Genomic DNA, 57,671 nt, shown 5'->3' with positions numbered 1-57,671 from the left:
GGGTATTGTTGTTGTGCGGAACTGGCCGAAGCCCCTGGTGTTGGCGTTGATTTTTCCGCTTTGTAAACCATTTCTTGCCCTACCTTGATCCAACTGATTTTTATCAGTCGCGCTTTCAGCGTAGGCCGGGATTCACCTGCGTGATCGCCTTTGGTTAAGGTAAACACATCAGCCGTCAGATTGCTGAGTTTAAAGCCCAACAGCACTTTTTTCTCTTCATCGACAGACTTCTGGCAGCGCCGGATAAGACTACTGGCTTCTTTGCCAGATATGGTCACATCGAAACGCGTGTAGTCGGGTTTCTCAGTCGATCCGTGCAAGGCATTAATCACGCCAGTCAGGAATGAACCGTTGGCCGTAGTGATCTCACGGATATTGCTGAGATACCCCAGACCATCAACATGCAGATTGAAATAGCTGGCCTGATTTTGGGTAGCAGTAGATTGAGATGCTTGAGACATGGTGTTTCTCCTTGGGAATAAACCGGTATGCGGAGAAACGTCCCCAACGGGAATTTTCCCGCAGGGTATCAACGTGAAGACGCTGACTGTCTGTGAAGTTGGATAAACGTACCTTCATCGCAGTGAACTGCGATCCCCGCTTTCAAAGATTCAGGGGGGTTACCGCTCTAAAAGCGTTGCATTTCAGGTCTGGGCAACTGGGGTTTGACCACTTTACAGCGCTACCTTGCAGGTCATGGCAGCATCGGGTGTTGTCAGGGACAACGAGTTAGCCTGGTCATTATTCAAACGGGCTAAAAAGAAGTCAACACTAAACTGTCAGCCGAAATATCATTAGGTATAGTGATAAAAAAAACGGGAGCGTATCTTCCCGATACGTTCCCGCCATGCCTGCACCACAGGCTGTTGGATGACTGTATTCCATCAACTCAGAGGCCGAGCCTTCGAACCCGACGCATTTTTCACTGAGACTTTGCGTCTTATACATCATTCCCCAAGTAAAAAAATGATGCACGTCACTGGTGACCGCAGTAATCACGGGGTGCTTCAGAAGCCACGGCAAAATAGCAAACTCACTGCACCGAGTGCAATGGGTTATTAATTTTACCTCAACGCGCTTTCTTTTTGGGGAAGCCCCGACGCTTGTTCTGCTGAGGGGGATTCACTATCCCGGTACAATCGGGATAACGCAGGCACCCCCAAAAGCTCCCTGATTTCCCCGACCGCTGCAAGGTCACACCCCCACACGTCGGACACGGCGGTGAGGGTGGAACCGTGATATTTATCGCCTGCTGACGCCCTTTCTCGACCAACTGCGCTGTCCAGGCTGACTGCTTTGCCATAAAGTCATCCAGGGACATCTTTCCTTCGGCGATATCATCCAGCGCCTGCTCCCACAGGGCGGTCATGCCGGGATCTTTCAACGGCATCGGCAACACATCCATCAATTCACCGGCCACCACGGCAGCATGCAGAGATTTCCCCTTTTTTACGATAAAACCGCGGGCCAGCAGGGTTTCAATGACCCCGGCCCGCGTCGCTTCTGTCCCCAGCCCCGCATTCTCTTTCAGGATTTTTTTCAGGCGGGGATCGGTCACAAACTGGGCCGCGTTTTTCATCGCCGCAATCAGGGTGCCTTCCGTATAGTGCTCGGGCGGTTTGGTCTGCTGGAGCTTCATGGCCGCACCGGTCACCTGACACGGCGTTCCCTGCTGCAGGGCTGGAAGCTGCGCGTTGTCGGTATCGCTTTGCGCCTCATCGCCCCCATGCTCCAGCTCTTTCTCAAACAGGACTTTCCAGCCGGGCACCACCACCACATTGCCACGGGTTTTAAACAGTTGACCGCCACAAAGCAGTGACACTCGGGTTGCATCCTGTTCATAAACCGGCAGAAACTGTGCCAGATAGTGCTGCCGGATCACTTGGTAGACCTGACGCTCTACCTCACTCATTTTACCAAGATCGCAAGGTTGTTTTGTGGGGATTATACCGTGGTGGGCGGTGATCTTCTTATCGTTCCAAGCACGGGAGACAGACCCTGGCTGCAACCGTGCCAACACCGTAGACAGCGCGGGGTCACTTTTTACCAGGGCGGAAAAAACGGCAGGCACTTCCGACAACATCGAGGTCGGCAGAAACCCGCAGTCTGTACGTGGGTAAGTCATCGCTTTATGTGTTTCATACAGTGCCTGGGCAATATCCAGCACCTGCTGAGCACCCAATCCCCAACGCTTTGAGCACTGCTGCTGCAGCGTACCCAGATCAAACGGGAGCGGGGCCGAGACGGTTTCGCGTTTGGTCTCTATCTCTGTGACCGAGGCAACACCCTTTTGCTGGCAGAGCTGGACAACCTGCTGTGCAACCCCTTGCTGAATACAGCGCTTTTCATCATCACAGTAGGTTGCTGCGGGCACCCACTGCGCCTGAAAAGATTGACCGCTGGACGTCAGCGCAAGCGTGACCACAAAAAAGGGCTTTGGCACAAAACCCGCGATGTGCCGATCGCGTTCAACAATCAGATTGAGCGTCGGCGTCTGTACCCTCCCAACTGACAGCACATTGCCGTAGCCGCTATCACGGGCTTTGACCGTATACAAACGGGTCAAATTCATGCCGATTTGCCAATCTGCACGCGATCGGCCAAGACCCGCCAGGTAATAATGATACGTTTCATGCCCCGGTTTTATCGCTGCAAGTGCGGCCCTAACACTGGCTTCATCGAGTGCTGAAAGCCACAGACGTTCGACGTTTCCCTGATAGCCACAATAATCAAGGATTTCACGGGCAATCACTTCACCTTCACGGTCGGCATCCGTTGCAATCACCACACAATCCGCCTTGAGTAACAACTTTCGGATCACCTCAAACTGCACTTTGGACTCGGGTTTGATCTGCATTTTCCATTGAGTGGGTAACACCGGCAAAACCTCGGTACGCCAAGGTTTGCCAAACTGCTCCCCGTACACATCAGGGCTGGCTTGCTCCAACAAATGCCCAAACCCCCAGGTCACCATAACCCCCACACCTGACAGATAGCCGCTCTTCTTCTCTGTTGCGCCCAACACAGCAGCAATATCCCGTCCCTGACTGGGTTTTTCACACAGAAATAGTTTCATTGTCTCTCCACGAGAGTGAACCCGTCAGATTCAGAATGCACAACACCCTACCCACAGGGGCATAGCACTAAAATGACAGGTGAATAAAAATTCGAAGATGGCCCAGCCGGACCATCACATGATGCAGACGCCGTTAGCGCACTTTACCTTCAGCGACCTGTTTGACTTCGGCAAACAACTTGCCTGTGTAAGCCTCGGTGACATGCAAAGCCTCACTGGAACGGAACGTAATGTACATACGACTCCCCGCACCATTTTTCTCAAGCTCAATCAGGATATTGTCTTCAATCCCCTCATCAGCCCCCCAATTCCTGCCCATCTTGTAGTAGGCACCCGGTTGCGCGTCCCAGGCATATCCCCCCTGAGTAATCGCAGCCGCCTTCATGCCACCTTCTAACCCCTGTCCCTTAAGTGTGTTCACAACATCACTGGAGGTAAAATTGTAATACCGTTTTACCCTTGCAGCAGCGGTATCCACATCAACCGGAACATCAAGTTCGCGGGCGGTTTTCTTATCAATTACCGGTGAATTCTTTGACATTGCAGGCAATCCGCCACTCTCATTGCTGTCCGCTTTTTTACCCAGCGAGAGCAAACCATAGCTCATATCGCTGACTTTTTTGTTCAACCCGGCAACATCGCTCCCTGCACATCCCCCTAACAAAACGGCGGATAACACCACACCTACCGCATTACAAAAATTACTCTGCCCCATGCTTCTCATCCTTATCTCCTTGTTTATCAACCTCCTCCACTGCCTTATTATCTCTGGATTTATGCCGCAATCGCTTATTTAACAAACGAAGGCTCTCTGCATTGACCGGCGGCGAAAAACGAGAACGTTTTTTTCCAAACAACACCAGTTCATCTAACTCGCCAAAATACTGCTGTGCTTGATGAATTTCTTCACTCTGTGTAACAAACACCTTACGACTGACAGGGAATGAACGATAATCCATTGCTACAGTGAATATTCTACGAATTTGATACCCGCCCTCTTGCAGTAATTTATTCCGCCGTTTGAGTGACATAAATCCATAATGGTGAGCTTGAAATAATCGTAAGGCGAGTTGATCAAATCCGACCAGAAGATAGACACAGCGATACCCCACAGGCGTATGACTATGTACACCAATATTAAGAGGAGAGCTGGAAACAACACTGGATAACGAGATACCGCTTGGAAGATCGGCTATCAGACTATTTGCCTCATCTAACAAACGCTGAATGTTCTTATGTGCTTCATCAATCAGCGTTTCAAGTTGATGCATCACGGCATCCGCATAAGGATTATCAGCCAAAGAATCCATGTTAATACTGGAAACTAACCGGAAAAATTGCGGCATTCCGATGATTTTACCTTTCCTCGCACTCTTCCCTCTTCCTTCCCAGGTACTGATCGCATAGAAGGTATGCAAATCAATCCGCAATTCTGAATGTAGTGCACCGACTTTTTTACCATCCTTTTTCTCTGCATTGTCAGTCATAACAGCCTCTATTCGATAGTTGACGCAGAGTTAGATAGTCTGAGATCAACTGACCTCCGAACAACGGGAAACTGTTTTCCCAACCGTTACAATTCTTTTTGCACCTACTTTGCCTACAGATCTGTGTGATTTTTAATCACTGTTGCGCCCCGCAACACTGTGTAATTTTCAACCACTGTTGCGCCCCGCAACACTGTATAATTTTCAATCAGCGCCTGTAAGCAGCGCGAATTTCAGCCATCACCTGTGCAATTTTCTCCGTCGATGCTCTATGACTTTTTCCTTGCGTTTGGACTGGAACAAGCTCGATAGCCCCAACGGGCTGTAGTGGCTGTAATTTTGGCTGCTGCACTCGTTTGGCCGCGCCAACTGTTGAATTGAATTGTCCATTTCTCGCCCGCTTCAGCGTGGCGAGCAGGTAGGCAATCACATTTTTTATCTCACCTGTGCCGATACGCTCCGCCACTTCATACAGAACCTGTTGCCCCAATGGCGCTGGCAATGCCTGCAGTTGCGGCTCTACGTTATCCCGATCAACCGTGGTCAGATTTTCAATCAGCACTGACGGCCAGCGAAGCCGATTGTCGTTTTTCCCTGATGCCCCTACGTACGTATCTTTTACACCCTGTGTAAAACTACGTACGTAACAGTTCGGATTCCGAACTCTGTCATAACCCCTTGTTTCTAGACTGAGTTCGGAAACCGAACTCGGTAAAACAGCCCCCTCATTTATACTGAGTTCGGTTTCCGAACTTGGTGATCTTTGGGTGACAGAAGGTATTTTTTGACTGAGTTCGGTTTCCGAACCCGGCAAAGAAGCCTGCTGTCGCAATGCCAACTCTTGGGGAGACTGAGGGGAGGACAACCGAGCTTCGATCAACGCAACGCGCGAATGACGGTGACGCATGGACGTATCCTGCTTGATCTCACTCAGTACAGACAGTGCCGTTAACCTGATAGTCTTGTTACCGTGCTGACACGCTTGTGCCACCGCATCCAGCCAGCCGGGGTCAAAATGCTCGGCATCACGTAACCCCAACGGTTCATCATGCTGTGCATAGATGTTGCCACGGACTCGGCCACTGTCATCCCTGACTCGCTTACACAAACTCAACCAGCCCGTGAGCCGTAACATCAGCAAGGCGCGACTGACCGTTTCTCGTGAGGCTTTACCTGAATGGGGGGAGGCAAGCTGAAGCTGAAGCTCTTCATAGGTGGGGAACACCGCTCCATCGTTCTGTTGAGCATAGAGACGGATCATTACCCAAGCGGTTTTATCCAGCGGTGATAACCGGTTATCCATATAAAGTTGCCGGGGAATGGCATCATGCACATTCCCCAGATAGAGCAGACCACTCTGCTCATTTGTCACAGCACCGGATTGTGCCTTTTGCACAATCCGGGCCGTCATTTTGCTTAACGTATGTTGTATGACGCTGTCTACAGCCAAGGCCATCAACCCGCTCTCCGTTGTTGCTGCTGCTCGACCCAGCCTTTTACCAACGTCCATACGGACGTTAAGGCGATATCTTGCTGTTCAGCAATCAGCATCATGACCTCCAGCGCTTCCAACGAGTCCAGATTGTCTATCTTGGCAGTTCGCCACTGCTCCCAGATCGAGATTTCTTCTGCTTCAGCGGGCATCTGATTACGCCCTTGCCGGGTAGGAATTCCGGCAAGGCGACGACGGGTACTCACTTCCGCCGCCGTCAGTCCAAAATAGCACTGCATCATTTCTATCGATCCGCCCAGCGCCAATGCACGATCGATACGCTGTATGCGAACCTGCTCTTGTCGGGCCTGCGCCAACATCATATTGAGATTGGTGTGATTGATATGGAACGTCAGTATCGAGACCGAGGAGTTCACCAGGTAGTGTAAATCCTCTACCGTAAGTTGATTCAGTTCCTGGATCTCCTCCAGCGTCAGTCCCATTGCCTCACAACGCCGAATGTTGCCGGATTTCAGTTCCATCAAGACCTGCGTCAACAAGGCATTTGTCGTCATACCGGTTTGCGGATTCATATGTAGTTCCCTCCTAAAAGTATCCCTAAATCAATCGCCCACGCCACAACACAAAGCACAACCAGCGTGATACCTGACCTGTCTTTACGGATTTTATTCATTGCCCCCCTCTCCTACCGGTCAATTTGCCTTGCTCTGCACCATCGACACCGTGATACAACCGGGCATTCTTCCCAGCGACAAAGCCGGTTCCACGGGCAATATCAGCCCCGCGACATTCCCTGGCTTCCCGAAGTTTGGTCTGAGATAACGCCAAGGCTTCAAGGTAATGCGCCATACTCTGGCTCTCCCGCTGAGAGGGGCCAAAATCAACGACGACACGGCGAACACCCTCAACCCACCCTTCACGAAATTGGTCGGCACGGGCACGGCGGGTTGACAGTTTAAGACGCTTGTTTTGCGTCTTAAGGTAGGCGGTTGTTGCCTCTTTCAGTTGGCGAGATAGAACGTCAAAGGAATACGCAGCCACGGCAGGACGTTCGCCAAAACCGCAGAACATCACGACGCGGTGACTGTTGCCAGCACTTCCCTGCTGCCAGCTATAGTAAGCCCGACAACCAAATGCACGGTTAACGACCCAGACCAGCCTGTCCATCCACTGAGGGATTTTCACGGCATTTGACGGGGCTTTCTGTGTCTGATCTTCCCGTACAAAAGAAGACTCGGCATCCAGTTCGCTGATACCGTATTTTTGCATCAACGCCTGAGCGCGGGATAAGGCCAGCCCGGCCTCATGCGCATTGTTGTTATTTTTAGCCAATTCCAGCAGTTTACGAATTAACTTCACCAGACGAACCTGACGCTGTGAATGTGAGTGACTCATCCCTATTCCTCCCCACCCTGATACTGCTGTGACTGGCGTTGGATCTCACGCAAACGCCGTATCACGCGTATTAACCGTAAAAACTTCACTACCTTAATATCATCCAGCAACGGCCAGTCTGCCGGTTGCTCAGTACCGATGACGATATTGGTCAGCTCAGTCGCAGACAGTGAAACTGCAGCATCACCTGATAACCCTGCCAGCAATCGCGTTATCGGGGATGCACTATGAGCATTCACCTGCAGGCGATATCCCGCCGAACCAGGCGCATTGTCTTCACAGAGTTCCTGCTCGGCCTCAAGCACTTCAGCCAACTCAAACGCCAGACGAAAAGCGGCATCCTGCAAATGCTCAATGTCGTCCTGCAGGGCGGAAATATGCCAAATATCCGTCACCGGCTCTAAACCGGTATTGGCGAATGAAACCGAAGAATCTAAGGTTGCGTTTTCTAGCACAGGGGGCAGGTCATCATTTTGCTGCTCTTGCAGCACAGCGCCATCAGAGGCTGAGTGTGAGAACGTCACCGGTAACATTGACTCCCGAGACTCATTTGGCAGGCCATACAAATCAAGCTGTTCCTCTTCCTTGTGCTGATCGCCGGGATCGGCCTCAACAGGCATTGACGGCCTCACATCCTGCAAAGAGATAACTGCATCCTGCTGGCGATGTACGACCGGGGAGGGTTCTTGAATCTGATTATCATCACAGGAAGGAACACCCAGCGAAGACGCAGGTGCAACAGCGGGGGTTACACCCGCCTTTTCGGTGCCTTTATCTGCATTGATAATATGTTGTGGTAGAGGCGCGGGTTCACCGAAAAGTTTCCGGCGATTCTGCTCCTTCGGGTCGAGTTCGATTAACCAGCGGTCATACGTAATCTCCGAGTTGGGCATTGCCTGGAGTAAGGCGGCGATCAACTCATCTTTGAACGTTTCCAGGGTGTAATGGTCTGGATCATCTAAAGAATGACAAACCTCACCAAATACCTCATTAAACGGTTTAACCACATCGGTATGTACACTGAATTCCCCCCAAGACTTTTCTGCCGACATGCGAAGATTTATAAGAGGAACCGTTTGAGCGCGACTCAATCCCGACTCCAGAAGCCTAGGAAGATAGGGGTACAGTTGCTTAATGACATACTCCATTCGGCTTATACTGGAGTAATGTATCGGGTAACCTTCTGTTTTTAAGAGCTCTGCAAGCTCTCTCTGACTGACCTCACGTCCTAACTGCTCTTCCTGAATGCTTCTGGCTTTGGCTACGCCAAATGATTTTTCAATAAAAGACAGATCCCCTCGAACATCATTTTCAGCCAAATGCCCGATGACACACTTCAACCGCCCCGGCCACGGCTTGAAAATGCACTGAATACGACGAAAACGCTCATCTTGGGTCTCTTCCCATAGCTCCACCAGGATCGTATAACGTGTATTTCCTCCATCACTGAAGATATACACATCTTCGGCGCTGTCGGGGTTCTTCGTGACTTTTGGTACCGAGTCCAGCCCACGCGCCAGGATCGACGCCTTGATATCGTCATACTTGGGGTTACGGGTGGTACGCGGGTTATCGGGGTTGGGCCGCAGTTGATCCAGTGTCAGAACCATCGGCATTTCACTGACCGGCAAGACGGCCACTGCGCCGGACGCTGGCGAACGTCCCCGTTGCAACAATTGTTCCCCCAACGTCTGCACCTCTTTAGAAGTCATAGCGACCTCCCGAGAAATCTTCAAATCGGGTGATTTCAGGCTGGAACTTCACTTTTACCGTGCCAATGGGGCCATTGCGCTGCTTACCTATAATCAGCTCGGCAATGCCTTTATCCGGGCTGTGTTCGTCGTAAACTTCATCACGGTAGATAAACATGATCACGTCGGCATCCTGCTCTAATGCCCCGGAATCTCTAAGATCACCATTATTGGGACGTTTATCTGGCCGGTTTTCAAGAGCCCGATTAAGCTGTGAAAGGGCGACGAGAGGGCAACCGATCTCTTTCGCCAGCGCCTTCAGCGAACGCGAAATTTCAGCAATTTCCTGTGTGCGGTTCTCCTGACCAGGGCAACGCATCAACTGCAGGTAATCCAACAGGATTAAAGACGGCTTTCCGTATTTACGCACATTTTTACGTACCCGAGAGCGCAGCATTGACGGTGTCATTAAGCTGTCGTCATCAATAACCAGACGATCTTTCCATTCAAGGAGAATTTTGTTCGCCTCCCCCACCCTGGCCCACTCTTCATCGCCCATATTGCCATTGCGGAGATTCTGCAAAGGGACGCGTCCCAGCATGGCAATAAACCGTGATAAAAGCTGGTCGATGGGCATTTCCAGACTGTAGACCTGCACCGATTTGTCTTTCCTAGTCCCCAAAGCACCTTCACATAAACTCAGAGCCAGCGCGGTTTTGCCCATTGAGGGACGTGCCGCTAACAGGATCAGGTCACTGTCTTGCAATCCACTGGTCATCCCGTTGAGTTGCTCAAAGGGTGTTGGAGTGCCGGTGATCAGGTCTTCACTGCTGCAACGCAGCTCCAGACGGTCAAGATAGGTCTCCAGCGAGGAAATGAGATCAAACGGCTTACCGGACGCCTGTAGACCAGCGATATCAAAGAGACGTTGCTCTGCCTCTTCCAAGAGGGAAGCCACATCCGTACGGGCATCTTCGGCCTGTCCGGCCAGATCATGCCCCAACGCCAGTAGCTGGCGTTTCTGCTTACCGGTCGAGACATATTCTGCATAGGCCACAATATTGGCGGCGCTTGGGGTGTTCTTGGACAGTTCAGCCAGATAGGCAAAACCCCCGACAGTATCAAGCTGCCCAACACGTTCAAGCTCTTCTGATAAGGTGATGAGATCGATGGGCATATTGCGGCCAAGCAACGCCTGCATGGCTGCAAATATCGTCTGATGAGGCCGTGAGTAAAAGCTGTCTGCCGTCAGGATCGGTGCAATCTCATCCCAACGGTCATTCTCAAGCATTAGGCCACCCAGGACAGACTGCTCGGCTTCCAATGAGTGCGGCAGAACCCGTTGTTGTTCAGTGCTACGCATGGCGAGCCTCCTCAATCTGAACCTCGCGCAATGCACACGCCAGAACCTCACGGAGTCGGGAAGAAGCGACCAGGATCAAGGGTTCCCGATCGTAACTCGCACCAGACTCCAGCAACGGAAGTCCTATTGGTGCTTGCGGGCCTACGGCCATATCACGAAGTTCCGATTCACTCCACAGGTTGGAAAACTCTATGAAACCTCTCGCCAGTTCCCATTCATCAGCCAAACGCTCATAAATCCGTTTTTTTGCTGTTTCATAATCAGGAGCATCGACGAACACATGAACCTCATTGTGTCCCTTATAGGTATCAACCGAATAAGCGACAGCCCGCCAAATTTGATTTCGATTCATGAGCGGATCTCCCGAGCAAGAACATCATCAAACAGGGGTTTCCACTCAGGGAAAAGCTCACAAGCCAGATCACATATAGACTGTGCTGCAGGCGGGGTTTTACGGTCAGTTTCATACTCCAATCTGTGGGCTGGCTGAGACAAACTGTGTCCCAGTTTATAAACGTCCAAATCGTAGATTTGGGTTGCCAGCATACTGACCGGGATACCTGTGGAACTGTATGTACCTTCATCAATAATCTGCGTTATCGCTGCCAGCGTTTTTTTTGCCAGAACGGTGTAATCCATGCAATTCACCAGAATTTTCACCGGGGGCAACGCGATACCAAAGTCTTTATAAGGCAATAATCCTTCCATCAGCGGGATAGTGCCGCGTAAAAACTCGCGCACATCAGGTACCACCGGCTTGATCATGGCGAGCGCCGTATGGTTCGTTGCCAGCATGACCAGCTCAAGCATGATGGATCGGGCACCCTGTGAATCAATAATAATCACGTCATAGTCGGTAAACAGAGGGTGCTGCAGTAGATTGCGCAGCCGAAAACGACCATCGGGCGCGTGCATCATGGCTGTTTTAAGTTGTTCGTGGGGATCGTTAGAGATAATCAGATCAAGGTTGGCAATACTGGTGCGGGAAATAAGCTGTTTGGGTTGATTGAGATCAGCCGTCTGCATTAACAATTCATACAGGCCGTAGGGGGCTTCATACTGCAGGTGATAATAACTGGAGGCTGTCGGTTGAGCGTAGTCACCGTCGATCAAGAGAGTCTTGAGACCAGCATCTGCACAGAAGCCACTGAGATTAGCTGCGTGGGTCGATTTACCTTCGCCGCCTTTGGTGGAAATGATTGAAATTACATGCATATTTATTACCTGGGTAAACACCCCAAGTAATAGCGCTAGTAATAGATCCTACGTTGTTATTTCAACACGGGGATTGAAAATCCCCGTGTCCTTGGTTCGATTCCGAGTCCGGGCACCATATTCATAACCTGTACGTTAAGAAGTAAGATTCTTAACGGGCATGAAAAAGTACCCGAATCATCATCGTGCAAGTAGGCTGTAATTGCTACACCTGGGTTGAACATACGGGCCGAAAAAACCGAACAGTGCAATGCGCTTTTCGGTTTTTTTTTCGCCTATCCAATGAGAGTATTTACAGTTTATTGCTACATGAGTCAATCTTCGAGACTAACTAGCGGGAATTTTCTCCTTTCAATCACTTAGATCTTATTGAGATTACCTCTATCTCGCGCATAAGTTTCTTCTCACTGACAAGCCTGTTTTCCTAATCCCAGCTAGTTTTATTTCAGCGAAACTACGTGGATGTTAAGATAATTGTCATGGTGAACTCACTGACAAAGAAAATATTGGCGCACAAATCGGCGTCTGGATAACTTTTAAAGCCAGAGTATTTCAGAAAAAGAAGTGAACATAGTTGTCTCTATTTTAGCTAAGTTTATAAAATATTATCGAACTACCCGAGCAATCTCACACCAGCCAGTTAATAACTTATAAAGCATACTTTAGGATAATTCACCTCATATTTTAATGACAATCCGATATTCGAATTATTCTCATCAGCATAAGATAGATTAATAATACCTGCTCATCACAAAGTATGGAATAGATATGAGGGAGTTAGACTAAAAACGAAATGATAAAAATCTAACTAAACGCACTCAGTAAGTCTGATATTATCAAATCATAGATAATGTCGATTGACATTTTTTATAAGTGTACTGGTATTAGACTAGCGAGTACACGCCCGTTATTAGTACCGTATGCATTTCTTTTGCGCCTTTAAGCAAGAATCCACTTCGTCAGTATTTGGTTATATATCCCTAATAACTTTGATTATATATCTTTAGAGACAAACTTATGTTTTTCAATAACCGCTGGTTAATTCTCGCCATTCTCACCAGTACACTATTCCTTATTATTATTGATATGACGGTATTATATACTGCATTGCCCTCACTCACCTCGGCGCTGAATGCAACATCGTCAGAAAAATTATGGATAGTAAATGCCTATCCCCTTGTGGTAGCTGGCCTGTTACCCGGAGCGGGCATGCTGAGCGATCGAATTGGCCATAAAAGACTGTTTATGACCGGGTTACCTGTATTTGGAGTAGCTTCTCTGTGTGCAGCATATTCTCCTTCTGCTGACTTTCTTATCGCTTCCAGGGTTTTTCTAGCCATTGGTGCAGCCATGATGATGCCTGCAACATTGGCGATTGTCCGTCAGGTATTTATTGATGAGCGCGAACGTGCTCTGGCGATTGGTATCTGGGCAGCAGTGGCATCAGCAGCAGCCGCATTTGGCCCGATTGTCGGTGGCATTTTGCTGGAATACTTCTGGTGGGGCTCCGTATTCCTGATTAACCTTCCGGTTGTGTTGCTGGTTTTCCCTCTGGCATTGCATTTTATCCCACGTAGTCACGCAAATAAACACCGCCCCTGTGATCTTATTGGTTCGTTACAGATTATGGCTGGGCTATTCTGCATAATATATGCTCTAAAAGAGCTGAGCAAAATAAACTCTTCGTTTACTGTCGCAGTAGCGACAACAGTAGTAGGTATAGCATTTCTCTGCTTATTTACCAGACGTCAACAACGTTCAGCGCATCCAATGATCGATTTCTCTCTTTTCCGCAATAGCGCATTTACCTGCGGCGTTGGGGTAGCAATTACCTCCATGATTGCATTAATCGGTATTGAATTAGCCCTTACTCAACGGCTCCAGTTAGTGCTAGAACTGACTCCGCTGATGGCAGCTTTTTACATATTACCCATTCCTGTCGCATCGATACTGGCTTCAATTCTGACTGGAATACTGATACCGCGTGTTGGTGAACGTCGAATAATACTTGGAGGATTTACGATGATGGTAGTAGGTATTATCAGTCTTTATCTACTATTTGAAAGTGGCAGTATTTTACAACTCATCAGCCTATTTATTATAGGCTTTGGTTTTGGCTGTTCAATTGCAGCTGCCTCAACATCAATTATGCTCAATACTCCGGAAGAAAAAGCAGGGATGGTTGCAGCTATTGAAGACGTATCATGGGAAATGGGTGGCGTGCTTGGTGTAACACTACTGGGTGGTGTTATGACAGCAGTATACAGCCACGTTCTTGAATTACCTGACGGGTTGGTCATCGGTAATACGGCAAATGACAGTATTGATGAAGCGCTACGACTTGCTCGCAGTCTGAGCCAAGAACACGCGAAAATCGTCATTAATCTGGCAAAAAGTGCATTTGATCAGGCTTTTATGGCGGTTTTGATTGGTGCGGCTGGGTTGCTTGTTACGAGTCTGGCGATTATTAAATATTCATTCCGAAGAGCATTATAATTTATTAATTTTTCACTTTAACAGCACTATGGGCAGTAAAATTTGCTGCCAACCAAAACCTATCCCATACCTATTCTGAAGAGAGATAGCTAAACAATCTATTAGTTCTCTCTCAGAAGTAAGATATTAGTTAGTTTAAAATCCACTAAATGTCAATCAAAAGACAATGACTGAATTTATTTTATCTGCAATTATCTATCCAAGATATAAATCACATCATTATGTATAACCACTAATGTAATTCACACTACACACTATTAGTTAATATTATTGCGTATGAATTATACTACTTAAAGTAAGACTATATAGTGATCAGTAAGGCGTTTTTTTATCTTTTCATAACCCGCCCGTTTCGCAAACGTTAAAACAAATAATGAATTGTTGATGTATTATTTTTACGTGTTGGTTGGTTGTTTGTTGTGTCTTATGACATTATTTTTACTTTCTATGTCACCGGTCTCCGCGCCCGTGAGACCGTTTTTTTTCCGTAAAATCCGTAAAAAGTATCCTCCTTAAACTCATTAACCACTATCAAGCATTTTTACGAGGAAATAATATGACTAATATTACTAAACCCGATCTAGCGACCGACCATTCTTATGTTATCGATGGTTTTGTTCCTGCAACAGAAACGCAAAAATTAAGCTATACCTCTGCACGGGTGCTTAACCCTCTCTATAATCATTATGCCACGGCAGGCAAACCCAAAGTATTTGGTTACTATACCCGATTGGTCACAATATGATGGGCGTTTGGATGATATCAACTGCCCCCCTGCTTCTCGTGGGCGCGGTGTGGATTTGGTGCTATTAGATCCTCTGGCCTTCGATAAAATCATTATCGGTTTTGCCGGTATTTTGGGCGATCAAGGGGAAAAAGCGGTGGCAATATCTGCCGCGGCCCCTCAATTTTCGCGTTCTAAATTGGGAGATGTCACTTTCCTTGATGCGTGGGGCGACTGTCAATCGGCCAGAAATAATGGTTTTGAAGGCTGGGAAGATATTCAAATGCCTAGGGACTTTTATCAGAACAAAGTTCGTGGCGTACTGGGGGGATTACGTGAAAAACAAGCTGCTGCGCTGAGTGCAGGGCATAACTTGATTTTGTCATTCAGTATCGGTGGCTGGACCATGAGTGATGGTTTTTATCACACATCACGCGATCCCGTAAAACGTGCTAACTTTTGCGTCAGCGTCGTCGATTTATTCTAGCGTTTTCCGATGTTTAGTGAACTGGATCTGGACTGGGAATATCCAGGCGCACCGGGTAATGGCAATAACCATGGGCCAGATGATTGGCAGTATTACAAACTATTAGTTCAAGACCTTAAGGCCGCGTTGACTAACGCTGGTCTAGGTAATGTGAAAATCAGTATTGCAACCTCCGCAGACCCTGTCGTGATGGCGCTGGCTCATATCCCTGACTTGCTTGTTGCTGGGGTGGAAGGCATCAATCTGATGACCTACGATTTCTTTGGTACGCCATGGGCCACCAAATTAAACCACCATACCAACCTGTATAGCACCAGCGAAACGGTCTTCAGCGTTGATGCAGCCGTTAATTATTTGCTTGATTTGGGCGTTAACCCCGGCAATATCAATATCGGTTATGCTGGCTATACCCGTAATGGTCGCAATGCCACGATTAATAACGAATCCCCACTCAGTGGTAGCTATGTCCCACAACCTGAACAGGGCATCACAACCGGTAGCTTTGAATCCGGGACATCTGAATGGTTCGACATTCTTTATAATTATCTAGATCTTAATACTAAAGCAGGCAAAAATGGCTTCTCGTTGTACACCGATGAAGAAGCGAATGCCGATTATCTGTATAGCCCGCAGTCCCACCTGTTTATGTCGCTGGACACCCCGCGCACGGCCAAAGCCAAAGGTGCTTATGCCTTGAGTAAAGGATTGGGTGGTGTTTTCACTTGGACGATTGATCAAGATAATGGTTTGTTAGTGAACGCGGTACGTGAAGGATTAGGATGCAATGTGACAACTCAAGTCGTCGACATGAAACCTTTCTATTTCAAAGGCGTGAATGTCGGACCATAGCCAATTGATGAACCACCGATTGCGGTTGAACCGGCTCGGAGAATCCGGTTCAACCGGGCGCACAGTTGAGCTATAGTGGGGAAAGTCTTTCGACACTAACCACCAACCATTTTGGGCTAATTGACCGAAATCCGGGGCGGGGTCGTCGATAATCACTGAGCTAACATCCCTTGCATGGTGCGAGGGATGTTGTATCCTCGGTTAGAGTTTCAACTGATAGCGGCTTTTCCTGTGGTGCAAATTTGAGAGTGTTAGAGATTCTGTGTCATTCCAGTAAACATATCTATACGCAATGCTCAGATGTGATACGCACTTTGTGACATAGCATTGTTTGATAACCATGCTGAGCGACAATAGATAGCATCAATGAATTTATAACTAATATTATTGTTTCTCATTATCTTGAACAAAGAATGCAGGTCAACAAGATATATTTCTCTTTCCTTTCTGTTGCGTACCGTTAATACATCAACACCATAACGATCCGCAATGTAACGTGCAGATTCGTATGTGTCTTTTGCATATTTTGAAAGATTATAGTTTCTAATATACCCGCCACCTGAGATCGACTCTCTCGGTACCACTCTTCGAGCTGCAACCTCTTCCAAATTAGGATCATATAAGGCATGGTTATCGGATGAATAATAACGAATGATAGACTCTTTAGGCAAAAACAACCATTTCGGCAGTAGGCTTTGCTCTCCGTGAGCAGTTATCAATAACCGATTGGACTGTCTTCCCGTTGACCTGAAAAAATAATAATGTCTTCCCAGTGGAGTTGCCCCCATTGGGGTTCTTTCTGCATTATTAGAGTAACAGGAAGACCGGCTTATCACGCCACCTTTTTGATTGCTTGAATCATATATATCCATAAATAATCTCAATGGTTATTAATGCCAAAATCTGAAACCACTCTATTTAGTAGAAATTGATAACATCTACCATTTTAGCATCAGTAAGTGAATATAAATAAAACGGCCCTCACTAATAGTGAGTTTATGTCACCATATTATTTAAATAAGTTTAATTATCAAAATCAGTTATTCAGTAAATATATCGTGTAATTAGAAGGTAATATTTATCCTATAATGCTCTATCGTTTTTTAAATAGGAATATTAGATTAAGCTTACACGGGTAGAAACCCTCTATGTTTATACAAAAAGGATAGTGGCATTGCAGAAAAACATCAATTCATAAACGGAGATAAAGTAACTCCGTTTATGTCATTTTAAATACAGACGACTAAAGCCCAAGAAATACAATATATAACATTTTTATTTCATTACTAACACTAATCTCTATTTTTGCACCACAGATCAAAATTTTTTTCCATATTGAATACATAAGGCTGGACAGATAAAGGGCCACGAGCAAAGATAGGATTATTAGGGATATAAAAAAGAGTTACGCCTCTTGCTCGCAGCTCCGATTGGTAGAAATCCTTAAGTTTCTCGACCAAAGCCCGATGCTCACTATAACGATCAGGATATTTTTTAATAAATAGATTTATCGCATCAACCGAATACCACAAAGAGTATTCTTTGCTCACCCTCCGTCTAGTAGCTATGTATCCATTATAAAAACAGTCAGATGAATAAATTTTACTATTCATGCCTTTACTTGTTGCGGCTAGAGCAAGCTGATCCTGCAAGGGCAACCGCTTCACTATTTCCGATATAATCTCATTAGGTAAATCTAAAAGACTCTTACCATTATGCATTCCCTTACCTACCTTTAATATAGAAATAGTTGTTCCACGTATATGAGCAATGTCAATTCTATTCATCATCACATATAACTCGTTAAGATACTGCCCTTTATTAAGCTTTCCATTTATCTCAAAAATACATCTCTATCATCAAGGTTAGAATCAGGACACATCAAAGAATAACCACTACCTACTCTTAGTGATTAATTTTAAATCCTCTAACCTCCATTATGAGGAAAACGTGTTTGGAATGATTAGACCATTACATCATGTTGATCTGATAAAGCATAAAGTCCTAGGCAAGTTTGTATTTCAGGCATTGAAAGATCTGAATCATCTTTTTGAAAATGCCATATTGGCCTTGAAATATTACGACTCTCATGTAAACGACTCCCTTATCTGAAAAATTTTTTAAGATTAAGGTCAGAGAGTAAATACAAACAAAAAAACAACCATCACTGATGGTAAGTTTATATCACCCTATTGATTTTAAAAGAGCCACTAACGCATTCAAATAGTCTTAATTCATGAAGTTCATAATTTGTAGTGACGCCTAATCTCTTCATCGCCGAACGCTTATGACCACTAATTGTTTTCTCACTTTTATGCAAAATAGCAGAGATATCTTTAGCTGTAAGACCACTGTGAATTAGATTGATGATTATTTTCTGACAAGGGGTGAGCTCTTTGGGTGAAACATTCATATTACTCTCATCATATTGTTCCATGCTCAATAATATGGATGAGAACTTTGATTTAATAATATTTTTTAAAGTATTAACTTGTTCACTTTTGTAGAGGAAAATACCTTTGTAATTTAATGCCAAGTTCACTCGGTTAAATGTTGACTCTCGGGTTGCAATGATAAATATCATCACACCAGGTTTTATTGATTTAAGTGTCGCAATAGCGACCGACATACTTAGATTATCAATGTCAATAAATACAACATCACATCCAAGCTTACACATTCTATATATTTTTATATTTTCATTGTGCAGAACCTGACCGATTGAGTATTTTAAAATATGTTCAAACCCTATTCTTAAATACTCATCAACCATACCGATAATACATATATTCATAACATCATCCATTCAAAAAACAATAGTATTTCAGTGACATCTTGATGATAATAAACACGATATACTCGATTCTCCTGCTTTCCATTTCATACGCTAATGAACTACTGAACTGATACCCCAGGAACTTTAATAACTATATCCTTAGAATTAATGCCTGTACTTAAGAGTAGAGAGTGATATTTTTGGATTTATCTGAAAGTTATCCTGACACCAAGTCTATTTCAATCTTCAATTGGAATATCCGGCATTTAGATGTTGATAGTCACCAAGCTAAAATTTGACGCTATCTGCGATAGCGATTAAAAAAGTGGCTAAGTAAAACTAGCCACGATTAATAATCTATAGATGGGTGTAATTAAAGATGCTTTCTGAACCAGTCAGTCTGAATAGTGGTTATATTGTCAAAATGTTTACCACTGTACATGTCATAATGCTTAGCCCCTTCTTCTATATGCAACGCTTTATGTAATGACCCCACTGCATTGTACAAGGCAACGCCTTGTTCCGGTGGGTTTACCGTATCTTCTCCTGCGACAACCACTAAGACCGGGCAAGTAACGCGCGCCGCATTATCTTTAGGTTTATATCCTAGGGTTTCTCGTACAGTCAGGAAAGGAATTTTAATATCCATAGCGGGATAAAGCGTTTTATTTGTTTCAAAGAATGTTTTCGACTCTGCATCATTTAGTACTCGAGTTACCCCCACAAATGTTTCTTTGCCCGTAGTTTGTTGCTTTGCTGCCATTTTATCTAATGTAGCAATAAAGGACTGTTTTTCTTCCTGCGACAATTTCCCTGTAACGACCTCTTCGCCATCAGCAAAAGCGAGTTGGCTTACTACACATGCGATATCTGGATTATTTGCTGCTGCGCCAAATACATGGCAGCCACCAAATGAAGTACCCCATAAACCGATGCGGCGAGTACTCATATTTGGCTGTGCTTTAATCCACTCGACCACGCTGAGAATATCTTCAATTTGCATCGCTGGAACCAAACGGCCACGCTCACCCAAGCTGGAGCCAAAACCGCGATAATCGAATGTGACCGTATTAAATCCTGCTGAGGTCAAGGACTCAGCAAACGCAGGTAATAGGATATCCTGAATACCACAGAAACCGTGACACAAAATCACAACAGGCCGGTTGTCTGGATCTTCAGAAGTACGCAGGGTCAGGGAAATACCATTGGGTAACTGATATATAACTGTTTTCATCCTAAAACCTTTTTTATATGGAAAGATAAAAGTACCAAAGCAAGATTGGAGCAAGCACCCGACACGTTAGTGACGAATAGAGTGCCTACACCAATCAATGCCAACAGCATGGGATAAGAATGGCAGTAAAAGCCCCGGTAAATAATTCGGAGTGATGACCAACCCTATATATTTAAGGTCATCACTTAGGCGACCACCGAATTCAATAATAAAACGACGCATTACTAATCTTTTGTAAAATTACTCCACCACAGCCTCTTTCACATCAGCAATACGAACTTCGTAAACCATAGTGGCATTGGGGGGTATTTCAGGTAAATTGCCCTGTTCGCCATAAGCCAACGATGGTGGAACTACCAGGGTGATTGAACCATGATTTTTCAATAAGCGCAGTACTTCTTGGAATAGTGCCGGATAATCATTAAGTGGCTGCGACACAACCTTATTATTACTTTCCATATCATTGATAACTGTTCCATCAGTCAGACTCTCTTTAACCATGATATCGATAACCGCATTTCCCTTAATGTCTTCATCACCAACGTAATCAATGTAATACCAGAATCCCGAAGATGACTGTTGCACACCTTTCTTCTGCTTAAAATTGCTTACAAATTCATTATCTGTCTTTTGCGCCGATTTCAGCGCCTTTTCACGTGCGGTAGCGATGACATTTTCCGAGTCACTAAAAGCTTTATCCAGTTCCTTGGGCGCTAACTTATATTGGCCAGTAAATGCATCAGTGACGCCAGAGAACAATGCTTGTCGATCCACATCAACGCCCCAGCCGGACCTTTCTTGCTCCATTTTGTTGATGTCTTTACCCAGCGCCACTCCCGCAGCATAGGACTGACGAGCTGTCGCACTTTTTAGTATTTCTGATGTAGCAAATAATTTGTCTCTGCCACGTAATTGTACCACTTCACTTTCCAGCCGCGCCTCATTCTGCTCTTTTTCATGCAGTTTAGCGCTGATCTGCTGATAACGCTTATCAGCATCAGTCACCTGCTGATTCATTTTGGCTAACTCGGCCTGCTCTTGAGCACGCTGCTTGGCTATTTGAGTGACAGTTTGCTGAGTCTGTAGGTTTTTCTGTTGTGCCTGGGTGACTAGGGTTTTCGCATGTTGTTCATTCGGGGTAATAGCCATCGCCTGGCGCAGTTTACTGAACATCAGGCTAACAGTGGAGAAATCGAACTCAGGGTTAGCGGCTTTTTCTTGCTTAACCTTATTGAGCTGCTCCATTTGTTGCTGCAAACCCGCGATGACTTGCTGTTGTTGTAGCAACTGCCGCTGTGCTTTTTGCAATCCCAGCGTTAATGCCAGCTCTTTTGCCGATTGCTGCCCACTTTTATTAGCCGGTGGTGCCGGTGGTCGCACTTTTTGCTGCTTTGGTGGCACTTTTTCTTTTTGCACCGGCTCACGCTGCTGGTATCGTTCAGCAAATTGCAAAAGCATAGGGACGCCGGGTTGCTCGTTTTTCGCAATCGCGGCGATGGGGAAAAGCAAAGGCAACAGAGTACCTAACAACGCAAGCTGGGATCGTTTCATTGTTATTTTGTCCCGCGTTCAGCAAGGCCTGTCAGCAGCACCTGATTAATTTCAGAACAGAACAAATTAACCCGATAGTGATAAAGTGCATCCAGGGTATCCTGACTGTCGACATTAACGTTGGTGCGAACCCCCGCATACTCCGCTGCACTATTCATTAAGGTATCAAACCGCTGCTGGTAAACCCCATATTTTGCGGCATCAATTTTTTGCAATGCTTCTAATTGCCGTTGGCAAAGCCCTAGTCTGTTGGCTTCATCAGTGGCGGAGGACTTAATCTCACTGCTTTGAGCATTACCCTTATGAGGTTTAATATGGCTCTGACTGTTTTCCATTTGGCAGCCAGCTAATAACAGGCATAGCACAAACACTATGGGAATAGTTTTCATCTTCATTTACTCTCATTTCTACTTTATTTGCTTCAGATATACCTTTATTTAAAGGTTTTCTGTTCTGCATAGGTGATAAATTAATCAACAATTAATTATAATAGTAAACAACAAACACACCAACATCAAAATATTCTTTTTTTCTCGCAAAATACAGGTGATAAAACCAAAAAACAAATAAAAACCAGCACAAAAAACCATAAAAATATATTTGAATGTACTATATAGCTTTATATACTTTCTTGCCAGGTTACATCAAAAATGAAGTTTTCCCATTAGCATAAAGCAGTTATTTATAAATTTTAATAATTAAGATAAATCATATAAAAACACCTATTAGTCCTAAAGATATAATTTACCTTAACATATATATTATCTGTCAGAGATATTTAAATTTAAAAGCATTAAGTTTTTTTTGAACTGCATCTATTGCCTACATCATGTATAGAAATATATTTACTCTGTTTTAATTTTACAAAATAATGCCGAACAAAAGAGGAATTAAAAAATGAATGACTATATTTCTTTTGATGTCAATTTTGTAGGGGCCGATGGCAGCATGGAGTATAACCGTTATCTTAAAACCTTAGAGATAACTATGCATGGCGCACCATTCAATGCCAATCATATGTCAGCGATAACACTGGCAAAAAAAATTCAGCAGGTTCTAAGTAGCTCCGTTGGTCATCGTCCTATACATTTAGATGAGATAAATGAAGTTCGGCTTTATTGTTGTTGGAGTGCTTTCGGTGGTGCAGTTTCTGTCGCCAATGTACTGGCAACATACTTAAACAAAACCGTTAGGGCATATGATAGTCGCTATTGTCCGCCGGGAACAGCCGGTGGTTATGATAATAAAGATAAAATATTCTTTCCTCAACCCCAAAATTTTATTAGAAAAAATGCTCACCGAGTACTTTATTTCACCTCAAACTCAGTTATCTTGCCAATATGTCGTGTAATGAGAAAATAACTTTTATTCTGCAATACCTTATCGAACCTTCGCCTTTTTAACCGGGATCTGGGACTGAGTTTACACGGATGCGAATCCCCTCTATTTATAAAAAATGGATAATGATACTGTAGGCAAATCTTTAGAAATAGAGTATCTCAGTTTATATGACTTTAAACACGAATTGCTAAAACCCAGGAAACACCTGATATGATAGTTAAATTAGAAATGCAAACAATAATAACCATCTTATTATAAAAGATCTTTAAGATATATCAACAATATATTGTTATTATTAAAAACCTAGCAATGCAAATACTTAGGTATTACAAAAAATAAAATCAACCACTCAACCACTCAACCACTCAACCACCCAGATTAAAAACAAGATAATTCATAATAAATCAACAGAAAGTCTTAGATATCTATATTTGAGATAATGGGATAATGACAACCTTAATAACCTTAGGAGAATTTTAATGAACAGTAATTTAGCCCGTCAATCAGAAGCGGTATATCAAGAAGCAGAATGGAAGTACGCAGAAGCTTATCTAAAGGCTGAAAAAGATAAACAATGGCTGAGTGATATTCAGAGGCAATGGCAAGAGAAAGCTTCTGAGGCTATACTAGCAATGTGCCCAAAGCATCTTAAACATACCGATAAAAAACTTGTTCACCTAAAAGACGTACGAAATCATAAAAATCAATTGGTTACACTACTGAAAAAAAAGAAAAAAAATAAATCTGGCTGGGATCAGACACTTTCAATGGAAGCTCAATGGCTTCATGATGTTGTAACGGCATCCATAAAGGCTATCTACTCCTCTGGCTACAATCATCGCGGTGATAAATTAGCGGACCTTTATTCTATACTATTCACCATAGAGCATGACCTTCCATGTCATAATCCAATATTAGTTAAGGATGAACGCGGGATGGCTAGTCATATATTTGGACTAATACCGCATGGGAAAGGAGAAGCACCGCATCGGAAAGGAGAAAGAATGAATCCACATCGACAGAGAAGAATAGGTGTAAGCATGTAACTGTCAGCATATTAAAGGTGGTCGGGTCGCTCAGGCCGCCACCTAATTCGATCATAAAACATTTAATTATTAATAAAAAATGGATAGCAGTACTGCTGGATGATTACTAATATTTTTCACATTCTAATTTATATTCTCCGTAAGCTTATAAGTAACAACTCTGTTATTTAGTTATTTAGTTATTTAGTTATTTAGTTATTTAGTTATTTAGTTATTTAGTTATTTAAAATTTAATACTTACCTAACCCTATTCAATCCTACATAATTAATTTATTACTGCACCTATAGTCGGTAGGTCGTTAACTTTCAAGTACCTCCATTATTAATTCATATTGATAACTATCATAATATATCTGGAGAGTATCCTATGCTTAAGTCTACTCCATCAGCAGCATTTAGCCCTAGCGGTTCTAGATTTGAAACCAACAAGAAAAACGTCCATCTGAAAGATATATCAGACTTGGAAGCTAACTTGGGTGAAATAGCGAACAGTGTGAATCAATTAAAAGGAAAGCAACACTATACCGATAGCATTAATTTCCCCCAAAGAAGAAAAAACACTTATAAACCAGTCAGTAGGGTTTCAAAACACTCTGCAAGTCTATGCCGACAAATTACGCAGTACTTCTTACAATCACCTCATTTCCAAATGGAGAAATATTGACTGATTGATAACTGAAGCTGCTAGATTATTTGAATTCTTACGGGAGAAGAAAGTTGATGAGGTTATCTCAGAAAGTCATAACGATAACAATCCCATACTAAAATACAACCTTAATTTACTTGAATAAAACATCCAAATTAGAAATTCACATCCAGGTCATTATTTTATTCAGAACAAAGGGGAGAAAGAAAATAATTTAATTTAGTTAATAATTATGACCATGTGAATAATTCTGTGTAACTACCAGCATATTAAAGGTGATCGCTCAGATGGTCATTTTTAAGTACCCTCTCAAAAAAGCCCATTCACTTTTAGAGATATCCTCAGGAGACATACTGATTATGGCACCTGAGGAGAGCGCTACGCGTAAAATCCGATTCACCGCCCCTTAGAAAATGATTTTCCCTAATGACGCCGGCTTCAGACTATAATCTAAATAAACACCTTTATGCATTGTGTCTGTAACGGTGTCTGGACTTAATTGTCGGATTGAATAGACAGATTGAAGGGTTCCTAAATATCCTGTGACTTTAATATTAATATAACCTATATTACGCAATTCATTTGCTAATCTCTGTGCGAATGATGCAGTAATTCCCTCCTTCTTTGGTATCAATCCACTGCCACAGGCATAAAGTCTCAAATCGACAAAATTAAGGGGTAAGCTTTCTTTTTTTAACAATTGTGCGAGTTCAATTGGACTGTATTTTTTAAGTGTTCCTCCAGTCCATTCTTCGGATCCTCTTACCATTACTTTTTTGGCTCCTAGTGAAGCACCAATATAAGAAGAACCGAAAGCATCACCATGAATAAGAATATAGACTTTATCGAAGGGATTTACATTACTCAGAACACCATCAAAGTAGCGAAAAGCTTTTTTAACAACACCGCTATGTTTGTTTTCTAATATTCTATAAGGTGTCTTTCCTTTCTCCTTTTGCCCAAGGGTCCAAAAATCACAAAAGTCATGCATTTCTTGTGTAGGTATAGGTAAGTAAATATATCCAGACATTAATATTCCTTCTTTTTTATCAAAAATAGAGCTAATAGACTGTCTATCGATAATATTATGCAGGTAAAACACTCCCACCATAACCAAATGGATAACTTAATAAGGTGGGAGTCTAGCAAACAGCTTTAACTACGTTTCTTACTGATGGTTAATTTATCTTTGCTGACGTTTAGCAATAAAACCATGGCTTGTTGGTCTTCTGCACTTAATAAACGCTCGGTCAATAACGGCAGTAGCTCTCGGTTCAGTACCGAATCAATCTCACGCGCACCGCTTTGTTCAACCCGGCAACGGCTGGCAAAGAATTTGACCACTTTATCATTGTATGTCAGTTGCGACTCATACCCCGCCGCACGGCGGAAACGTTCACAGATTTTATTTAGCTTCAGTTGAATAATACTGGCCAAGGTGTCGGCAACGACCGGTAAATAAGGAATCAACCGTAAACGCCCCATAAATGCCGGGCGGAAGTGGCGATCAAATTCGGGACGAATTAACTCAACCAAACCGTCATGGGCGATTTCACCTGCGCTGCAAGCAGACATAATGCGATCACTGGCCAGATTACTGGTGAGGATAATCAACGTGTTGCGGAAATTAATTAACTGCCCTTCAGCATCTTCCATCACGCCTTTATCAAATACCTGATAAAACAGTTCCATGACATCGGGATGGGCTTTCTCAACCTCATCCAGCAACACCACGCTATAAGGCCGGCGGCGTACCGCCTCGGTTAATACGCCCCCCTGGCCATAACCCACATAGCCCGGTGGAGAACCTTTTAGCCCGGAGACCGAATGTGCTTCCTGATATTCCGACATATTGATCGTGATCAGGTTCTGCTCACCGCCATACAACAGATCAGAAAGCGCCAACGCGGTTTCAGTCTTCCCGACTCCGGATGGCCCCGCCAACATAAAGACGCCCAGTGGTTTGGCAGGGTCATTAAGATTGGCACGCCCAATACGAACTTGCTGAACGATAGCCTCCAATGCATAGGATTGGCCAATAACCCGGGCCTCCAGCCGCGTCAACAATTCACTCAGTTGATTCTGATCCTTTTCCATCATTCGCCCTAATGGAATACCGGTCCAGCCCGCAATCACATCAGCAACACAAGCCTCATCAACACAGTCGAAAACCAGAGGTTGCTCCTGATGTAATTGTGATAACTCAGCCCTGAGGGCCGCCACTTCCTGCATATCCTGACTCGCTTTGATGCGAGCCACCAAATCACGCTGCCGCTGCCACTCGGGGATAAGTTTGTCAAGATCTTGCTGGATCTCACCTTCCCGCTGAGCTAACCAGTGTAAACGAGCGTCATTACCGCCTTCCTGATGCAAGCTATCACGCTCAACAGTAATGTTACTCAGTAGCGCATTAAGATCTTCAATCTCTTTCGGTTCATGACACTGTGATACAGCAACACGGGCGCAGGCGGTATCAAGCAAACTAATGGATTTGTCCGGCAACTGTCGGCCTGATATATAGCGGCTGGAAAGCGTGACAGCGGCGAGCAGCGCACTTTCAAGAATAGTGACCCCATGATGCAGGCTCATGGCCGACTTCATGGAGCGCAACATCGCGGTCGCCGCTTCTACATCAGGTTCGGCAATTTTGATCACCTGGAAACGGCGGGCCAGTGCGGCATCTTTTTCAAAATACTTTTTATACTCAGCCCAAGTGGTGGCCGCCAGTACACGTATTTCTCCGCGCGCCAAAGCAGGCTTGAGCAGGTTAGCGGCATCATTTTGCCCAGCCTGCCCGCCGGCACCAATGAGCGTATGAGCTTCATCAATAAATAATATCACCGGTGAAGAATAGGCTTTCACTTCGCGTAATAGCGTTTGCAGCCGGTTCTCAAACTCGCCTTTTACACTGGCACCGGCCTGTAGCAAGCCCATATCCAGTGAAAGAATTTCCATATTCTTTAGCGTCTCGGGCACACTGCCTTCCACAATGCGTTGGGCTAATCCCTCAACCACGGCCGTTTTGCCCACGCCAGGTTCGCCGGTTAATACCGGGTTGTTCTGGCGGCGACGCAACAAAACATCAATTATCTGGCGGATTTCAGCTTCGCGGCCCAGCGCCGGATCGAGCGCATTCTGCCGCGCCTGTTCGGTCAGGTTACGGGTATATTTCGCTAACGCGGAATCGTCACTGTCGCCGCTGTTCATCGGCTGACGGTCGACTGTCGCAGCACATTCCTGCAACAACAATTTATCCGCCAGTTCACCATCACAACTCAGCGCCTGACTTAGCATTGATGAAAAACGAACCTGATTGCCGGATGAATCATTCAGCAAGCAGCCAAGAAAGGCCTGCACCGGCAAATGGTTTTGCTGCCAATTCACACTGGCATGCAGCCAGGAACGCTCTAAATGTTCGACCAGAGATTCAGACAGAACAGGAGGGCGCGAATTGCCGCTGCGCAATGTGTTCAAACTGGTCGTCAGCGCGTCAAGTAAATCATCGCCTCGCAGCCCGGTATTCAGCCCCAGTTTTTCTACCAGCCCCGTATGGGCAATCATCAGCGCCATTAACAGATGCTCAGTTTCCACTTCATGGTGTGTCCGGCTAACTGCCAGACTGATGGCTGCATCCAGACATTTGCGTGCTTCAACATCGAGATTAGCAACAATTTTTTTGAGATAACTACCCACAGTTTTTCCTATTTAGTCTATTGAATTTTATACAATGAATGATTCTTAACGACAGTCCGCAATTTTTGCTGGCAATTGTGAAATATTGCCATGCAATGCAGACGGTAATGTTTGTTCGGTTTTCTTATCCATGGTGTTCTGCTGAGCCACTGCATTTTCACTGAGAGCATCAGCGGCGGCCTGCCAGCGTAACCAGGTGGCCTGTACGGTGTTTTGCTTATCAAACTGATAACGCACCAGAATTTCTTTGATCCCCAATGAGGCCAGGGTGGCACTGTGTTCCGGGAAATCTTCCGCGCTAAAAGAGACTTTCCCTTCGGCGATATCCCGCACGAAATCAGGCCAGGCGTTATCACCGAGATAGTCGAATGACAGGTCAAAACCGGGGAAGTTAATCTTTTGTGTCACACGGTTACAATGGCCTGGCTGCCACTGGAATAGCATCTGCTCACTGAAATTCATGCTCTTCAGATCCCAACGCTGAGCATCACAGAACAGCGTTAATTGGCTACCGGTTGGCATCAGGCGTGCCCCACCCGGCACCGTGGCAGGCAGGCTGGTCAGCGTCAACTCAACCGGTTGTTCTTCAATGGCCGCCAATTCCGCCTCGAGTTTTGCTTGTGCGTCCTGCAACTTTGCCAATTTATCTTCGCTACGGGTATTCGCGCGTTCGGGCATCGACAGAACATCGTCAGGGCGCAGGACATGATTAACAAGACGCATGAATTCCGGTGTCAGGCTCAGAGACTGGCCTTCAAACTCTCCTGCCGCCGGGCCATTATTGCCCACCACCAATACACTTTTTGCTGGCCCGCGAATGAAATCTGACAAATATTGCCAGGTCATATCCTGTTGATCCTGATAATCCAATTGCGCGGCGTTTTTTTCCATCGGCCACAGCACACGACTTTGCCATTGCTGTTGTATCCAGCAACTGGAACGCTGCATAGCATGAGCCGTTAACAGACGCGCATCATTCATATACAAAGACCACACCGCATTAACCGCAACATCATCTTTTGCGGGATTAATGCTTTTACGCAGCGCGGCAAAGCGGCCACTGAGTTTTTGCAATGGGTTACTGCTTCCCTCGCCCCCCTCTTCGCTGCGAAATAAACCCCGCGTCAGATTGTCACTGTTTTCCGGGGTGGCGACCGCCTCAGCAACCGCAGTGCGCAGGCTGGTTTGCCATTCATTCCATGCATTTATATTGGAATCTTTCAGTGGTGCGGCCAGCGTCTGTTGATCCAACTTAAGTTTACTGGCTATTTTTTGGCTGATAGCCTGCTCAATGCGATCTTTATTTTGCATCAGCGGGGCCAGCTCATTGGTTTTTTGTAGCAGATTAAGTTGGCGCAGTTCACGCAACCAGGGTGCCGCTGCACTATTAGGAATATCCGCCAGTTGCTGCACGATATAGCGGGAAAACTTCATCGACGGGCTGTTACCCTGCTCAATGCCGATCAGCGTATCTTGCCATTGTTCTGCATCCAGCACCGGTGCCTGCTGCTGGCTCATCGCCAGCAGTAATTTCATCCATTGATCCTGGCGTAATGTGCCCCACTGGCGCTCAAAATTATCCAGCGCGGTCAGTTTTATGTCTTCACCGGCAGCTTGACGTACCTTGGTAAGCCAGTGGCTAATTTGCACCGTTCCCGGTTGGGTCCATTGCCCAGCCAACTGCTGCTGGCTATCGCTAGCGGGTAAAAAATCAATCAGTTTCACCGGTAGCAATTCAGGATCAGCCGCTAATAACCATTGCCATTGGCTATCACTGTTCACCAGCTTCGCGAGTAACTGGCGCAAGGTTTGCACATGTTCCACACCGCCCGTTTGTTGCAGTAAGGCGCGTTGTAGCACGATATCGTGTTGAGGTGATAATACCGACAGCTCTGATGTCTTACCCAATAGCCGCGGTATTTGCCCACGCCCGTAGACTTTATTGGGCGCCATACTGTTATGTAATTGTTGAACTGGGGTGGTGTTACCCACTTGGCTCAGGGCGGTCGGTATCGGTGGCAATTCATGCAGCTCGGCTATGGGTTTATATTCCAACATTGCCTGCTTCGTCATGATGCTTTGCGCTAAATCAAGAATATAGCCACGTTGCTGCTGAGGAGTGGCTTGATTGAAACGTTGCTCATAGCGCTCGGCAATAACATGCGCATTCACCACCGGAGTGGGCGCAGCACGTAACACCCGCTGCTCAAGCTGAGAATGGCGATAATTAACTGCCGGGATAAAAGGCCAGTATTGCAGCGGCTGTTGCTGCCCACTTTCAATCTGTTCTAGTTTTTTAACCTGTTGAGCCACCGTCAAGGCAGTGAAATCCCCCGCCGTCAACGAGTGAGTGCGCATCCCATAAAAGAGCAGTAGCGCCAGCGTCACTGAGGCCGCCATTACCACGCCCCATTGCTGTAAGAAACGGCGCAGAAAACCGATAGCATCAACCTGACGTAATCTGCTGAGTTCCGGCAATTGACGCACCAGTAAATCATGTAAAAAAACGGCCTGACGCATGGCACTGTTTTGGTTAACGGGCACCGTGGCCGTGAACCAAACCCCGCCTAAGGCTCCAGATTCAAAATACGCATCTGGCTCACACAGGGCCGCCAAATAGCTTTGCAAAGCCGGTTGCAACTGGCTAATTTGCTCAGGAAAATCGAGCAATTGCAGCGTATCTTCATCAGGAGGAAGGCCAGTAAACATACTGATACGCACATTGTCCAACCCTGCTTTAACCGTGCTGAATAACGGATTAAGGAACGCCGGATCTTTGCCATCAACCACCGGGGATTGTAGCCAGTGATAGCCCAGTGCTTGCTGGCGCTGTGCCGGCGATAACTTATCAGACCATAGGGTGAAACCGGGCAACTGGTCGCAGCAGGTAATCACCACATACACCGGCAAACGACGTTTCACTTTTTTAATCAGTGGCTCAATTTGCGTACGAATATGGCGGGCACTCAAGCTCAGCTCAGCCATACTCTTCTGTTGCAGGTCAGCGGCGGAAACACACACCACAATGCCCGCCGGCACAGGCAAACGCCGACACCAGCTCACCAGCCGCAGCCAGGCACGCTCAAATGCCGGGCTTTTACTCAAAAATTGGCTGGACAGGTCGAGAAAACCTACCGAGCGGAAGAACCACCAGCGCAATGTTCGGGTAGGAACCACCACACCACTTTCGGGTTCATTAGAGAACAAGGGCAGACCAGTACTGGCCATTAACGTGGTTTTACCACAACGCTGGCCGGTGAGGACAAACCATGGCAAGAGTTGTTTACCATTGCGAATGCGCTTAATCACTTTGGCACCGGTTTTCCAGTGCTCAGACAAAACATGTTCCATACGCGATAATTTAAAACGCGCGGTTAATTTGCCGAAGAACTTCGCTTTTGATAATCCGGCAATACCGACCCAGGCCAGTCGAATGCCGATAATGGCGATTATCAATACTAGCCACAGAATAAAGCCACTGATTAACGACCATTCAATAACCGTCGCAATGACTAAGCAAACAATAAGCAATATGCACAACAAAAAGGCCCACACAGTGAAGGCAATCAATTTTTTAAACATTCTATAAACCTATTAGATTGAACCTAATCCTGCGATAAGCATTATGAGATAAACCGCTATTACCATTGATAATATAAGCCATTTCCTATGACGAAATTTCTTTCGTGCGGGTTTTATCTCCCCATAGCTATTTAACCGATCTGAAATTAGCGGCGCATTGTTCGGCCACTGACGCCACTGTTCAGGTAAACAACGGCGTTCATCGGAAATTCGTTTCTGTAATTCAGCATCCTGCTGAGTATATTTGCCATGAAATCCCATTAATAAGCAGAATAAATAGACCACTCTTAATTGAGTGTTATTTTTATCAATAGAATCAAGACGGGAGAAAAACTCTCCCCCCCCAGTCGATAAATCAAAATAATGACTTTGTAATAATACCGCTCGCCACTGTTTAACCCACTCGGGTTCAGAACATAACACTTGCTCATCTAACCAGATGACCACCGCAAAATTAGCATCCTCACAGTCTTGCGGTGAATGATGTAATTCGGCGGCCAAACGCGCTTGTTGTAATAATTGAATACATTTATTTCTGAAACACGAATAATCAGCATGTTCCTGCGGTTCAAGAATAAAAGAAGTTATAAACCGGAAAACGGGCATATAACAATTCACGATGCTCATCATGTGGGCACCACAAATATAAGTTGAACTTGAAGATCCTCCGGCATATCTGACCAATAAAATGAGATACTTTTATCTTGTTCAGCCGCGGCCCATAATTCACTCTGACGATCGACGATAAAATAAGATGAATCGCTACGGTTTGGTACCCCTCGCGGCGCCTGTGGGCACAAGGTGACCGGCGCACCCGGTAAGGCATGCTGGATCAACAGATTAATCGCTTGGGTTGAAGCCAGCTTAATACCACCGGTATTCTTTATCGGGATGGCTGAAGAACGTAACAATAACAGTATTTTTTCCGCGTTCTGTAACTGCTCAGAGTCAAAATGACTGGTATACACACCGTGGGTATCTTTTTCCATGGTGATATAGACGTTATCTTCCAGTACCAAATTATTCAGTAATCGGACTAATGTCTTACGCGCACTGTCGAAGCAGCTATTCAACTGATCGTGGTCGTAAGGCTGCAAGTTATCATTACCGGTACGCCACTCCCCCGAGAATGAACACCCCTCATTGAAAGAAGAGAGTTCCCCAATTAACTGTGACAATAAACAATAGATTTGCCACGGGTGAACCTGCCGCGCCTGAAGCATATTTTTTAATAATGGCAGTGCGTGATTTAAGGTGCGCATCGCCAACAATTGCGTGATCCGATCGCCACGATCACTGCCGCTCACCAACCGCTCAGAGCGCTTATACTCTTCCAGTTTTTTTGCTCTGGCGCTGACATCGTAATAAATAGTTTCAATCAGTTCATAGAGCGTCGCTGATCCATGCAAGGTGACTGCGGGCGCAGAAAAATCGGGATCAAATATCACCCTGTCATTTTCATAACGCAGTCTCATCAATGGAATACACTCGCAATCGACGGCTTCCAGCATCTCTTCTGCGGTTAAAATACGCACGTTGTAACACAGCCGGGCCACCGTCGCTTCTGGTGCTTGATCATAAATATCTTTCATCACCGGATCGTCATTGGTATTAACCCAGCGAGTTCCTGCCCGCTCATGCTCTTTCTTTAATAGCGTGACATTATTGTGTTGTGGGTCAAAACGGCGTAGCGCCAGCCACAGCGTAAAAGGCTGGTCGCGTTGTTTCCAGGCATCACGAAAATGACGCTTTTCAAGCTGACAATTACCCGGATATGACAGGTAAGCCCCGCCCGGCATAATGCAGTCAACACTGTCGATGCTCACCACAAAATCCTGCAATGCGGCTTTATTGACTTTAAGCTCGACCATCCCCTGATTATAAGGTTGAGCAGAACGGCGAATCTGGGCATGTTGCCATTCGTTATGCAGGTCAAGTGACTGAAAATGCTGTGGTTGCAAATACAATCCAGAGTGCCAGTAGATTTGCTGTTGTTCCGGGTACATTATGACTTTTCCCCTTCTTCAGCGTCTGCTTCAGCTTCATCTTCTGCCGCATAATCCGTGGTGGCGCTGACCACCGTCGATTTCCCCTCTTTTGGCGCGTCCTCAAGGCGAGAAATACGGTCACTGCCCATGGTCACCGCCATGTTCAATGGCCCTAAACCTGCCCACCACTCGGGTTTCCACCAGCCACTTTTGGCACTTTTGACTGGAATATCAACCAGAACCCGATGTTGCTTCATCGGATAGGGGTAATACCCGGCAACCAGCGCGACACTGCGGGTGTTCTGTGCACGATTAATATGTAATGTACTGTCCTGCCCCGGCATCATGGTGTAGCGATCCACTTGCAGTAAAGCACCTTCAGCCCCAACCCCCGCAAATAGCCCTTTCAGCGCTGCGGGATTGCTCAGAATTTTATTGAGAGAAGCTTTGTCTTTCGCCTGCAATAATAAGACGGTACAGCTGTTCGGCAAGCCGTTGACTGTATTCAGGTTCGGCTCTGCCCGTAGCTGAACGGTAATCGCCCCGCCGGCATACGAAGCTGTAACTGCTTGCAATGCCTCTTCCTGAGAAAACGTCTCTGGCATAGCGCATCCGCTTATCGCGAAGATGCTCAGTATCAGAGAAATCATCCCACCATGTAGTTTCATTCGCTTTGTTGCCCTTTTAATACGTTATTAATACTTTGTAAGCTATTGTCATCTTGCAGCATTTCCTCTAACCATTCGCTCAAGGTCATGCCTCCCCAACGTGCTGCGCGCTCCAGTAATAACGGGAGTGGGCTGGAAGGCTCGGTCTGGCGGAAAAAATCTGCAATAGTCAAAATCTGGTTGATAGCCGCGCCCCGAGTCATTCCGTGGCGAGTCATGTCACTGTCTGAGTAGCTTGTAACTTGTTGTTCCCCGAGTGATTCTGCCGTGGTTTCGCTATAGATGGGGCCAAGGCGATCTATCATTCGCTGGGCCCATTCTTGCATTTCAACAATAACCTGCCGGGTCTGACCCAATGCAGTAGCATCGGCGCCGGGGTTCAATTGGCTGTATTGTTGTTCAAACATCACCAACGTCGCCGTAAGCTCTTGCAGGCTATCCTTTAGCGAGATTAATTTTTCGGCACTGAGTGCCGCAGCCCAGCGGTTATAACTCGCCATGGAGAAATCATCACCGTCAACCGGGGTTTCATCATCCTTCTTAGGCGCACCTTGATGCTCGCGCGCGACCACTTTCTGCCAATAGTCCAGTGAACTCTCCTGCTGCCCCAACATCGGGTATATTTTCAACAGCAACGCCAGCTCACGATCCAGGCGGTTCAACGAACTCTGGCGGAACTCGTGGCCGTCTTCCGCCAGAGCTGGCCAGCAATCATCCCAATAGCGCGTGGTAAACTGCTGTAAAAATGCCATGCCCGATAGCAGGCCAGAGATGCCTTGTTGTTGGGTTATCCCTTCGATAAACCAGCAAGCAACTTGTAGGTCTTTGCTCTCATCACACAATACCTTGCTGCTGAGTTTGACCACTTTAGCCCAGTCAGCCACGCGCAATTCGGTGGCCCACTCCCCTTGCGGCAGATAATCCGGGTCACTTTCTCGTGCTCTGCGGATATCATCAAAGACCTGTTCATACTCGATATTGCTGCCACAGGGAGCCACGTCATTTATCGGTGCCAGCAAGGCATCAAAATCAATTTTCATCATCTTTACACTTATGCAATCAACACGGTCGGACATCCGACCACAATGGTGCCACCATGAGCACAACTGTCGCCCATCCGCGCAGCAGGTTTACCACCAATCAATACTTTGGGGCTGCCCATGATAACGGCATCAGGTGGGCCGACACAGACCGCCATCGATCCTAAAGTGGCTGCGGGGACTCCGCCGATCAGCACCGTGGGGGTGCCAGGGGTGGTGATCGGCCCTCCCACATGGGGGATTGGCGGCATCCCTGGTGTCACCATCGGGCAAACATGCATATCACCCACTCGGGCTGCGGGCTGTCCCATCAATGGCCTCCTATTGATGCATACCAGTGATTGACCAAGGTTCGGGCACCGGTAAGGGGAGCCTGTTCTCCCGCTAATCTGACGCTCATCAGCATCAGTACACAATGCAACATCACTCGGGCCAAATGTTTTTCCGGGTAAACCGCTTCAAACTCAGCCGGGGTCATGCTGCCTTTAGACCAAAATAGTGCCAGCCCAAGTGCCCCCATCGGGCTGTCAAAACCCAGTTCGTCAGCTTGATTGAAAATACGCCAGCGGCAGTCGTCATCGTGGTTTTTTAGCCATTCAAGGATCTCCTGAGCACAGCGTTTTTCTTGCTGACTCAGAGCAACAGTATCTGCCATCAATTGCGCTAAAATCCATGTTATCAGCTGGTCTGTCGGGTGGTTACTCACCAAATAAGCCAGCGCATCTTCCCAGTTGTTAGTCCACAGAAGCGCCTGCATATTTTCATGTTCGTCATGGATATTGCTGAGCGTCGCCAGACCGACTTGTGTTATTAATTTCGACTTAATCATCATATTTTCCTCAACCAATCATGGTCACGCCGCCTTTGATTTGGGTCATGCCGCTGCCTTGCACCGTCACCATTGCCCCTTTCAACTCTGCCGTGCCACTGCCGTTAATTTTGATAGTGACACCACTCAAAGTAATACCCGCGGGCGAAATAGAGATTTTGCTGCTGCCCACTTTCAGTTCGATAGATTGGGTGGACTCAATAACACAGGCCTTATCTGCTTTGACCACACTCCCGCCACCAGACACTTTCAACTGGTGATCGCCACCGGTCAGGGCTTCATTAAGATTCCCTTTGATATCAAGACTGTAGTTGCCCTGCTTAAGCTGGGTAGAGAAATCTCCCTGCTTAAGGGTGGTGGTGGAATTCCCCTGATCGAGTGCCACGATATTGTCACCCTGTTTCAACTGCACAGAATGGTTGCCTTGCTTCAACTGAACCGAGTGGTTGCCCTGCTCAAGCTCAAGACTCCGATCGCCCTGTTTCAGCGTCAGGCTATCTTTTCCCTTGGTAATGGTGGTGGCGCGGTCAGCCCCAATAGTTTCCGTCACCTGATGGGCTATTTCAGTTTTCACATCATTTTTGATCTGCACGATGAGATCTTTTTGTGACGTAATATGCAGCTTTTCCTCACCTTTTTTGTCGTCAAAGCGCAGTTCATGCCCCTCTTCAACAGTGCCATTCAATGAGCTGCGCGAAACAAAACCGCTATGATTTTTTTCACCCGGTAAGCTCAACGGTGGGATATTTTTGCCGTTATAAACACTGCCAATCACCACCGGAAGATCAGGATTACCGTTGATAAAGCTCACCAACACTTCGTTACCGACCCGTGGCAAGAATACGGCGCCGGATTGGCTAGCGGCCCAAGCTTGTGCTACCCGAATCCAGCACGAACTCCCGTCATCATGTTTATTTTCGTTATCCCACGGGAACTGGATCTTGATACGTCCCAGTTTGTCGGTGTGGATCTCTTCAGATGCCGGGCCAACCACAACGGCGGTTAAAATACCCGGCACTTGGGGGATGGCTGTTTTCGCGGCAGGTCGCCAGACGGTGCTGTCTTTAAACGTGGTTATCTCACAGCTAAAGTCGGGCCGGTCGTTAACAATATTGCTGGCGGCTTTCAGTCTGATCGATTTGATACGATAGTCACCGTTGAAGACAGGGTGGTCATCCAGAGCAAACTTCTCGCCGCAACTGAGCCAATAAGCACTGACTCTGGCGTCAAACTGTTGCATTTCCGCTTCCATCTGTTCCATTTTCAAGCGAGCGCCCGATGACAACTGATCATGCTTTTCATCACCATGGGTATCAACGTAATGGAGGCCAGCAATGCTGTGCAGCTTATCGCGGGTTGGCGATTCACCTTCAACCTTGTCCGCCTGTGCCACACTAAAACCTTTCAACAACACCGATGAGGCAACAACAGCAGAATGGGAAGACCACTCTGTTATCTCTGCCCCATCCAATGCCTGAAGCCCAAACTTTAATTTAGCGGTTTTCGCGCTCGGGTGACCGGCGGCATGATCAACCAGCACTAAGGTATGCTGACCCTGCTGATGCTTAAAGAAGTAGTAAATACCTTCCTGCTCGAGTAAGCGGTTGATAAAGTTGAAATCAGACTCACGGTACTGGATACAATATTCACGCGGCTTATAGTTACCACTCAGGCGAAGTTCGATATTATTTATCTGGTGCTGGCGTAATAGCTTACAGACCAGATCAGGTACGGTAATATTCTGGAATACCGCCAGATTATGACTGAGCTGCAACAATGCCATGCGTGGCTCCAGCGTACCGATATAGTTACCGTCCCCGGTGCTACGGATATGCGTTAATACGCCATGGATATAGCGGCTCTCTTTCTCCTGGCCTATCTTACACGCCAGCTCCTTGCCTAAAAAACCGGTCATCTTGTCGCCACTCAACTCTGAGTGAAAACGCAGTTGGTAACAGTAAGGAGCAGAAAGCCCCTCCTCTCCCTCGATTTCTCGCAATATAAACTTGTCAGCCGCGTCACCCACAAAGCTTATCAGTCTGTTTTCCTGCCCGAATAATGCCATTGCTTTATCTTCCTTCCCGCCGTGCGGGTAACCTAATTTTGTGTTTGCCCAACTCGGCAGAATTACCCAGACTGATATCCAGGCCCAATCTACCCGTGCCCAGCAAAGTACGGGGGGTTCCCGCATGTTGAATCAGCAGATCAATATCAAAATCCAGACCCGCGCCAACAAACTCCTGAATATGCTGCAAAAGCGAGTCGTAACTCGGCCCTTCAGGCAAGAACAGGCAGGCAGTTGGCATCGGAATCGGGCCGAGCGTGACCGTAAAATGCGACTGCCGATCCCAATAAACGCTGCCGATCATCGGGGCTTCCCCCAGTGTTTGGCCATGACCTCCGAGGCGTGAGCAAAACGAAGGTGCCATCTTGCGCCATCCTCCGGTAAACGGCGTTATTTTCACCGGCACGCCATACAGCGTTTTCAGCCAGGTCTCCAGATTAACCATCGAGCGCACCGAATGGGCAAAAAGAGTGGCAACCCGCTCTTTTTGCAGTGAGGGTTCCCCTTCACTAAACCCCGATAGTCCACGAATGGCGGTACTCAGCGGCATAGCGGCGTCAAACTCGGCCTGGGCATAAAAGTGATATTTCTGCCAAGCCAAATAACGTAAACATTGCAGACGATGATTAAAAATATCAAAAAAGGCTTTCGCCGCTGTATCGCCATAGCGGTAATAGCGCTCGATCAACCATTCGGTATAAGTTGTCGGTAATGCCCCCATCGCCCCGGTCAAACCGTGGGAAGAGACCTGCACCTGCCAACGATTGCCAGCCAACGGCTTAATCGGGCCAACCTCACCTCGTTGTGCCTCAAGGGACAATGGCGACACAAAATAGAGCTGATCCTCAAGCAACTGCCTGGGCTTGATGCTGCCCGACTTTTTCAGTTGCCCCAACATGGCGCGCACTTGCTGGAAAAAGTTATGTTTACTGAGTGCCTTGCTTAGATCCACGACAACCTGCCCGCACTCACTGGCCAGTCACGAGTGCTGCCCTCAACGGAATCAATACAAGTGATGACGCGGGAAAAGCTATTGACCGGTGCATACAGCGCCAACAGGCCATCGATAAAGCGGCACAGTAAAAAGTACTCAACTTCTTGCTCTGCATCGCGCGAAAAAGTGATGGTTATTTCAACACCACGCGCCAGCGAGTGCGGGTCATTCTTCACTAATCGCGCCGTCACCGGGCGCGATTCCACCTGCTGAATAAGGTTAATTAATCGCTGAACCGAGGGCTTTTCGGTGATGTTATACAAAGCCAGTGTCTCTTTCAGGACACGCGTCCCCTCCGGGCCACTGAACAGCATGTGATTGAGAGACATTTGTGAAATTAACCGCCAACGAGCACCCTGTTTTGTTGCGGCGTTCACCACTCGGGTGGGGCGGGTTAACGCATTAATTTTGACCCCCGCCAGTGGGTTCTCTGACTCAAAATCACCGCCAGGATTGCCATTGAGCAAGGTGGAGGGCAGGTCACCATTGGTACAAGTCAGCTGTAGGCTAATAATATCGCTCTCAGGCAACAGCGGTTGCTCACTGCGATCCGAAAAGGCGATAAACAGAGCCGAAGTGATAGCACCATCATGGATAGATTCCCGTCGCATCGCCTGCCAAAAAATATTGTTCTCAGTACTAAGCCCTGAATGGTCTAGCCCAAACAGGGGATAAATCGTGCGGCTCTGGGTGTCATTACCCTGTTTACATAAGGCCTGAACCCGATCAATAGACCACACCTCGATAGAGTCCTGATGGCGAATATCGGGCACCACCGGGTATTCCGCTATTTGATGCAGCGGAGCAATGGGCTCAGCTCTTTGCTCAAATAAATTGATGGCCGGTGTGCAATGCAGCTTAAAGAGGCTTTCATCAACAGATGCCGCCATGGTCTCCAACTGACGCGCGGTGCTACCGCGATTAAACTTAATCACAAAAGTCAGTTTGCTTTGGCTATTAGCCGCAAAACCGGGCGGCAAAAGTAAGTCAATAAAATGAAACTTTTGTGGAAAAAGAAAATAATCCAACAATAAAGAGTGTATTGGCGACACCCGTGAATCTGTTGCCAACAAATTTTCATTTTCTGCAAAGCCAACCGCTCGTATGCCTTGTGGTGATAAGTCATAAGATTGCTGTTGATGAAGCAATGAAAAAGACATCACTTCACTGCACAACAAAGTATAAATAATATTGACCATGGCATTCGAACCATTGAGGAATAACCGGACTGACTCCCCACTGAATATGGCTCCGGGCCAGACCTGCAGTTGCAGCGTCAAACGCCATATCATCTCTTCTTCATCAAGCTGCAAACCGGCATGATTCAGGTTTACCGGTAACAAATTCACCGGATACGAGGTGCGAAATTTACAGGTGCGCCCGCTATCCGTTTTGCTGTACAGCGCGGTTTTGGCCGCAATAACATTGCTTTCAGTTAAGGCCCCGACTTTGACATCAGGCTCCATCTGCACAATACACACCGAGGGAAAAGGTCTGGCGAACTGTGGAGCCATCACGGTTAGCAAGGCATCGGTCGTCTCTGGCATATCTTCATCCAGCCGCAACTGAATTTGGGCTGAGATCAGTGAAAAAGATTCAATTAAGCGCTCAATATGCGGATCTTCTGAAGAACCTTCAGACAGACCCAGCCGGTGTGCAACCTTAGGGAACTGGAGTGCAAATGCTTTGCCGTATTTTTTTAAAGTGGAGAGTTCTCGCTGATAATAAGCCAGCAGTTTGGTCGCTAACATAATTACACTCTCTACTCCAATAAAGAAAAACGACTTATTACATCGTCCCACATAATCCGATAACACACCGGCCCATCAACAGAATTTGCTTGTATAATGAAATAATAGAACGACCCATTTTTATTTTCAGCTGCAACCTGGATATCATGTAACCGGGGTTCAAAACGAATCAATGCCATCTTGATGCGTGCAGCTAAAATAGCGGCAATTTCTATTTTAGGAATATCATGTCCAAATATATCACTGACACCATAATTTAAGATTGATGTATTAACCCATGGAATATCAGAAATATTACTCTCACAAGGTCTGGTAGATAAAATCATCATAATCTCTGCAGAAAGTATGCTATTTTTATCTCCCATTATTGATTCTGACTGCTGGCTATCACTCACGTTATTATCTGAAAGACTGCTTAATAATGAGTTCATATTTAATTATCTCTAAATGACAGCGTGTTGCCACGCTGTCATCATTATGAACTTACTGAGCTTCTGCAGTTACAAAGTTGAAACCTTTAGGCCCGACTTTCTGAGCCTGGCCATCTTTCGCAACGGCTTGTGACTCACGTTTAAACGATGAAGCAACAAGCATATAAGTGTTGACAGCAGCACCGTCATTTAACAGGTTAGTTTCAGCCATCACAACGCAAGCATCGGTCAGAGTCACTTTCCTATTTTCTACTGTTTTCCCTTTATTCGTTGTCACCTTGACAATAACAACTTCCTTGAAAGACTCAGCACTGAGCATTTTCGAACTCAGAATCTCATCGGAATTAAAATCGTCCGTTTTCTGGAAACGGATAGCAGAAATTTGAACACCACCGCTTGCTAATGCGCCTGAAGAGTCAGGTTTAACACTGGCATGTGTCTCAAAATTTAAATTATCAATAGGAATATAATCTGTATACCCTTTAACATTAGCGGTGCCTTTAATATCGGTGAATTTAATAAATAACGTTTGAACTTCAGCCATAAATAATTTCTCTTACAAGTTTAATGATTATGCACCCGTGGATGCAGGGAGTTCAGCAACAAGACGTAGTGACATACTAAGACCTTCCAACTGAAAATGGGGTTTTAAATAAGCAACGGCACGATAATGCCCGGGCGCACCTGGCACATCGACAACTTCAATGGTTGCATCACGCAGTGGATGACTCGCCTTAATAATAGGACCGGCATCGTCTGACCCAACCACATACTGATTAATCCAATTCTGTAGAAAATGTTGGCAGTCTGACTTAGACATAAAACTGCCGACCTTATCGCGCACAATAACTTTCAGATAATGCGCAAAACGCGATGTGGTCAGAATATATTGCAACTGGCTGGAAAGCCTTGCGTTAGCATTTGCCAGCTCTGATTCATACTTACGCGGTTTATTGGCTGATTGAACGGCAAAAAAAGCAGCATAGTCAGTGCCCTTACAATAAACCAATGGGATAAAACCAAGGTCTGCAAGTTCCTTTTCGCGGCGATCTGAAATTGCCACTTCGGTTGGGCACTGCATCACTTTCTCGCCCGTTTGCGAAACATAGTTATAGGTCGGTAGTGCTTTCACTAAGCCACCCCCTTCTACACCACGGATCGCTGCACTCCAGCCGTGCTCTTCAAAAGCTTCAACTATTCGGCCTGCCAATTCATAAGCTGCATTCACCCATAGATAGCTGTCACCGCCCTTATCTTCATCAATGTTCTCTTCAAAATTGAACATCTCAATAGGGACAGTTTTCGCCCCGTAGGGTAAACGGCCAATCACGCGCGGCAAAGTCAGGCCAACGTAACGCGAATCATCGGTTTGGCGGAACGATTTCCAGCGAGTATAATCAGAGGTATCAAATAGTTTACCCAAGTCGCGTGGACGCGGCATTTCAGCGAATGTGTTCATGGCAAACATGCCGGAACTGGCCGCCGTCAAAAATGGCGCATGTGCCGCTGCGGCAACGTGAGAAATTTGCTCTAACAGTTGAACATCTTCTGGCATAGCATCGAATTCAAAATCACCGACAAAAGCCGAGAAAGGTTCGCCACCGAAAGTACCGTACTCACTTTCATAGATATTTTTGAACAGAGAAGACTGATCGAAATCAGAGGCTGATTTAAAATCGCGTACCAATTCCTTTTTGGTGCAATTAAACAAACGAACCTTGGTATTTTCGGTGGTGCTGCTCTGCACTAACTTATGTAATCCGCGCCAGGAAGATTCCATTTTCTGAAAAGCAGGAGCCTGGATAATATTGCTCACCTGCGCAGATAACAACGCATCAATAGCAGCAATACGGGCCTCAATGCTGCCCACTAAATCGTTAGAAACGATAATGGCGCCAGAAGCAACATCTGTCAGAAAATTATCAAGCTGATGTTTTAATTTACCGCGGTCTTCCTCGCGACGAATAGCCTGGGTATCATCAATAATTTGATCAAGGTAGTCGCGTTGTTGCTCAGTTTGAGAAACCGCATCCAGGATCTGAATATCACTCATTTCACATCCCCTTGCGGACCGTCAACGATAAGGTTGGCATTCTGTTGTTTACTCAACAACTCAACCAGTTGTTCTTTTAAAGCATCATTACTGGCGGTGCGATTACGCAATTCAGTTAATTGCTCGCGAAGAGCCAACAGATTCTTTAGAGGTTCAACTTGCATGGCGACATTCTCAGGGGAGAAGTCTTCCATCGAATTAAACTGCAAAGAAACCGCTAATTGCCCATCTTTACCCGGAATGGTGCTATCAACCCGCAATTCAATACTTGGCGCCATGCCCTCCATAACATCATTGAAGTTATCTTTATCAATGTGCAGGAAACGGCGATCTTTCAGCGACTCTTCTTGTTTAGCAAAGTCTCCTACCACACCTAATACTAAAGGCAGCTCTTTCTTACTCTCAGAACCCCCATTTTCTATATCGTAGGTAATTTGAACGCGTGGCGCTCGTACTTTTCCTAACTTATTTTGAGTATTACTCATTTTTGAATACCTGTATTATTTAATACTTAATATGTTATCAATCAATCTTAGGGACATATTTTACAGAGTTTTATCGATAAAGATTTAAGACACCTTGCCATTTCGGGAGGATTTATCTGTAAACACATTATTGATAAAACAAATTAACTTAATCTCTATTTAAGGGCAGCAATACCCATATGGATAATATTACGATAGAATAATGAGATATAACTTTATGCAGCAAGTAATTGCTGAGCTTTAATCACTAAATGCGCTGTCGAATTGACCCCCAATCGTTTCATTAGCCCTATTTTTAAAGCGCTGACGCGTTTAAGTGGCACTGAAAGTTCTTTCGCAACATTATCATTGTCATTGCCCTGAAGTATGCTCTTTAACAGTGTTAATTCCAGTTCTGATACACCTGCTTTTTTAATTTCGTTGTTTCTATTACTTGAGCTATAGGGAAAACAGGCGTACCCGGTGCTGACCACCTTAATCACATTATAAAGGCTGGCAAATTGATCTTTCTTTGATACACAACTGGCCAGACCCAGCTTGCGATAAAATGAAATGCAACTTTCACTGTTCACTAAAGAGGATAAAAGTATCATCACGGAAGAGGGGGATACTGTTGGTATCCTGCTAATTAACTCATTGTTATCAGACAAAATTTTATCACTTCCTATTAATAGAATATCTGGCTTTCGCGCCGCAATATCTGACGCCAATTCTTTCCCTCGCAGGTTACTACAAAAGACATCAAAGCCTTTACTCTCTAATTGAGACCTTAGCCCAAGGCTAAAAAACACATCTGTATCAATTAGATAAATTAATTTATTTTTTACGGCATTATCATTGTTTTTCATAGTCACTCTCTCTTTATCGACCTTGTGATTCTTCTGTTACTTAACATTCGGCAGCGACTTCACTACTTTTCACCCTACTTCAGCGAAAATACCGATAAGTACCTGATGAAGGACATGATAAAGAGATTAATCTTAAATTAGTAATTGTATCGTCAATATGACAATCTATAGTTAATTGAACTAATTACATTGTAAAATATAGTTTTTTAAACCAAAATAAGAGATATAAAGCAGAAATTCAGGTTTAAGGAGTTTATCAAGATCATCGCTAATCACGGCATCCCCCCTGGCGAAAAGGCTATTCAAGACAAAACAGGTAAGCTCCAACCAATCTGTCCGGTGTCAGCCAACTTTACGTTCTTCTCTCCTCTTATCCGATGCGTCTAAACCCCGTTAGGAAAGTCGCCCTTATTTGATCCATTTCGCTACAAATAGCCTTACGGGTGACGGCATCTAATAATTTTAAGATACGTTGCCCTTGCTGAGGTAGTAAATGATGAATAATCTGTGCAGCTTCGGCTAAACTAAAACGATAAAATAAACCGCATATATCCTCTGCCGATAGCTCATAGAAAATAAAATCAAGATAGTTTTTTTCCAATAAGCGAAAGTAACGGGCTAGTGCCTTAATATCTGTGGCGAATATCTGTCGGCGGCGCTCTGCCATACAAGGTGTTTCAGATAACCATTGCAGAACATGTCGATGTTCCAGCGTTAATATTTGTTGAAAGATCAATTATCTTATCCTATCCCAACAATCGCTTCAGAATGACAAGTTAGGCTACCCCTCTGGAATTAAGAGGCAATGGAGTACATGTGTTACTACTCGAATTATAGGTTATAAGTAAAACAATATAGAGACGGGTTGCAGACATTCACAGAAAGCGTTCATGTTCAGGCTGCCTTATTTATTTATACAATATTGACAGTCAGAACAAGAGTGGAACTGACGTTCTGGGGAGTCATATTATGTGTATCGATATCCAACTCTAGTAATATAGACATTTTACGGTTCCTTTCGGCCGCCAGTTGAACGCCTTCCTTCCCCGAATGACCTTCTATTTTGACAGACAGGCCAGCATCGGTGCCGCTGGTACCGAGAATACTGGTCAGTCGAACGTTCTCAGCCCTATCACATTTAAGCGACAATAAGTCTTTAAACAGTCGTGAGACGACGCCACTTTCCGGTCTAACAGTGCCGAGATCGAGCGTATTGGCGTTATTTTTTAATGAAGGTCGCATGTGGTTGGTGTTCTGGTTGCAATAAACTCTGATAGCGAGGAGATTTCCCCGTTTTTTTCACCTGGGTCCGCATAGACAATGGATCTGGCACCCTCGGTGGCATCCAGTGCGTATGCTTTTACATATTGCATGAAATCCCAGGTACAGTTGCCTATTGCCATAGCGGTACAGGTCTTACTCCATTTTTTGACCCCGTTTTCGGTCATCCACACATTGCAAGGTTTTTTGCCAAGTTGGGGTATTGCCGCCGTACATTTCGCGTAATTCGGCATCGGGCTGGACACAGAACCAAGGTGCCATGTAGTTTTTTCGTCAGTGCCGATGGTAGCGGAGTTGAGCACGGTATAGGTCCTGCCGTAAGTATGGGGGCATAGGATGATGAGTAGTAGGATTAGGTATAGTTTTTTCATATTTTCGTATTTTCGGTGTCAGGCGGGCGGAACGCCATTGGTAACCTGGCACCACCATGCAACTTGGGGTTTCGAACAATAGGGTTGGGCTTCATCCCTTTTTTCCTTGACGGGTGGTGAGAACACTTCGACCACACATCTCCCGTGGTGGCACATGGCTCGCGTTACATTATGCTCACTGTGTATATTACATCATGCGTTTTAGCACCCACGGTCCGGCCGTTGAGTTGGATGGTAAATTCGGACTGCACGGGGACTGGCGTGTTTCGTTGGACGCCGTACCACCCATCTTTTCCCCCGGCGATTTGTGGCGGAATACGAACTTGCAGGACTGTTGGATCGAAGTTCGTGGCTGTCACAATGACATTCGCGGTACCCGTGCATTTCAATTCCAACACGTCGTCGACTGTTAGAGTTTTTTTGCCGGTGTTGACTGTATATTGACCGAGATCGATAGTCATGTTGGGCACGGTCGCACGGATGTCACACGTGGGGGGGAGCTGTTGCGGCATGAAGGATGTTTGTATTCGCGAGCCCGAGCCAGCGGCGGTGAAAGTATATTCAACGCGGGACAAGGATCGGAGGTTCGGCAGGTCTTGTTGGACAAAGTCGTTGAACTCCCTTATGCATTCTCCGACCATCTTCGGTATGTCGTTGCGGGGACAACCAATGCTATAGAATGTGTGGCCTTCTTGGACGAGTGCGCCGTGGCAGCGGGCTCGGTCTGTACATAGGATTGTGGTGGGGAGGTTGTGTTGCGTGGGGGCGATGCCATAATATTTTACTGCGAAATTCCCGGGGTCTACGAGTGCGCTTGACACAACTGGGGTCGTGTATGGGCCGGCGGCATCGGCATGGAAGGGGGATGACAGGAACAGCAAAAATGGGAGTAATAGGCGTTTCATGGTAGATGTGTTCTCTTGGTTATTGTATTAAAGGCAAATAGTATCCTCAGCCGCGCTTATACCGCCCAGCCGTCAGCATACCGTCCGCCCATCTATGCCATCGTGCCTCATACGTCTGCACCAGTACGTCGGTTTCTGTCGCTGGCAGTCGCTTGCGTCTGGCTTGCTCATAAAGCCGCACACGGCGTGCACGATGGTTTTCTAACGCACGTGGCGCTATGGTGGGGCCCTCGGGGCCAAACCATAACCCCAGCCAATCAAATCCATGTTCAATTTTTCCCACTTGGGTTTTATCCGGATGAGGACTGAATCCGCCCAAATCAAAAAAAGTCGACAGCTGTTTAACCATCCGCCGTAATGACCATCGGGTGCGGGTAAATAGCAAAAAGTCATCCATATAGCGCGCATAAAATATTTCCTCTCTGGAGGCAAAATAGCTATCAACATGGTGCAATAGGCTCGCGCCAATCAGCGGACTCAAGGCGCCCCCTCTGGAAATACCAGTTATCGGCGTATGAATTTCACCGCCATCCTCAACACTGTAGTAGAGGTATTGCTTTAGCAAATCTCTCAGGATTGGTGACTGAACGTGCCAGTTGATTTGGCTTAATACCTGCTGTTTGCGAATATGGCGGTAATACCCACGAATATCTGTGCGGTAGACAAAACGCCATGTTTCACTGTTCAAACAAGCCGCAACTGCCGTTATTGACCCTCTGACACCACCATGCCCTTGGGTGTGCGCACAACGTTGATGAATGGGTAAATCCTGCCCGACTTGCAAAGCGACCCACTTCAATACCAGCGCATCACTGGCACACCACTGCGCCCAACTGTCTTGACCCTGACGATGTACCAGCATCGGCGAGAGCCTGTATTGCCCGGAACAGACATGTTCCAGTAAACGCATACCTTGCGTCGCCCAGTGATAGCGTAAGTGCCACACATCAGCATTGGCGGGAGCATTACGTCGGCAACGGCACAGCCATTGATACGCATCCAACCATGCTTCTGTTGAATTAGTCATACTCCATATCAAAATTCACCGTAGCGGAAAACGCCCCACGCCCAATGGTGTGATTATTCATCGCCTCCGGCTCTGCCTGCACATAGGCCTGCAAGGTAATGACGTTATTGCCGTTACTGAGTTCCTGCACTATCGCTGGGTTATTATTCAACGGGATGCCCTTGCCAGCGGTGGTTTCCAGCCCGATGGCGATGCCGCTGGCTTTACTCCCTTTGGACAGCGCCAACAGACCGGGCAGTTGGGTGTTTTCTACCCCGCTGAAAGCGACTTTCACGCTATTGCCCGCGTTGATGTCACAATCCGTCAGGTGTAACTGAAATTGCTGCCCGGCAATCCGGCCATTCAGGTAGAGATATTTATCCGCCACCACACTAAAATCCAGTTGGACATTCTCATCCCCAGGGGCAATCACACAGGGTCCGGTAACCAGAGCACCATGCAAGCGCATGTTATCCGCCGCCAGAACCTGCCCGTTAAGCAACAGCCCCATCACGACCATGCCACACCGTACTTTATTACTGAGCTGTTGCATTATTTTCTGCCTCCATCACTGGTATACCGCCTGCAGCGTGGCAGTGGCCTCAAATGCCCCTTCAGTCAATGTCACCCCCGGCGTTTTAACCGGAACCACCTCCAGAACAGGTAAATCCGCCGGATTAACTGGCACCGGTTTACCCAAGATAAATGCCTCGCCGTTAAGCAAGACCCTGATACCTAAATCCTGGTTGCTGGTTTGGATGGCGGCCATGTCATAGGGGGTGGGTTCGGCACTTAGCATCAACTCCATCGCCCAATCTTTAGCGCCGGGGGCACATGTGATGCTGTAGTTCACCTTTTGCAGATACTGAATACCATCAACTTTTTTGATCCCCAGGCGCTTACCAAAATCCACATCAATCAGCTTACCGGCGTCCACCTCACAGGAGGGTGGCTCAATTAAGGTGCCACCAAAAGTCAGGTTACTGGCAGCAGATGCTGGCCCACAGGCAAAAATTGGCATGATCAAGAATGTGGCAACAGCCAAAAATCGTGCTATCGCTACATTTTTCATCACTTATAATCAACCAGCAACGTAGCCGTTGCGTTGAAAGAACCGCCAGTCAAAGCCTTATCTTTATTCTTCACAGGCACAGCAGTCAGTTTGGGAACTGATCCTTCATCCGTGTAATCAAAATTCAACCACTCATTGGGGCCTAATTTCTTACCATTGGCTTGTAACTCAATGGCCAGATTATCGTTTGATGTTTTCAGACTCTTGCTGTCAAACGACGCCCCACTCCCTTTGATTTGCAACTTCATGGCTTTGAGCTCCGGTTTTTCACATTTCAAGCCATGTGTTATGGTTTTGCTGTACAATTTTCCGTCCACACGAGAGGTCATGACTTCATTACCAAAATCCACATCAATCGGTTTACCAGTGTTAATCGTGCAATTGGGTGGTTCAATCAATTTGCCTTTAAAAGTCAATTCACCCGCAGCTAATACGGTTCCACTAAATAACATCGGTGCAACCAGCAGTGCGGCTAACGTTAATTTATTTGTCATCTTCATATACCTATTCATTGATAAAATACTGTTTATTACCGCATTGATGGATGACTCCTGCAATGCGACGCATTGTGATAATTGTTTATTAGACAAGTCGCTCTTTATTCAGCCAGTTATTACTGAATCACTATTACTGATAAGATATTTTCATTACTGCACTAGCCGTGAAATCGCCCCCTTTTACCTGCGCGTTTGCTTTTTTTATCGGTACCACATGCAATACCGGTTTTTTATCTGGGCTAAATTTTATTGAGTCATTTATTTTTAATGGCTTATCATTGACCAACAGTGCAATACCAAAATCTGTAATATTGGTTTTTAGTGCATTATCATTAAATGGCGCGGCGGTACCCTCTATTTTCATAGAATAAATATCTGAACCAGAACCGGTACATTTCAAACTATAGATCACCTGTTTAATATAACTCTTTCCGTCGATTTTTTGGGTTAATACCTTTTCAAAATCGACGCTCATCGCTTTATTTTCATTAATGGTACAGGCCGGTGCCACAATGGTGTATTTGACTTTTATGCTAACGCTATTAGCCGCCAGCACCACACTACTGTTTATAAGTAAGCCAGTAACAAAAGTCATGACTAACCAAGTAACCTTTATTCTATTAGCCATAATGTTACACCTCACTAACAATGACGCAGGATTTCCTGACTCGCATTATCCCTCTCCAGACTGCACACACTTTTCGCCGATGCACCAGGTGTGTGTAGCACGCTCCGCGCCTGCTCTCTGGGCCAATTGTCTGCCAGACCCGGGGCGGGCAATGACCAGATCATCATGATAAGACTGGCCAGCACCATCATCGCCAACATCGCGCCACCACACCAATCTTGCCAGCGGGGGGGAGGCGAAAGGTTCTTGCTAAGCTCCCCCCCAACGATTGGCCACTTGTTGGTGACCCATTTCATCAGTATTTGCCTTGGTTGCTGCTGCGTAGGGCTATTGAGCACATTACGACGCATTGAGCTTCTCAGGGGTCACTTTGCAACTGTTGCTGCTACAACTAAAAGTTAGCTGCGGACGACCACCATAATCATTGATATAGGTGAGTACCGGGCTGTTGCCCATAGTGGCAATATTAGCTTTCAAAGGCGCGCTGCTTTTAGGGGCTAGCATCAGCGGCTCAAATCCTTTTACGCTTTCGCTATCTTTGCTGCTGCCAGCAGCCACAATCGTCACGTAATAAGGCGTAGTGTTATTCACCACATACTTATCCCCCTCGCGGCTCAGGGTCATTTGCTCCTGCGGCGGGGCAACATTCATTTTTGCTTCAATGGCCTCAGGGCGGTAGAACAGTTTAATACGGGTCTGGAGCGCAATTTGCAGCGTATTAGCCTTGTCATTTTTCGGCGGAATTTCTCGCAGATTGAAGTAGTACAGCGTCTCACGATCGGATGGCAGCAGTTTAATTGCTGGCAACGACTGGATTTTCATCTGACTCGGCTGGCCAGGCTCAATGCGCTGTACCGGGGGCAAGACTATCAATGGACTCTGGATTTTATTACCTTGCTCATCTTCCAACCACCCCTGTGCCAGGTAAGGCAACTCCTTGTTCTGATTGGTCACGCTCAAGCTAACAGCGTTATTTCCTCCATCAAAAACCACTCGGGTACGGTCTAAGGCAATAGCCGCATTAGCCTGTTGAATGGCCAACCCTGATAGCAGGATGATTGCTAATATCTTTGATTTCAGCCTGTTGTTTTGTATGTTGTTCATTCTCTTCTCTATATTAAAGTGTGCTATCCGCGAATACTCATCACGGATATTATCTGTTTTAAACGTCGGGGCTGATATCAGCCTCGACTGCTTTTTATCGAGACGAATCCTAATCTTTGGTTGATACCGGGTGACAAGGCAGCAGTAAGTTGCTCATCAACATTTCTGTTGGCAATTGAGTGGGCAGTTGCACCTCACACTGTGCACTGCCGTCCCAGTGCACCGCCATGCTATCGCCGGCTTTGATGCCAGACAGATAAACACTGCCGCCATCACTCACCACACCGGTTTCCTGGCCACCCGCATTCATTACTGTGGCACCAAATGGTGGCTCTGAACCATCTGCCAATTTGATAATCGCCATGGCCTTCTCGCCCGCCATCACACCAAACTTGCGGTAACCTATCGCGCCTTCCGTCAAGGTGGCTTGTACCACCGACTTGGTCGCTTCCACCTTGTCACTCAACTTGTTCAGGTCAATACTCGCCTGATTACGGTAATAACTGTTCACATCTGATACCACGGCCTTGCCAAACATGTTGGTTCTGCTGGAACTGCCATAACCGCCCACCGGTACCCCGGACACGCCATTAGTATCGACCAGCATACGTGTGCCACCCATCATGCCGACCCGATGTGCCGCGCCACCCTCCGGCGTCAATGTCACACCACCTTGGGCAGAAGCACCCGCGGCAACATAACCACCTTCTTGATAGCTGGCGTTGGCACTCAATCTGTTGGTGTCACCATCACGGCTGTAGAAACCACTTAAGTTACTGCCACTGCGTGATGCACCGGCATTCACCTGATAACTGCTGTGATCATCAATTTGGTTCGAATACCCCACACCGTTGGATACATCCTTACGATTCAAGGTTGAGTTATAGCTCAGCGTCGCGCCGTTACTCCATGGCACCGACAGTGACAAATACATGCCGTCATCATTCGTTTCATTTTGACGGTTACGATATGCCGATAACGATATGCTCAGGTTCTTGTATTTCCCGATGTCAAAATTACGCGACATGGTCAGGTTATAGCGGTCATTCACCGGACGATCCCAGTAAGTCTGGTGGCTATAGTTCAGGTAAGCACTCAACCCCAAGTCACGGAATTGCTTGTTAAAAGTAAGGGAATACATCTCTTTACTGTTGCCGCCACGATTACCTTTATAACGCATATCCAAATATTCACTCATACTCATGAAGTTCTCATCAGAGAAGCGATAACCGGCAAACGTCACTTGACTATCATAGTCTTCAAAATTCTTCGAATAGCTCAAGCGATACGACCCCCCACCCTGGGTGCCCTGTTCATCAGGCAATTTCGCACGTGATTGAGTGGCATCAAATGACAATGCCCCCAGCGCCATAAGATCTCGCCCGATGCCCAATGATATGGCGTTGTAATCGCCGCCGAGTAAGGCACCACCGTACAGTGACCAGCCGTTGCTGACCCCCCAAGAGAACTCGCCACTGCTAAATAATGGCCCTTGTGTACGGTGCTCCCAATCTGATGGTTTACCGGCACTCAATTTGTATCTGACAGAACCCGGGCGCGTCAGGAACGGGATGTTGGCGGTATTTATTGTAAATGTCTGGACGCCACCATCCTGTTCCTCCACCCGGACATCCAGCTCTCCGGACACCGCATTATTGATGTCTTGAATACGGAATGGGCCGGCAGCCACTTGCGTCTCATACAGCACTCGCCCTTTCTGGCTAACAGTGACTGTCGCATTAGTTCTGGCGATACCCACCACTTCCGGCGCATAACCGCGCAGGTTAGGTGGCAACATACTGTCATCAGAACGCAGGCTGGCACCACTGAATCGGAAGCTGTCAAACATGCCCGAATCCAGAAAGTCTTCCCCTATCGTCAATTTCGAGCGTAAAACAGGGATCGCCCGATAAGCGTAATAGCGGCTCCAATCCAACCGGTCATTATTTTCTTGCGTATTGTCGGTTTGGCGATTCAAGCTGCCCTGCCAATCCGCCCGTAAGCGCCAGGCACCATAGTTGACACCGGCAGTGCCGTTGCCGCTGACACTGTACTCTTTGGTTCCCTGCTTGGACTGCTGCCGGGTCTGAGCATTAACATTGTAATCAAGTAACAGCCCAGGGATGCCTTCATCCCAACGAGAGGGTGGATCCCAGTCGTCCGAGATATATTCCAGATACACTTGTGGAATGCTCAGATATAACGCAGAGGTCGCGAGATCGCTCCGAACTTCCATACCCTTTAGGCTGGATTCATCCAAACAATTACCCTGATGCCACCAAGTGAGTTGACCCAAGACTCCGTCCTTCAGGCCCAATTTATCGACGAGCGTTTTATCAATACAGGCCCGGCTACCTTTGGCATCATCCTCTGGTGCGAAAAAGGAGACCTTTTGTTCAGATAATGAATGTTGATTAACATTCACCACTAAACCATAATTACCTGGCATGATATAACCACTACGGGAAAATTGACTCAGATCGATATTTTTACGGTCGTCAACATCAAGTATATCTGTATTAAACTGAATACCGTCATTTGCATAAACCACTGTCGAAGGTACGCCCAGAGCAAGTGAAATGCATAACCCCAGTACATGAAAACGAACCAGCTTTCCCGCGGGTGAAAAATTCATTTCTCTAACCTTATTACATGAGCACTTTTAATCATTATTAAATATATGAAAATAATTTATAGTATTAGTCGCCCATAACGAATTAATTATGGCTTTTTGCATATTGTCACTCCCATTGAGCATGGATATAATATACCTGCGTAGTGGAGTTAAATAATCAAAGCAATATGTAAATAGCCATTATATTATTAAGCAATATATTGATAATATCGATCCTGCTGTATCACTGATAAGTGATACAGCAGAGGTTCAACAGTATCTAATAGATTAAATTAGCAAAAAATAATTATTGATATGCTACAGTAAATCCAGCGATTGCGTTAAATTCACCAGGAACAATTTCTCCTATTTTGTCGCCTTGCACAAAGGTCGTAAAGTTGAGTTCGTTACTACCAACCATCAAGTCGTTTGAAACGGGTTTACCCAAAGCAATGAGATTTCCAGCAGAATCACCAATACCAACACTGATGCCTTTAGCACTACCAACAACGTTCAGCAAACCGTCAGTACTCGCTGATGAATCACCGGTAAATGTGGTCTCTACTGTTTTTAAGGTTGCAACATCACAATCAGCCAGTTTCAACATGAAACGCTGCGGAGTAGATTTCCCACCCGCTTTTAACATCCCATTGGCAATAGAACCCATTTTCACTGTTTGGTCGACACTTTCTGGCACAATGGCACAGGGTGCATCAACAATTTTACCGGTAAAGGTTAACTTTCCTGATCCACCCATCACTGATGGGATCTCTGGGTTTGTGCCGCCCTCGCCGCCCTCTATTGCTTGTGCCATAGAGGAAACACCAAATACCAAAATTGCTGACAACATCATTTTTTTGTTGAATTTCATATTTATTCTTCCGTTAAACATTATAAATAATAAGATAAGCGTCATCTGGTAATCCCCATATTTTCAGGGGGTATTACCATCCCGTGCCTGAGTTTTAAATACACCTCTACGAACACGAATGGACTTCAGCCCCTGCATCAGACCAGTAGGGGGTGTGCTAAATAACGAGAAGATTATAATGCCATAATCAATACAGTAGCGAAACATGCCAAATAAACAGTAAAATATAGTTTTTTATTTTTAAATTCAAAGTGTAATATGAAATATATGCTTTGTAATCACTAAAATCACTTTTGAAATAGCTTTTATCACTAATCCAGATCTGTAATACTATTGTATAAATAAGTTCTAATGAAAATTAGCCAAAAAATAAGCCATGGACGATAGTCAAAATCTGCCTCCGGGAAATTATCTACCTTGATCAAATACGTCTTAAACTTCACATTAGTGTTCACTCCTGAGCAAAAAAGCCTGGTCTTAGTAAACAATGATGAAGCAAAAATCATTCTTTCAGCCCCCGCATCCCGGCTGCTAGTTGAGTTAATTAAGCACACGGGTGTAACGCTTTCCAGAGATGAGCTGCTTAAAAACGTTTGGGAGGATTATGGATATATTGGCTCAAACAGTAATTTAAACTCCTACATCAGTGAAATCCGTAAAACATTTATCAACTTGGGCTGTGATTCCCAGATGATAGTGACGGTTCCTAAGGTAGGGATGAGATTTAGTGCCAATATAGAAACCGTTCTTTTGCAGGAAAATGCCACTGCCTTAGTGACAGATAGCGCCGGACATCAGGAAAGCCCGAAGATTGAGGCTGTTGAGGCTGTTGAGGCTGTTGAGGCTAACAATAATCAATCAACCAAGGAGAGCAAATCACATCAGTTACAATGGTCACTTCTATTTTTGAGTCTATTATTCGTAGTATTTTTATACTGGAATAAGAGTGATATAAAAATCAAACAGATTAACGTCAGTTTGTTAGATAAACTGGAACAATGCAATATCTATACATTAGATCCATACTATATCTACTCCAAGGATGACACTCTATCAAAGGCTATTGCTGAGATTAACAACAGAAAAGTAAACTGCAAACAGAAAGAAAGCGATATATATTTCTCTTATAGAACTAATGAAAAAAATGAATTAACTTTCTCAGTCATGGGAGTTTGTTCTGTAGATGGTAATAAGACCTACACTTGTGATACATATTCCATTGGTGATTAAAATGATTAAGAAGTCAATATTACTTAGCCTGTTACTCATCGCTGGTGTATTTTTCATCATTGATTTTAATACAAAACCAAGTGCATTGCGCTGTGAGATAGAGCTTTTTGATGAAATAGAAAATGTTAATTTAAATGTAAGATTAAACTTTATAGTTAACCTTGATGGGAACAAGGATGGCTTAGTCAGTATCATAGGGTTTATCACTCGTGATAAACAACGTTATCGTTTGTATAGAACATTAAACTTTACATATAGAGTCTATGATAACAATAACACTAATGAGTATAAATTCCACAATAAACATATAAACCCAAACGATACGACACCTAAAGAATTAAGCGCTATTCTCTTTAAAACAGTAGAGGAAGGGGGAATATATTATATCCGATTATCAAAAGTCACAAACGAAATCTATTTAATTCAAAATACGGCTAAACCTTTATGGTTTTGCCATAAATACTAAATGCTAACTCACGGCATATCTCATGTCATGAAAAGCACCAAACTAAAACCTGTGCCAATGCCCATTGATGGGCATTGATGGGCATTGATGGGCATTGATGGGCATTCCAGTCTTCTCATAATACTTACATTGCTAATGTAACCTAATTACAAATGGGATCGGTAACTGCTAATGGATAGTATTTTTGATGACTTACAGATAGTGTTCAGAGTGTTCAGAGTGTTCAGAATTCTGTGTCACGTTAAAACCATTATAGCGTTATCACTTTATCAAGACGGCCTTCAAAATAAATCGCCAACTGGGACCGGGACAGTGTCAAATTCCAACTCTGGATCGGCATTGTCCATTTTCTTTGCGCATTCTGTAATC

Annotated in this window: 54 protein-coding genes (1 of these 54 running past the window's edge); 9 read left to right on the top strand and 45 right to left on the bottom strand. The window is 45.8% G+C overall.

Annotated elements, in window-relative coordinates; all coding sequences use genetic code 11:
- The 11 genes from Q2T71_RS00270 to Q2T71_RS00220 all read right to left on the bottom strand — a co-directional run.
- Positions 1-461: the 5' portion of an STY4534 family ICE replication protein gene (locus Q2T71_RS00270; protein WP_372557739.1), read on the bottom strand. The gene continues 16 nt to the left of window position 1, outside the view; only the first 461 of its 477 coding nucleotides appear in the window; its start codon is at positions 459-461; its stop codon lies beyond the left edge, outside the window.
- A 608-nt stretch (positions 462-1,069) separates the two neighbouring features.
- Positions 1,070-3,076, bottom strand: coding sequence for a DNA topoisomerase III (locus tag Q2T71_RS00265; RefSeq protein ID WP_372557738.1), 2,007 nt, complete (start codon positions 3,074-3,076; stop codon positions 1,070-1,072).
- A 133-nt stretch (positions 3,077-3,209) separates the two neighbouring features.
- Entirely contained in the window at positions 3,210-3,791 is a 582-nt protein-coding gene (locus Q2T71_RS00260; protein ID WP_372557737.1) for a hypothetical protein, read from the bottom strand.
- Positions 3,778-4,563 (bottom strand): PFL_4669 family integrating conjugative element protein, encoded by a 786-nt coding sequence (locus tag Q2T71_RS00255; protein WP_372557736.1) that lies wholly within the window; start codon positions 4,561-4,563, stop codon positions 3,778-3,780. Before Q2T71_RS00255 ends, Q2T71_RS00260 begins: the two co-directional genes overlap by 14 nt.
- Positions 4,564-4,771: 208 nt before the next feature.
- Positions 4,772-6,019: an STY4528 family pathogenicity island replication protein gene (locus tag Q2T71_RS00250; protein ID WP_372557735.1), complete on the bottom strand. Its 1,248-nt coding sequence runs from the start codon at positions 6,017-6,019 to the stop codon at positions 4,772-4,774.
- Complete coding sequence (locus Q2T71_RS00245; RefSeq protein WP_262033584.1) at positions 6,019-6,588, bottom strand: DUF2857 domain-containing protein; 570 nt, start codon at positions 6,586-6,588, stop codon at positions 6,019-6,021. Before Q2T71_RS00245 ends, Q2T71_RS00250 begins: the two co-directional genes overlap by 1 nt.
- Before the next feature lie 97 nt (positions 6,589-6,685).
- On the bottom strand, positions 6,686-7,411 hold the full coding sequence (locus Q2T71_RS00240) for a DUF2786 domain-containing protein (RefSeq protein ID WP_372557734.1): 726 nt from the start codon (positions 7,409-7,411) through the stop codon (positions 6,686-6,688).
- A 2-nt stretch (positions 7,412-7,413) separates the two neighbouring features.
- On the bottom strand, positions 7,414-9,123 hold the full coding sequence (locus Q2T71_RS00235) for a ParB family protein (RefSeq protein ID WP_372557733.1): 1,710 nt from the start codon (positions 9,121-9,123) through the stop codon (positions 7,414-7,416).
- Positions 9,113-10,465 (bottom strand): SPI-7-type island replicative DNA helicase, encoded by a 1,353-nt coding sequence (gene dnaB-PI / locus Q2T71_RS00230; protein ID WP_262033581.1) that lies wholly within the window; start codon positions 10,463-10,465, stop codon positions 9,113-9,115. The genes Q2T71_RS00235 and dnaB-PI overlap by 11 nt, the downstream gene beginning before the upstream one ends.
- The gene (locus Q2T71_RS00225; RefSeq protein ID WP_372557732.1) at positions 10,458-10,817 is read right to left on the bottom strand and encodes a hypothetical protein; all 360 of its coding nucleotides are present in this window, start codon (positions 10,815-10,817) and stop codon (positions 10,458-10,460) included. Before Q2T71_RS00225 ends, dnaB-PI begins: the two co-directional genes overlap by 8 nt.
- The gene (locus Q2T71_RS00220) at positions 10,814-11,680 is read right to left on the bottom strand and encodes a ParA family protein (protein ID WP_372557731.1); all 867 of its coding nucleotides are present in this window, start codon (positions 11,678-11,680) and stop codon (positions 10,814-10,816) included. The genes Q2T71_RS00225 and Q2T71_RS00220 overlap by 4 nt, the downstream gene beginning before the upstream one ends.
- Before the next feature lie 1,017 nt (positions 11,681-12,697).
- Here Q2T71_RS00220 and Q2T71_RS00215 point away from each other — a divergent pair.
- The 4 genes from Q2T71_RS00215 to Q2T71_RS00200 all read left to right on the top strand — a co-directional run bounded on the left by Q2T71_RS00215 (position 12,698) and on the right by Q2T71_RS00200 (position 16,236).
- Positions 12,698-14,176 carry an MFS transporter gene (locus Q2T71_RS00215; RefSeq protein WP_219646595.1) on the top strand — a complete coding sequence of 493 codons (1,479 nt, stop codon included), beginning with the start codon at positions 12,698-12,700 and terminating at the stop codon, positions 14,174-14,176.
- A gap of 556 nt (positions 14,177-14,732) precedes the next feature.
- A complete protein-coding gene (locus tag Q2T71_RS00210) occupies positions 14,733-14,921 on the top strand; it encodes a hypothetical protein (protein WP_246108426.1) in 189 nt (62 codons plus the stop codon).
- Positions 14,890-15,387 carry a glycosyl hydrolase family 18 protein gene (locus Q2T71_RS00205; protein ID WP_333781659.1) on the top strand — a complete coding sequence of 166 codons (498 nt, stop codon included), beginning with the start codon at positions 14,890-14,892 and terminating at the stop codon, positions 15,385-15,387. The genes Q2T71_RS00210 and Q2T71_RS00205 overlap by 32 nt, the downstream gene beginning before the upstream one ends.
- Positions 15,388-15,396: 9 nt before the next feature.
- Positions 15,397-16,236 carry a glycosyl hydrolase family 18 protein gene (locus Q2T71_RS00200; protein WP_338134037.1) on the top strand — a complete coding sequence of 280 codons (840 nt, stop codon included), beginning with the start codon at positions 15,397-15,399 and terminating at the stop codon, positions 16,234-16,236.
- Between the two features lie 296 nt (positions 16,237-16,532).
- Here Q2T71_RS00200 and Q2T71_RS00195 read toward each other — a convergent pair whose 3' ends face one another.
- From Q2T71_RS00195 to Q2T71_RS00170, 6 genes are all read right to left on the bottom strand, one after another.
- Positions 16,533-17,108: a putative adhesin gene (locus Q2T71_RS00195; RefSeq protein WP_145512780.1), complete on the bottom strand. Its 576-nt coding sequence runs from the start codon at positions 17,106-17,108 to the stop codon at positions 16,533-16,535.
- A 420-nt stretch (positions 17,109-17,528) separates the two neighbouring features.
- Positions 17,529-18,026, bottom strand: coding sequence for an F-box protein (locus Q2T71_RS00190; RefSeq protein ID WP_271304013.1), 498 nt, complete (start codon positions 18,024-18,026; stop codon positions 17,529-17,531).
- A 389-nt stretch (positions 18,027-18,415) separates the two neighbouring features.
- On the bottom strand, positions 18,416-19,030 hold the full coding sequence (locus Q2T71_RS00185; protein WP_372557730.1) for a LuxR C-terminal-related transcriptional regulator: 615 nt from the start codon (positions 19,028-19,030) through the stop codon (positions 18,416-18,418).
- Between the two features lie 355 nt (positions 19,031-19,385).
- The gene (locus Q2T71_RS00180; RefSeq protein ID WP_145512636.1) at positions 19,386-20,246 is read right to left on the bottom strand and encodes an alpha/beta hydrolase; all 861 of its coding nucleotides are present in this window, start codon (positions 20,244-20,246) and stop codon (positions 19,386-19,388) included.
- Between the two features lie 240 nt (positions 20,247-20,486).
- Positions 20,487-21,797 carry an FKBP-type peptidyl-prolyl cis-trans isomerase N-terminal domain-containing protein gene (locus Q2T71_RS00175; RefSeq protein ID WP_372557729.1) on the bottom strand — a complete coding sequence of 437 codons (1,311 nt, stop codon included), beginning with the start codon at positions 21,795-21,797 and terminating at the stop codon, positions 20,487-20,489.
- 2 nt (positions 21,798-21,799) lie between these two features.
- Positions 21,800-22,192: a hypothetical protein gene (locus Q2T71_RS00170; protein WP_075338910.1), complete on the bottom strand. Its 393-nt coding sequence runs from the start codon at positions 22,190-22,192 to the stop codon at positions 21,800-21,802.
- Positions 22,193-22,694: 502 nt separating this feature from the next.
- On the opposite strand from Q2T71_RS00170, the gene Q2T71_RS00165 reads away from it, so the two are divergent.
- The 3 genes from Q2T71_RS00165 (at position 22,695) to Q2T71_RS00155 (ending at position 24,848) form a co-directional block, all read left to right on the top strand.
- Positions 22,695-23,159 carry a hypothetical protein gene (locus tag Q2T71_RS00165; protein ID WP_219646599.1) on the top strand — a complete coding sequence of 155 codons (465 nt, stop codon included), beginning with the start codon at positions 22,695-22,697 and terminating at the stop codon, positions 23,157-23,159.
- Positions 23,160-23,617: 458 nt separating this feature from the next.
- Positions 23,618-24,184, top strand: coding sequence for a hypothetical protein (locus Q2T71_RS00160; protein WP_372557728.1), 567 nt, complete (start codon positions 23,618-23,620; stop codon positions 24,182-24,184).
- A 367-nt stretch (positions 24,185-24,551) separates the two neighbouring features.
- A complete protein-coding gene (locus Q2T71_RS00155; protein ID WP_145512252.1) occupies positions 24,552-24,848 on the top strand; it encodes a hypothetical protein in 297 nt (98 codons plus the stop codon).
- 388 nt (positions 24,849-25,236) lie between these two features.
- Here Q2T71_RS00155 and Q2T71_RS00150 read toward each other — a convergent pair whose 3' ends face one another.
- The 28 genes from Q2T71_RS00150 to Q2T71_RS00015 form a co-directional block, all read right to left on the bottom strand.
- Positions 25,237-25,860, bottom strand: coding sequence for a hypothetical protein (locus Q2T71_RS00150; protein WP_145512253.1), 624 nt, complete (start codon positions 25,858-25,860; stop codon positions 25,237-25,239).
- A 125-nt stretch (positions 25,861-25,985) separates the two neighbouring features.
- Complete coding sequence (gene tssH, locus Q2T71_RS00145) at positions 25,986-28,523, bottom strand: type VI secretion system ATPase TssH (RefSeq protein WP_372557727.1); 2,538 nt, start codon at positions 28,521-28,523, stop codon at positions 25,986-25,988.
- Between the two features lie 45 nt (positions 28,524-28,568).
- Positions 28,569-32,105 carry a type VI secretion system protein gene (locus Q2T71_RS00140; protein WP_145512255.1) on the bottom strand — a complete coding sequence of 1,179 codons (3,537 nt, stop codon included), beginning with the start codon at positions 32,103-32,105 and terminating at the stop codon, positions 28,569-28,571.
- 12 nt (positions 32,106-32,117) lie between these two features.
- Positions 32,118-32,735 carry a DotU family type IV/VI secretion system protein gene (locus Q2T71_RS00135; RefSeq protein ID WP_075338917.1) on the bottom strand — a complete coding sequence of 206 codons (618 nt, stop codon included), beginning with the start codon at positions 32,733-32,735 and terminating at the stop codon, positions 32,118-32,120.
- Positions 32,732-34,111 (bottom strand): type VI secretion system baseplate subunit TssK, encoded by a 1,380-nt coding sequence (gene tssK, locus Q2T71_RS00130; protein WP_145512256.1) that lies wholly within the window; start codon positions 34,109-34,111, stop codon positions 32,732-32,734. Before tssK ends, Q2T71_RS00135 begins: the two co-directional genes overlap by 4 nt.
- Positions 34,111-34,698: a type VI secretion lipoprotein TssJ gene (locus Q2T71_RS00125; RefSeq protein WP_271304010.1), complete on the bottom strand. Its 588-nt coding sequence runs from the start codon at positions 34,696-34,698 to the stop codon at positions 34,111-34,113. Before Q2T71_RS00125 ends, tssK begins: the two co-directional genes overlap by 1 nt.
- Positions 34,699-34,757: 59 nt before the next feature.
- Positions 34,758-35,804 (bottom strand): type VI secretion system protein TssA, encoded by a 1,047-nt coding sequence (tssA, locus tag Q2T71_RS00120; RefSeq protein ID WP_372557726.1) that lies wholly within the window; start codon positions 35,802-35,804, stop codon positions 34,758-34,760.
- An 8-nt stretch (positions 35,805-35,812) separates the two neighbouring features.
- Positions 35,813-36,112 (bottom strand): PAAR domain-containing protein, encoded by a 300-nt coding sequence (locus Q2T71_RS00115; protein ID WP_175576876.1) that lies wholly within the window; start codon positions 36,110-36,112, stop codon positions 35,813-35,815.
- A complete protein-coding gene (locus Q2T71_RS00110; RefSeq protein ID WP_145512258.1) occupies positions 36,112-36,630 on the bottom strand; it encodes a hypothetical protein in 519 nt (172 codons plus the stop codon). The genes Q2T71_RS00115 and Q2T71_RS00110 overlap by 1 nt, the downstream gene beginning before the upstream one ends.
- Positions 36,631-36,640: 10 nt before the next feature.
- Complete coding sequence (locus Q2T71_RS00105; protein ID WP_145512259.1) at positions 36,641-38,695, bottom strand: type VI secretion system Vgr family protein; 2,055 nt, start codon at positions 38,693-38,695, stop codon at positions 36,641-36,643.
- Between the two features lie 4 nt (positions 38,696-38,699).
- Positions 38,700-39,647, bottom strand: coding sequence for a type VI secretion system baseplate subunit TssG (gene tssG / locus Q2T71_RS00100; RefSeq protein ID WP_075338922.1), 948 nt, complete (start codon positions 39,645-39,647; stop codon positions 38,700-38,702).
- Positions 39,638-41,440 (bottom strand): type VI secretion system baseplate subunit TssF, encoded by a 1,803-nt coding sequence (gene tssF / locus Q2T71_RS00095; protein WP_145512261.1) that lies wholly within the window; start codon positions 41,438-41,440, stop codon positions 39,638-39,640. Before tssF ends, tssG begins: the two co-directional genes overlap by 10 nt.
- Before the next feature lie 11 nt (positions 41,441-41,451).
- On the bottom strand, positions 41,452-41,871 hold the full coding sequence (locus Q2T71_RS00090) for a GPW/gp25 family protein (RefSeq protein WP_075338924.1): 420 nt from the start codon (positions 41,869-41,871) through the stop codon (positions 41,452-41,454).
- Between the two features lie 52 nt (positions 41,872-41,923).
- On the bottom strand, positions 41,924-42,415 hold the full coding sequence (locus Q2T71_RS00085; RefSeq protein ID WP_372557725.1) for a type VI secretion system tube protein Hcp: 492 nt from the start codon (positions 42,413-42,415) through the stop codon (positions 41,924-41,926).
- Between the two features lie 27 nt (positions 42,416-42,442).
- Entirely contained in the window at positions 42,443-43,924 is a 1,482-nt protein-coding gene (gene tssC / locus Q2T71_RS00080; protein WP_075338926.1) for a type VI secretion system contractile sheath large subunit, read from the bottom strand.
- Positions 43,921-44,409 carry a type VI secretion system contractile sheath small subunit gene (tssB, locus tag Q2T71_RS00075; RefSeq protein WP_075338927.1) on the bottom strand — a complete coding sequence of 163 codons (489 nt, stop codon included), beginning with the start codon at positions 44,407-44,409 and terminating at the stop codon, positions 43,921-43,923. The genes tssC and tssB overlap by 4 nt, the downstream gene beginning before the upstream one ends.
- A gap of 215 nt (positions 44,410-44,624) precedes the next feature.
- Complete coding sequence (locus tag Q2T71_RS00070; protein ID WP_372557724.1) at positions 44,625-45,257, bottom strand: hypothetical protein; 633 nt, start codon at positions 45,255-45,257, stop codon at positions 44,625-44,627.
- Between the two features lie 370 nt (positions 45,258-45,627).
- Positions 45,628-45,993, bottom strand: coding sequence for a hypothetical protein (locus Q2T71_RS00065; RefSeq protein WP_145511382.1), 366 nt, complete (start codon positions 45,991-45,993; stop codon positions 45,628-45,630).
- A gap of 176 nt (positions 45,994-46,169) precedes the next feature.
- Entirely contained in the window at positions 46,170-46,499 is a 330-nt protein-coding gene (locus Q2T71_RS00060) for a hypothetical protein (RefSeq protein ID WP_372557723.1), read from the bottom strand.
- Between the two features lie 1,361 nt (positions 46,500-47,860).
- Complete coding sequence (locus Q2T71_RS00055; protein WP_372557722.1) at positions 47,861-48,841, bottom strand: reverse transcriptase domain-containing protein; 981 nt, start codon at positions 48,839-48,841, stop codon at positions 47,861-47,863.
- Complete coding sequence (locus tag Q2T71_RS00050; RefSeq protein WP_145511383.1) at positions 48,834-49,373, bottom strand: fimbrial protein; 540 nt, start codon at positions 49,371-49,373, stop codon at positions 48,834-48,836. Before Q2T71_RS00050 ends, Q2T71_RS00055 begins: the two co-directional genes overlap by 8 nt.
- A gap of 15 nt (positions 49,374-49,388) precedes the next feature.
- Complete coding sequence (locus Q2T71_RS00045; RefSeq protein WP_145511389.1) at positions 49,389-49,892, bottom strand: fimbrial protein; 504 nt, start codon at positions 49,890-49,892, stop codon at positions 49,389-49,391.
- Positions 49,892-50,386 (bottom strand): fimbrial protein, encoded by a 495-nt coding sequence (locus tag Q2T71_RS00040; RefSeq protein ID WP_372557721.1) that lies wholly within the window; start codon positions 50,384-50,386, stop codon positions 49,892-49,894. Before Q2T71_RS00040 ends, Q2T71_RS00045 begins: the two co-directional genes overlap by 1 nt.
- Before the next feature lie 133 nt (positions 50,387-50,519).
- Positions 50,520-51,017: a fimbrial protein gene (locus Q2T71_RS00035; protein ID WP_372557720.1), complete on the bottom strand. Its 498-nt coding sequence runs from the start codon at positions 51,015-51,017 to the stop codon at positions 50,520-50,522.
- A 14-nt stretch (positions 51,018-51,031) separates the two neighbouring features.
- Entirely contained in the window at positions 51,032-51,313 is a 282-nt protein-coding gene (locus Q2T71_RS00030; RefSeq protein ID WP_186378574.1) for a hypothetical protein, read from the bottom strand.
- A 43-nt stretch (positions 51,314-51,356) separates the two neighbouring features.
- Positions 51,357-52,121 (bottom strand): fimbria/pilus periplasmic chaperone, encoded by a 765-nt coding sequence (locus tag Q2T71_RS00025; RefSeq protein WP_372557719.1) that lies wholly within the window; start codon positions 52,119-52,121, stop codon positions 51,357-51,359.
- 109 nt (positions 52,122-52,230) lie between these two features.
- Complete coding sequence (locus Q2T71_RS00020) at positions 52,231-54,756, bottom strand: outer membrane usher protein (RefSeq protein ID WP_372557718.1); 2,526 nt, start codon at positions 54,754-54,756, stop codon at positions 52,231-52,233.
- Between the two features lie 286 nt (positions 54,757-55,042).
- Positions 55,043-55,651 carry a fimbrial protein gene (locus tag Q2T71_RS00015; protein ID WP_372557717.1) on the bottom strand — a complete coding sequence of 203 codons (609 nt, stop codon included), beginning with the start codon at positions 55,649-55,651 and terminating at the stop codon, positions 55,043-55,045.
- Positions 55,652-56,023: 372 nt separating this feature from the next.
- Here Q2T71_RS00015 and Q2T71_RS00010 point away from each other — a divergent pair, with 372 nt between their 5' ends.
- Together Q2T71_RS00010 and Q2T71_RS00005 are read left to right on the top strand one after the other, a co-directional pair.
- The gene (locus tag Q2T71_RS00010; RefSeq protein ID WP_372557716.1) at positions 56,024-56,836 is read left to right on the top strand and encodes a transcriptional regulator; all 813 of its coding nucleotides are present in this window, start codon (positions 56,024-56,026) and stop codon (positions 56,834-56,836) included.
- Position 56,837: 1 nt separating this feature from the next.
- The gene (locus Q2T71_RS00005; protein WP_219646608.1) at positions 56,838-57,302 is read left to right on the top strand and encodes a hypothetical protein; all 465 of its coding nucleotides are present in this window, start codon (positions 56,838-56,840) and stop codon (positions 57,300-57,302) included.
- Positions 57,303-57,671 lie beyond the last annotated feature (369 nt).

Origin of the sequence: Yersinia sp. 1652 StPb PI, assembly GCF_041538345.1 — a bacterium.
GTDB lineage: Bacteria > Pseudomonadota > Gammaproteobacteria > Enterobacterales > Enterobacteriaceae > Yersinia > Yersinia enterocolitica_E.
Note: the sequence above shows the minus strand (reverse complement) of the source record. Positions and strands in the feature narration are given on the sequence as shown.

What these genes read in the sequence shown, in the direction of transcription:
- Q2T71_RS00090 (WP_075338924.1), bottom strand. Translation starts at nt 41,871, where the DNA reads ATGAACTCATTATTAAGCAGTCTTTCAGATAATAACGTGAGTGATAGC.
- Q2T71_RS00110 (WP_145512258.1), bottom strand. Translation starts at nt 36,630, where the DNA reads ATGATTAAGTCGAAATTAATAACACAAGTCGGTCTGGCGACGCTCAGC.
- Q2T71_RS00150 (WP_145512253.1), bottom strand. Translation starts at nt 25,860, where the DNA reads ATGTCTGGATATATTTACTTACCTATACCTACACAAGAAATGCATGAC.
- Q2T71_RS00155 (WP_145512252.1), top strand. Translation starts at nt 24,552, where the DNA reads ATGCTTAAGTCTACTCCATCAGCAGCATTTAGCCCTAGCGGTTCTAGA.
- Q2T71_RS00115 (WP_175576876.1), bottom strand. Translation starts at nt 36,112, where the DNA reads ATGGGACAGCCCGCAGCCCGAGTGGGTGATATGCATGTTTGCCCGATG.
- Q2T71_RS00260 (WP_372557737.1), bottom strand. Translation starts at nt 3,791, where the DNA reads ATGGGGCAGAGTAATTTTTGTAATGCGGTAGGTGTGGTGTTATCCGCC.
- Q2T71_RS00185 (WP_372557730.1), bottom strand. Translation starts at nt 19,030, where the DNA reads ATGAATATATGTATTATCGGTATGGTTGATGAGTATTTAAGAATAGGG.
- tssA (WP_372557726.1), bottom strand. Translation starts at nt 35,804, where the DNA reads ATGATGAAAATTGATTTTGATGCCTTGCTGGCACCGATAAATGACGTG.
- Q2T71_RS00105 (WP_145512259.1), bottom strand. Translation starts at nt 38,695, where the DNA reads ATGGCATTATTCGGGCAGGAAAACAGACTGATAAGCTTTGTGGGTGAC.
- Q2T71_RS00045 (WP_145511389.1), bottom strand. Translation starts at nt 49,892, where the DNA reads ATGAAAAATGTAGCGATAGCACGATTTTTGGCTGTTGCCACATTCTTG.
- Q2T71_RS00055 (WP_372557722.1), bottom strand. Translation starts at nt 48,841, where the DNA reads ATGACTAATTCAACAGAAGCATGGTTGGATGCGTATCAATGGCTGTGC.
- Q2T71_RS00140 (WP_145512255.1), bottom strand. Translation starts at nt 32,105, where the DNA reads ATGTTTAAAAAATTGATTGCCTTCACTGTGTGGGCCTTTTTGTTGTGC.
- Q2T71_RS00225 (WP_372557732.1), bottom strand. Translation starts at nt 10,817, where the DNA reads ATGAATCGAAATCAAATTTGGCGGGCTGTCGCTTATTCGGTTGATACC.
- Q2T71_RS00025 (WP_372557719.1), bottom strand. Translation starts at nt 52,121, where the DNA reads ATGAACAACATACAAAACAACAGGCTGAAATCAAAGATATTAGCAATC.
- Q2T71_RS00160 (WP_372557728.1), top strand. Translation starts at nt 23,618, where the DNA reads ATGAACAGTAATTTAGCCCGTCAATCAGAAGCGGTATATCAAGAAGCA.
- Q2T71_RS00030 (WP_186378574.1), bottom strand. Translation starts at nt 51,313, where the DNA reads ATGAAATGGGTCACCAACAAGTGGCCAATCGTTGGGGGGGAGCTTAGC.
- Q2T71_RS00175 (WP_372557729.1), bottom strand. Translation starts at nt 21,797, where the DNA reads ATGAAACGATCCCAGCTTGCGTTGTTAGGTACTCTGTTGCCTTTGCTT.
- Q2T71_RS00235 (WP_372557733.1), bottom strand. Translation starts at nt 9,123, where the DNA reads ATGACTTCTAAAGAGGTGCAGACGTTGGGGGAACAATTGTTGCAACGG.
- Q2T71_RS00170 (WP_075338910.1), bottom strand. Translation starts at nt 22,192, where the DNA reads ATGAAGATGAAAACTATTCCCATAGTGTTTGTGCTATGCCTGTTATTA.
- Q2T71_RS00265 (WP_372557738.1), bottom strand. Translation starts at nt 3,076, where the DNA reads ATGAAACTATTTCTGTGTGAAAAACCCAGTCAGGGACGGGATATTGCT.
- Q2T71_RS00035 (WP_372557720.1), bottom strand. Translation starts at nt 51,017, where the DNA reads ATGGCTAATAGAATAAAGGTTACTTGGTTAGTCATGACTTTTGTTACT.
- Q2T71_RS00020 (WP_372557718.1), bottom strand. Translation starts at nt 54,756, where the DNA reads ATGAATTTTTCACCCGCGGGAAAGCTGGTTCGTTTTCATGTACTGGGG.
- Q2T71_RS00220 (WP_372557731.1), bottom strand. Translation starts at nt 11,680, where the DNA reads ATGCATGTAATTTCAATCATTTCCACCAAAGGCGGCGAAGGTAAATCG.
- Q2T71_RS00015 (WP_372557717.1), bottom strand. Translation starts at nt 55,651, where the DNA reads ATGACGCTTATCTTATTATTTATAATGTTTAACGGAAGAATAAATATG.
- tssK (WP_145512256.1), bottom strand. Translation starts at nt 34,111, where the DNA reads ATGTACCCGGAACAACAGCAAATCTACTGGCACTCTGGATTGTATTTG.
- Q2T71_RS00255 (WP_372557736.1), bottom strand. Translation starts at nt 4,563, where the DNA reads ATGACTGACAATGCAGAGAAAAAGGATGGTAAAAAAGTCGGTGCACTA.
- Q2T71_RS00165 (WP_219646599.1), top strand. Translation starts at nt 22,695, where the DNA reads ATGAATGACTATATTTCTTTTGATGTCAATTTTGTAGGGGCCGATGGC.
- Q2T71_RS00070 (WP_372557724.1), bottom strand. Translation starts at nt 45,257, where the DNA reads ATGAAAAACAATGATAATGCCGTAAAAAATAAATTAATTTATCTAATT.
- Q2T71_RS00250 (WP_372557735.1), bottom strand. Translation starts at nt 6,019, where the DNA reads ATGGCCTTGGCTGTAGACAGCGTCATACAACATACGTTAAGCAAAATG.
- Q2T71_RS00210 (WP_246108426.1), top strand. Translation starts at nt 14,733, where the DNA reads ATGACTAATATTACTAAACCCGATCTAGCGACCGACCATTCTTATGTT.
- Q2T71_RS00005 (WP_219646608.1), top strand. Translation starts at nt 56,838, where the DNA reads ATGATTAAGAAGTCAATATTACTTAGCCTGTTACTCATCGCTGGTGTA.
- Q2T71_RS00125 (WP_271304010.1), bottom strand. Translation starts at nt 34,698, where the DNA reads ATGCCAGAGACGTTTTCTCAGGAAGAGGCATTGCAAGCAGTTACAGCT.
- Q2T71_RS00135 (WP_075338917.1), bottom strand. Translation starts at nt 32,735, where the DNA reads ATGATGAGCATCGTGAATTGTTATATGCCCGTTTTCCGGTTTATAACT.
- dnaB-PI (WP_262033581.1), bottom strand. Translation starts at nt 10,465, where the DNA reads ATGCGTAGCACTGAACAACAACGGGTTCTGCCGCACTCATTGGAAGCC.
- tssB (WP_075338927.1), bottom strand. Translation starts at nt 44,409, where the DNA reads ATGAGTAATACTCAAAATAAGTTAGGAAAAGTACGAGCGCCACGCGTT.
- Q2T71_RS00240 (WP_372557734.1), bottom strand. Translation starts at nt 7,411, where the DNA reads ATGAGTCACTCACATTCACAGCGTCAGGTTCGTCTGGTGAAGTTAATT.
- Q2T71_RS00195 (WP_145512780.1), bottom strand. Translation starts at nt 17,108, where the DNA reads ATGGATATATATGATTCAAGCAATCAAAAAGGTGGCGTGATAAGCCGG.
- Q2T71_RS00245 (WP_262033584.1), bottom strand. Translation starts at nt 6,588, where the DNA reads ATGAATCCGCAAACCGGTATGACGACAAATGCCTTGTTGACGCAGGTC.
- Q2T71_RS00190 (WP_271304013.1), bottom strand. Translation starts at nt 18,026, where the DNA reads ATGATGAATAGAATTGACATTGCTCATATACGTGGAACAACTATTTCT.
- Q2T71_RS00215 (WP_219646595.1), top strand. Translation starts at nt 12,698, where the DNA reads ATGTTTTTCAATAACCGCTGGTTAATTCTCGCCATTCTCACCAGTACA.
- Q2T71_RS00050 (WP_145511383.1), bottom strand. Translation starts at nt 49,373, where the DNA reads ATGCAACAGCTCAGTAATAAAGTACGGTGTGGCATGGTCGTGATGGGG.
- Q2T71_RS00040 (WP_372557721.1), bottom strand. Translation starts at nt 50,386, where the DNA reads ATGACAAATAAATTAACGTTAGCCGCACTGCTGGTTGCACCGATGTTA.
- Q2T71_RS00085 (WP_372557725.1), bottom strand. Translation starts at nt 42,415, where the DNA reads ATGGCTGAAGTTCAAACGTTATTTATTAAATTCACCGATATTAAAGGC.
- tssC (WP_075338926.1), bottom strand. Translation starts at nt 43,924, where the DNA reads ATGAGTGATATTCAGATCCTGGATGCGGTTTCTCAAACTGAGCAACAA.
- Q2T71_RS00060 (WP_372557723.1), bottom strand. Translation starts at nt 46,499, where the DNA reads ATGCGACCTTCATTAAAAAATAACGCCAATACGCTCGATCTCGGCACT.
- Q2T71_RS00200 (WP_338134037.1), top strand. Translation starts at nt 15,397, where the DNA reads ATGTTTAGTGAACTGGATCTGGACTGGGAATATCCAGGCGCACCGGGT.
- Q2T71_RS00180 (WP_145512636.1), bottom strand. Translation starts at nt 20,246, where the DNA reads ATGAAAACAGTTATATATCAGTTACCCAATGGTATTTCCCTGACCCTG.
- tssF (WP_145512261.1), bottom strand. Translation starts at nt 41,440, where the DNA reads ATGTTAGCGACCAAACTGCTGGCTTATTATCAGCGAGAACTCTCCACT.